General features: G+C 61.4%; 53 protein-coding genes and 1 pseudogene (2 of these 54 running past the window's edge). 20 read left to right on the top strand and 34 right to left on the bottom strand.

Annotated elements, in window-relative coordinates; all coding sequences use genetic code 11:
* Together hutI and hutC are read right to left on the bottom strand one after the other, a co-directional pair.
* Positions 1-556: the 5' portion of an imidazolonepropionase gene (gene hutI / locus AC2CGQ_RS09340; protein ID WP_048323079.1), read on the bottom strand. 668 nt of this gene lie to the left of the window's left edge; 556 of the gene's 1,224 nt are visible here — the first part of the coding sequence; it begins with the start codon at positions 554-556; its stop codon lies beyond the left edge, outside the window.
* 157 nt (positions 557-713) lie between these two features.
* Positions 714-1,469: a histidine utilization repressor gene (gene hutC / locus AC2CGQ_RS09335; RefSeq protein ID WP_484593623.1), complete on the bottom strand. Its 756-nt coding sequence runs from the start codon at positions 1,467-1,469 to the stop codon at positions 714-716.
* A gap of 180 nt (positions 1,470-1,649) precedes the next feature.
* On the opposite strand from hutC, the gene AC2CGQ_RS09330 reads away from it, so the two are divergent.
* The 3 genes from AC2CGQ_RS09330 to AC2CGQ_RS09320 all read left to right on the top strand — a co-directional run bounded on the left by AC2CGQ_RS09330 (position 1,650) and on the right by AC2CGQ_RS09320 (position 4,654).
* A complete protein-coding gene (locus tag AC2CGQ_RS09330) occupies positions 1,650-3,020 on the top strand; it encodes a formimidoylglutamate deiminase (protein ID WP_156865559.1) in 1,371 nt (456 codons plus the stop codon).
* Entirely contained in the window at positions 3,020-3,583 is a 564-nt protein-coding gene (locus tag AC2CGQ_RS09325; RefSeq protein ID WP_015377646.1) for a HutD/Ves family protein, read from the top strand. The genes AC2CGQ_RS09330 and AC2CGQ_RS09325 overlap by 1 nt, the downstream gene beginning before the upstream one ends.
* A 69-nt stretch (positions 3,584-3,652) precedes the next feature.
* Positions 3,653-4,654: a LacI family DNA-binding transcriptional regulator gene (locus AC2CGQ_RS09320; RefSeq protein WP_166445043.1), complete on the top strand. Its 1,002-nt coding sequence runs from the start codon at positions 3,653-3,655 to the stop codon at positions 4,652-4,654.
* A 41-nt stretch (positions 4,655-4,695) separates the two neighbouring features.
* Here the strand turns inward: AC2CGQ_RS09320 and AC2CGQ_RS09315 are convergent, their stop codons facing one another.
* The 3 genes from AC2CGQ_RS09315 to AC2CGQ_RS09305 all read right to left on the bottom strand — a co-directional run bounded on the left by AC2CGQ_RS09315 (position 4,696) and on the right by AC2CGQ_RS09305 (position 8,497).
* A complete protein-coding gene (locus tag AC2CGQ_RS09315; RefSeq protein ID WP_103085640.1) occupies positions 4,696-6,138 on the bottom strand; it encodes a glycoside hydrolase family 32 protein in 1,443 nt (480 codons plus the stop codon).
* Complete coding sequence (locus AC2CGQ_RS09310) at positions 6,135-7,394, bottom strand: MFS transporter (RefSeq protein ID WP_103085639.1); 1,260 nt, start codon at positions 7,392-7,394, stop codon at positions 6,135-6,137. Before AC2CGQ_RS09310 ends, AC2CGQ_RS09315 begins: the two co-directional genes overlap by 4 nt.
* A 161-nt stretch (positions 7,395-7,555) precedes the next feature.
* Entirely contained in the window at positions 7,556-8,497 is a 942-nt protein-coding gene (locus AC2CGQ_RS09305) for a LysR family transcriptional regulator (RefSeq protein ID WP_075684873.1), read from the bottom strand.
* 107 nt (positions 8,498-8,604) lie between these two features.
* Here AC2CGQ_RS09305 and AC2CGQ_RS09300 point away from each other — a divergent pair, with 107 nt between their 5' ends.
* Positions 8,605-9,816, top strand: a complete 1,212-nt coding sequence (locus AC2CGQ_RS09300; RefSeq protein ID WP_076740299.1) for an MFS transporter — start codon at positions 8,605-8,607, stop codon at positions 9,814-9,816.
* A 29-nt stretch (positions 9,817-9,845) separates the two neighbouring features.
* Here AC2CGQ_RS09300 and AC2CGQ_RS09295 read toward each other — a convergent pair whose 3' ends face one another.
* The gene (locus AC2CGQ_RS09295) at positions 9,846-11,150 is read right to left on the bottom strand and encodes an MFS transporter (RefSeq protein ID WP_103085638.1); all 1,305 of its coding nucleotides are present in this window, start codon (positions 11,148-11,150) and stop codon (positions 9,846-9,848) included.
* A 90-nt stretch (positions 11,151-11,240) separates the two neighbouring features.
* Positions 11,241-11,627: a GFA family protein gene (locus AC2CGQ_RS09290; RefSeq protein ID WP_103085637.1), complete on the bottom strand. Its 387-nt coding sequence runs from the start codon at positions 11,625-11,627 to the stop codon at positions 11,241-11,243.
* Between the two features lie 137 nt (positions 11,628-11,764).
* Between AC2CGQ_RS09290 and AC2CGQ_RS09285 the strand changes: the two are divergent.
* The 3 genes and pseudogenes from AC2CGQ_RS09285 to AC2CGQ_RS09275 all read left to right on the top strand — a co-directional run.
* Positions 11,765-11,896, top strand: a pseudogene (locus tag AC2CGQ_RS09285) (TetR/AcrR family transcriptional regulator); the annotation flags it as partial.
* Positions 11,897-11,956: 60 nt separating this feature from the next.
* On the top strand, positions 11,957-12,868 hold the full coding sequence (locus AC2CGQ_RS09280; protein WP_172574660.1) for a LysR family transcriptional regulator: 912 nt from the start codon (positions 11,957-11,959) through the stop codon (positions 12,866-12,868).
* Positions 12,869-13,023: 155 nt separating this feature from the next.
* Entirely contained in the window at positions 13,024-14,058 is a 1,035-nt protein-coding gene (locus AC2CGQ_RS09275) for an alcohol dehydrogenase catalytic domain-containing protein (protein ID WP_172575152.1), read from the top strand.
* Positions 14,059-14,122: 64 nt separating this feature from the next.
* Here AC2CGQ_RS09275 and pckA read toward each other — a convergent pair whose 3' ends face one another.
* Complete coding sequence (gene pckA, locus AC2CGQ_RS09270; RefSeq protein ID WP_082997701.1) at positions 14,123-15,742, bottom strand: phosphoenolpyruvate carboxykinase (ATP); 1,620 nt, start codon at positions 15,740-15,742, stop codon at positions 14,123-14,125.
* A gap of 432 nt (positions 15,743-16,174) precedes the next feature.
* Here pckA and AC2CGQ_RS09265 point away from each other — a divergent pair, with 432 nt between their 5' ends.
* Together AC2CGQ_RS09265 and AC2CGQ_RS09260 are read left to right on the top strand one after the other, a co-directional pair.
* Positions 16,175-17,518 (top strand): 2-hydroxycarboxylate transporter family protein, encoded by a 1,344-nt coding sequence (locus AC2CGQ_RS09265; RefSeq protein WP_172574661.1) that lies wholly within the window; start codon positions 16,175-16,177, stop codon positions 17,516-17,518.
* Between the two features lie 333 nt (positions 17,519-17,851).
* Positions 17,852-19,270, top strand: coding sequence for a serralysin family metalloprotease (locus AC2CGQ_RS09260; protein WP_172574662.1), 1,419 nt, complete (start codon positions 17,852-17,854; stop codon positions 19,268-19,270).
* A 147-nt stretch (positions 19,271-19,417) separates the two neighbouring features.
* Here AC2CGQ_RS09260 and AC2CGQ_RS09255 read toward each other — a convergent pair whose 3' ends face one another.
* On the bottom strand, positions 19,418-19,627 hold the full coding sequence (locus AC2CGQ_RS09255; protein WP_004931526.1) for a hypothetical protein: 210 nt from the start codon (positions 19,625-19,627) through the stop codon (positions 19,418-19,420).
* Positions 19,628-19,784: 157 nt separating this feature from the next.
* Here AC2CGQ_RS09255 and AC2CGQ_RS09250 point away from each other — a divergent pair, with 157 nt between their 5' ends.
* Positions 19,785-19,937: a hypothetical protein gene (locus AC2CGQ_RS09250; RefSeq protein WP_004931524.1), complete on the top strand. Its 153-nt coding sequence runs from the start codon at positions 19,785-19,787 to the stop codon at positions 19,935-19,937.
* Between the two features lie 36 nt (positions 19,938-19,973).
* Here AC2CGQ_RS09250 and yniD read toward each other — a convergent pair whose 3' ends face one another.
* Complete coding sequence (yniD, locus tag AC2CGQ_RS09245; protein ID WP_021505513.1) at positions 19,974-20,066, bottom strand: small membrane protein YniD; 93 nt, start codon at positions 20,064-20,066, stop codon at positions 19,974-19,976.
* A gap of 339 nt (positions 20,067-20,405) precedes the next feature.
* Between yniD and AC2CGQ_RS09240 the strand changes: the two genes are divergently transcribed.
* Together AC2CGQ_RS09240 and AC2CGQ_RS09235 are read left to right on the top strand one after the other, a co-directional pair.
* A complete protein-coding gene (locus tag AC2CGQ_RS09240) occupies positions 20,406-20,798 on the top strand; it encodes an ASCH domain-containing protein (protein WP_021505512.1) in 393 nt (130 codons plus the stop codon).
* A gap of 4 nt (positions 20,799-20,802) precedes the next feature.
* On the top strand, positions 20,803-21,402 hold the full coding sequence (locus AC2CGQ_RS09235) for a C39 family peptidase (protein WP_021505511.1): 600 nt from the start codon (positions 20,803-20,805) through the stop codon (positions 21,400-21,402).
* 55 nt (positions 21,403-21,457) lie between these two features.
* Here AC2CGQ_RS09235 and AC2CGQ_RS09230 read toward each other — a convergent pair whose 3' ends face one another.
* The 10 genes from AC2CGQ_RS09230 to yebS all read right to left on the bottom strand — a co-directional run bounded on the left by AC2CGQ_RS09230 (position 21,458) and on the right by yebS (position 33,322).
* The gene (locus AC2CGQ_RS09230) at positions 21,458-21,697 is read right to left on the bottom strand and encodes a DUF1480 family protein (protein WP_004931517.1); all 240 of its coding nucleotides are present in this window, start codon (positions 21,695-21,697) and stop codon (positions 21,458-21,460) included.
* 135 nt (positions 21,698-21,832) lie between these two features.
* Positions 21,833-22,765, bottom strand: a complete 933-nt coding sequence (locus tag AC2CGQ_RS09225; protein WP_085337000.1) for a Csu type fimbrial protein — start codon at positions 22,763-22,765, stop codon at positions 21,833-21,835.
* A gap of 20 nt (positions 22,766-22,785) precedes the next feature.
* Positions 22,786-25,206, bottom strand: a complete 2,421-nt coding sequence (locus tag AC2CGQ_RS09220; RefSeq protein ID WP_021505509.1) for a fimbria/pilus outer membrane usher protein — start codon at positions 25,204-25,206, stop codon at positions 22,786-22,788.
* A gap of 67 nt (positions 25,207-25,273) precedes the next feature.
* A complete protein-coding gene (locus AC2CGQ_RS09215) occupies positions 25,274-26,038 on the bottom strand; it encodes a fimbrial biogenesis chaperone (protein ID WP_031300493.1) in 765 nt (254 codons plus the stop codon).
* Between the two features lie 24 nt (positions 26,039-26,062).
* A complete protein-coding gene (locus AC2CGQ_RS09210; RefSeq protein ID WP_172574663.1) occupies positions 26,063-26,611 on the bottom strand; it encodes a Csu type fimbrial protein in 549 nt (182 codons plus the stop codon).
* Positions 26,612-26,616: 5 nt separating this feature from the next.
* Positions 26,617-27,120: a Csu type fimbrial protein gene (locus AC2CGQ_RS09205; protein WP_033633239.1), complete on the bottom strand. Its 504-nt coding sequence runs from the start codon at positions 27,118-27,120 to the stop codon at positions 26,617-26,619.
* Between the two features lie 2 nt (positions 27,121-27,122).
* Positions 27,123-27,662, bottom strand: coding sequence for a Csu type fimbrial protein (locus AC2CGQ_RS09200; protein ID WP_015377665.1), 540 nt, complete (start codon positions 27,660-27,662; stop codon positions 27,123-27,125).
* A 274-nt stretch (positions 27,663-27,936) separates the two neighbouring features.
* On the bottom strand, positions 27,937-29,373 hold the full coding sequence (gene rsmF / locus AC2CGQ_RS09195) for a 16S rRNA (cytosine(1407)-C(5))-methyltransferase RsmF (RefSeq protein ID WP_484593622.1): 1,437 nt from the start codon (positions 29,371-29,373) through the stop codon (positions 27,937-27,939).
* 102 nt (positions 29,374-29,475) lie between these two features.
* Positions 29,476-32,106: a PqiB family protein gene (locus AC2CGQ_RS09190; RefSeq protein WP_484593621.1), complete on the bottom strand. Its 2,631-nt coding sequence runs from the start codon at positions 32,104-32,106 to the stop codon at positions 29,476-29,478.
* Positions 32,075-33,322, bottom strand: coding sequence for a membrane integrity lipid transport subunit YebS (gene yebS / locus AC2CGQ_RS09185; RefSeq protein ID WP_031300492.1), 1,248 nt, complete (start codon positions 33,320-33,322; stop codon positions 32,075-32,077). The genes AC2CGQ_RS09190 and yebS overlap by 32 nt, the downstream gene beginning before the upstream one ends.
* 255 nt (positions 33,323-33,577) lie before the next feature.
* Here yebS and AC2CGQ_RS09180 point away from each other — a divergent pair, with 255 nt between their 5' ends.
* From AC2CGQ_RS09180 to prc, 3 genes are all read left to right on the top strand, one after another.
* Complete coding sequence (locus AC2CGQ_RS09180) at positions 33,578-34,075, top strand: GAF domain-containing protein (protein WP_015377669.1); 498 nt, start codon at positions 33,578-33,580, stop codon at positions 34,073-34,075.
* A 96-nt stretch (positions 34,076-34,171) separates the two neighbouring features.
* Entirely contained in the window at positions 34,172-34,882 is a 711-nt protein-coding gene (proQ, locus tag AC2CGQ_RS09175; RefSeq protein ID WP_004931497.1) for an RNA chaperone ProQ, read from the top strand.
* A 19-nt stretch (positions 34,883-34,901) separates the two neighbouring features.
* Positions 34,902-36,950, top strand: a complete 2,049-nt coding sequence (gene prc, locus AC2CGQ_RS09170; protein WP_484593620.1) for a carboxy terminal-processing peptidase — start codon at positions 34,902-34,904, stop codon at positions 36,948-36,950.
* Positions 36,951-37,017: 67 nt separating this feature from the next.
* Here the strand turns inward: prc and AC2CGQ_RS09165 are convergent, their stop codons facing one another.
* Genes AC2CGQ_RS09165 through AC2CGQ_RS09140 form a run of 6 tightly spaced genes read right to left on the bottom strand, consistent with a single transcriptional unit; the run spans position 37,018 to position 42,861 of the window.
* Positions 37,018-37,863 (bottom strand): DMT family transporter, encoded by an 846-nt coding sequence (locus AC2CGQ_RS09165; RefSeq protein WP_004931494.1) that lies wholly within the window; start codon positions 37,861-37,863, stop codon positions 37,018-37,020.
* Complete coding sequence (locus tag AC2CGQ_RS09160; protein ID WP_484593619.1) at positions 37,860-39,167, bottom strand: opine metallophore biosynthesis dehydrogenase; 1,308 nt, start codon at positions 39,165-39,167, stop codon at positions 37,860-37,862. The genes AC2CGQ_RS09165 and AC2CGQ_RS09160 overlap by 4 nt, the downstream gene beginning before the upstream one ends.
* Positions 39,160-39,957 (bottom strand): nicotianamine synthase family protein, encoded by a 798-nt coding sequence (locus AC2CGQ_RS09155; protein ID WP_004931490.1) that lies wholly within the window; start codon positions 39,955-39,957, stop codon positions 39,160-39,162. Before AC2CGQ_RS09155 ends, AC2CGQ_RS09160 begins: the two co-directional genes overlap by 8 nt.
* A complete protein-coding gene (locus AC2CGQ_RS09150; RefSeq protein ID WP_484593618.1) occupies positions 39,945-40,730 on the bottom strand; it encodes an ABC transporter ATP-binding protein in 786 nt (261 codons plus the stop codon). Before AC2CGQ_RS09150 ends, AC2CGQ_RS09155 begins: the two co-directional genes overlap by 13 nt.
* On the bottom strand, positions 40,727-41,767 hold the full coding sequence (locus AC2CGQ_RS09145; protein ID WP_351006754.1) for a FecCD family ABC transporter permease: 1,041 nt from the start codon (positions 41,765-41,767) through the stop codon (positions 40,727-40,729). Before AC2CGQ_RS09145 ends, AC2CGQ_RS09150 begins: the two co-directional genes overlap by 4 nt.
* Before the next feature lie 2 nt (positions 41,768-41,769).
* Positions 41,770-42,861 carry an ABC transporter substrate-binding protein gene (locus AC2CGQ_RS09140; RefSeq protein WP_075685064.1) on the bottom strand — a complete coding sequence of 364 codons (1,092 nt, stop codon included), beginning with the start codon at positions 42,859-42,861 and terminating at the stop codon, positions 41,770-41,772.
* Positions 42,862-43,230: 369 nt separating this feature from the next.
* On the opposite strand from AC2CGQ_RS09140, the gene htpX reads away from it, so the two are divergent.
* Both htpX and AC2CGQ_RS09130 read left to right on the top strand, forming a co-directional pair.
* Positions 43,231-44,115, top strand: a complete 885-nt coding sequence (gene htpX, locus AC2CGQ_RS09135; protein WP_004931482.1) for a protease HtpX — start codon at positions 43,231-43,233, stop codon at positions 44,113-44,115.
* A gap of 283 nt (positions 44,116-44,398) precedes the next feature.
* Positions 44,399-45,106, top strand: a complete 708-nt coding sequence (locus AC2CGQ_RS09130; protein WP_021505500.1) for a hypothetical protein — start codon at positions 44,399-44,401, stop codon at positions 45,104-45,106.
* Positions 45,107-45,185: 79 nt separating this feature from the next.
* On the opposite strand, the gene AC2CGQ_RS09125 is transcribed toward AC2CGQ_RS09130, so the two are convergent.
* Complete coding sequence (locus tag AC2CGQ_RS09125; RefSeq protein ID WP_351006748.1) at positions 45,186-46,580, bottom strand: MFS transporter; 1,395 nt, start codon at positions 46,578-46,580, stop codon at positions 45,186-45,188.
* A 230-nt stretch (positions 46,581-46,810) separates the two neighbouring features.
* Here AC2CGQ_RS09125 and kdgR point away from each other — a divergent pair, with 230 nt between their 5' ends.
* On the top strand, positions 46,811-47,602 hold the full coding sequence (gene kdgR / locus AC2CGQ_RS09120; protein ID WP_044031370.1) for a DNA-binding transcriptional regulator KdgR: 792 nt from the start codon (positions 46,811-46,813) through the stop codon (positions 47,600-47,602).
* A 45-nt stretch (positions 47,603-47,647) separates the two neighbouring features.
* Here the strand turns inward: kdgR and AC2CGQ_RS09115 are convergent, their stop codons facing one another.
* The 5 genes from AC2CGQ_RS09115 to phnR all read right to left on the bottom strand — a co-directional run bounded on the left by AC2CGQ_RS09115 (position 47,648) and on the right by phnR (position 52,359).
* Complete coding sequence (locus AC2CGQ_RS09115) at positions 47,648-48,451, bottom strand: ABC transporter permease (RefSeq protein WP_004931474.1); 804 nt, start codon at positions 48,449-48,451, stop codon at positions 47,648-47,650.
* A gap of 2 nt (positions 48,452-48,453) precedes the next feature.
* Entirely contained in the window at positions 48,454-49,317 is an 864-nt protein-coding gene (gene phnU, locus AC2CGQ_RS09110) for a 2-aminoethylphosphonate ABC transporter permease subunit (RefSeq protein ID WP_021505496.1), read from the bottom strand.
* Between the two features lies 1 nt (position 49,318).
* Positions 49,319-50,449 carry a 2-aminoethylphosphonate ABC transport system ATP-binding subunit PhnT gene (gene phnT / locus AC2CGQ_RS09105; RefSeq protein WP_484593717.1) on the bottom strand — a complete coding sequence of 377 codons (1,131 nt, stop codon included), beginning with the start codon at positions 50,447-50,449 and terminating at the stop codon, positions 49,319-49,321.
* Positions 50,450-50,451: 2 nt separating this feature from the next.
* Positions 50,452-51,462: a 2-aminoethylphosphonate ABC transporter substrate-binding protein gene (locus AC2CGQ_RS09100; RefSeq protein WP_103686759.1), complete on the bottom strand. Its 1,011-nt coding sequence runs from the start codon at positions 51,460-51,462 to the stop codon at positions 50,452-50,454.
* A gap of 177 nt (positions 51,463-51,639) precedes the next feature.
* Entirely contained in the window at positions 51,640-52,359 is a 720-nt protein-coding gene (gene phnR / locus AC2CGQ_RS09095) for a phosphonate utilization transcriptional regulator PhnR (RefSeq protein WP_033633223.1), read from the bottom strand.
* A gap of 154 nt (positions 52,360-52,513) precedes the next feature.
* Between phnR and phnW the strand changes: the two genes are divergently transcribed.
* Both phnW and phnX read left to right on the top strand, forming a co-directional pair.
* Complete coding sequence (phnW, locus tag AC2CGQ_RS09090) at positions 52,514-53,617, top strand: 2-aminoethylphosphonate--pyruvate transaminase (protein ID WP_015377681.1); 1,104 nt, start codon at positions 52,514-52,516, stop codon at positions 53,615-53,617.
* A 9-nt stretch (positions 53,618-53,626) separates the two neighbouring features.
* Positions 53,627-54,436 carry a phosphonoacetaldehyde hydrolase gene (gene phnX / locus AC2CGQ_RS09085; RefSeq protein WP_075685058.1) on the top strand — a complete coding sequence of 270 codons (810 nt, stop codon included), beginning with the start codon at positions 53,627-53,629 and terminating at the stop codon, positions 54,434-54,436.
* Between the two features lie 63 nt (positions 54,437-54,499).
* Here phnX and AC2CGQ_RS09080 read toward each other — a convergent pair whose 3' ends face one another.
* Positions 54,500-55,891 (bottom strand): L-cystine transporter, encoded by a 1,392-nt coding sequence (locus tag AC2CGQ_RS09080; protein WP_004931458.1) that lies wholly within the window; start codon positions 55,889-55,891, stop codon positions 54,500-54,502.
* A gap of 181 nt (positions 55,892-56,072) precedes the next feature.
* On the bottom strand, positions 56,073-56,101 hold the 3' end of the coding sequence (locus AC2CGQ_RS09075) for a metal-dependent hydrolase (protein ID WP_004931456.1). Its footprint extends 520 nt past the window's final position; 29 of the gene's 549 nt are visible here — the last part of the coding sequence; its start codon lies beyond the right edge, outside the window; the stop codon is at positions 56,073-56,075.

Genomic DNA, 56,101 nt, shown 5'->3' with positions numbered 1-56,101 from the left:
TGGCGTATTCCGGCGGCAGCGCATGGGCCGCCAGACAGGTGGTTTTCACCTCGACCGGCAGCAGCTCGCCCAACTTGCGCGCCACCCGCAGCATTTTCAGTTCGCTCTCCGGGCTGAGGCCATAGCCGGATTTGATCTCCACGCAGGTGACGCCTTCCGCCAGCAGCGGCCGCAGGCGGAACAGCGCCTGCTCCAGCAGCAACGCTTCGTCGGCCTCGCGGGTGGCTTTCACGGTGGAGATGATGCCGCCGCCCTGCGCGGCGATGTCGGCGTAGCTTACGCCGTTCAGCCGCTGTTCGAACTCGCCGCTGCGATTGCCGCCGAACACCAGGTGCGTGTGGCAGTCAACAAAGCCGGGGGTGATGATGCCGCCGTCGAATTTCACCGTTTCGTCCGCGATAAGATCGGGCGGCAGCGCCGCATGTTCGCCAATCCAGACAATCTTGCCGTCGCGTACGGCGATCGCGCCGTCGGTCAGGGTGTGATATTTACCGTCGCGCATGGTGACGATATCGGCGCCGTGCCACAGGCTGTCACAGTGGATCTCAGACGTCATTGCTTTCCTCCGCCGGAGCCGCAGCTCCCACATGGTTGTATATACAATTAAAAATAACCTAACGCATTCACCGGGATGTCACAAGAGGCGGGCGAGATTTTGTTATCAGGATGTGATCGACAGCGGAGATGCGGGCGCAGGGCGCGCCCGCCGGGGTTCAGACTTCGCTGGTGAAGCGGCCGAACAGCTGATAGCGGCTGCCGGGGTACAGCAACCGCGCCGAGGTCACCACGGTTTTGCCGGACCAGGTGCGGCGATGGATCAGCAGGCCGGGTTCGTGATCCTCCAGCTGCAGCAGCTCGCGCTCCCGCCGGGTGGGGATCACCGCTTCGACGATGTGTTCGCCGGCGGTCAGCGGCGCGGCCTGCGTCAGGTAGGTGTAAGGGGTGACGCGGTCGAAATCCTGCTTCAGGTAATCCGGCGCCACCAGCGGGTTGACGCAGCGGTCTTCCACCTGCACCGGCACGTCGTTTTCGTAATGCACGATCTGGGAGTAGAACAGCCGTTGGCCGGGCTGAATGCCCAGCGCCGTCGCTTCTTCCTCGCTGGCCGGGCGGGCCTTCAGCTCGAGGATTTTACTGCTGTGGCGATGGCCGCGCGCGGCGATCTCATCGGCGATGTTGTGCACTTCCAGCAGTGCGGTATGCGCCTTGGCTTCGGCGACGAAGGTGCCGACGCCCTGCATGCGGATCAAAAAACCTTCGCTGGTCAGCTCGCGCAGCGCGCGGTTGATGGTCATGCGGCTGACGCCCAGTTCCGCCACCAGTTCACTTTCGGAGGGCACGCGCTGGTGCGGTTGCCAATGCCCCGCACGGATTTGATTCACGATCGCCTGTTTGACCCGTTGGTAGATCGGGGCGGGGGTATCGCTCATTGCAGCCGCCAGTTGTAACACGGTCTGTTGTTCAGCCACGACGTTAACCTCGTCAAATAAAAAAATAATAACACCAGTTTACTGTTGATGTCGGCGTATGTATATGTATATACAACTAGTGGCCGTCGCGCCAGAAACTTGCCGGCGGCCGCCAAAAATTCCTGAATGCGCGCCATCGCCGCGCCTCATTCACCGTTACATCAACCGTGGAATACTGCCATGCCTGCTTATTTTGCCCCACGCGCTTTGCTCCCTGAGGGCTGGGCGCATAACGTCCGGCTGGACGTCGATGCGCAAGGTTATCTGACTCAAGTTACCGCCGACGCTGAACCGCAAGGCTGCACCCGGCTGCACGGCGACGCGGTGCCGGGCATGCCGAACCTGCACTCCCACGCTTTCCAGCGCGCGATGGCGGGGCTGGCGGAAGTGGCGGGCAACCCGCAGGACAGCTTCTGGACCTGGCGCGATCTGATGTACCGCCTGGTGCAGCGCCTGACGCCGGAGCAGGTGGAGGTGGTCGCCCGTCAACTGTATATCGAAATGCTCAAGGGCGGATACACCCAGGTGGCCGAATTCCACTACCTGCATCACGACGCCGACGGCAAGCCTTACGCCGATCGCGGTGAGATGACCGGCCGGCTCAGCGAGGCGGCGCATCAGGCCGGCATCGGCATGACGATGCTGCCGGTGCTGTACAGCTACGCCGGTTTCGGCGCGCAGCCGGCCCAGCCGGGGCAGAAACGTTTTATCCAGGACACCGAAAGCTATCTGCATCAGCAGCAGGTGATTGCCCGCCAGCTGGCGGATCGCCCGTTGCAGAATCAGGGGCTGTGCTTCCACTCGCTGCGTGCGGTGGAGCTAGGGCAGATGCAGCAGATTTTGGCCGCGTCGGATCGCACCTTGCCGGTGCATATTCATATCGCCGAGCAGCAAAAAGAGGTGAACGATTGCCTGGCGTGGAGCGGGCAGCGCCCGGTGGCCTGGCTGTATGACCATCTGCCGGTGGATCAGCGCTGGTGTCTGGTGCACGCCACCCATCTGGATCGCGACGAGCTGGAAGCGCTGGCGCGCAGCCGCGCGGTGGCCGGCCTGTGTCTGACCACCGAAGCCAACCTCGGCGACGGTATTTTCCCCGGCGACGCGTACCTGCAGCAGCAGGGGCGCTGGGGCATCGGTTCCGACAGCCACGTTTCGCTCAACGTGGTGGAAGAGCTGCGCTGGTTTGAATACGGCCAGCGGCTGCGCGATCAGCGTCGCAATCGCCTGACGACGCCGGAACAGTCGGCGGTGGGCGATGTGCTGTACTCGCAGGCGCTGCAGGGCGGCGCGCAGGCATGCGGCGCGCCGATCGGTCGGCTGCAGAGCGGCTATCGCGCCGACTGGCTGGTGCTGGACGGGGACGATCCGTATCTGGCGGCGGCGCCGGACGCCTCGATCCTTAACCGCTGGCTGTTCGCCGGCGGCAAAGAGCAAATTCGCGACGTATTCGTCGGCGGCCAGCAGGTGATCGAGCAGGGACGGCACGCGCTGCAGCAGCAGAGCAGCGCCGAGTTCCTGCAGGTGCTGAAAACCTTTCAGCAGGAGGCGTAATGGGCCTGACCCGTTTTAACTTTGCCGCGCTGCCGGTCAGCCCGTGGCGCAACGGCGGTGGGGAAACCCGTGAAATCGTCAGCTGGCCGCCGGGCGCGCAGGATTTTGACTGGCGTGCCAGCATCGCCACCATCGCGCAGGACGGGCCGTTTTCCGCCTTTGCGGGCATCGATCGTTCGATCACCCTGCTGGAAGGCGACGGCGTGCGGCTGTTCAGCGCTGGGCATATCGACCATCAGTTGGCGCGCGTCGGGGAGCCGTTCGCGTTTTCCGGCGACGTGGCGCTGGAAGCGACGCTGCTGGGCGGCGCCAGTCAGGATTTCAACATCATGACGCGCCGCGGCCGGCAGGCGGCCGAGGTGCGGCGCAGCACGGCGCCCGTCACCCTGCTACCCAACCGGGCGGGCGTGCTGTATGTGCTGAGCGGGGTCTGGTCGCTGCCGGAGGGCGGCGAGCTGCGGGCGCGCGAAGGCGTCTGGTGGACGGCGCAGGCGGTGAGCGGCGAGGTGAAGCCGCTGACGGCCGACGGCGCTATTCTGTGGGCGGACATCACAGCCTGCTAACGCGGAGTAGAGTCCTGCGCCTGGTTATGGGATTATTCACTTTTCCTCATTAATCATAAAGAAGGGCGCATGGCTTCGCTGAAAGACGTCGCAAAACTTGCCGGAGTCTCGTTGATGACGGTGTCCCGCGCCATCAATGAGCCCGGCAAGCTGCGGCCGGAAACCTATCGGCGCGTCAAACAGGCTATCGACCAGTTGGACTATGTGCCGGATCTGTCGGCGCGGCGTATTCGTGGTGACGGAAATCGCGTACAGACGCTCGGCGTGCTGGCGCTGGACACCGCCACGACGCCGTTCTCGGTGGATATGATCCTGTCGATTGAAAAAACCGCGCGCGAGCGCGGCTGGAACAGCTTCGTCGTCAATCTGTTTGCCGACGACAACGCCGAACAGACCGTCGATCTGCTGCTGGCGCATCGCCCGGACGGCGTGATCTTCACCACCATGGGGCTGCGTCAGGTGGATGTGCCGGCCAAACTGTTGGACAAAAAGCTGGTGTTGGCCAACTGCGTCAGCCCGGCGCATTCGATCGCCAGCTACATTCCTGATGACGAGCAAGGGCAGTATGACGCCACGCGCACGCTGATCGCCAAAGGCTATCGTTCGCCGCTGTGCATACATTTACCGGCGGATACGCTGGCGGCGGGGCTGCGCCGCCGCGGTCTGGAGCGCGCCTGGCGCGATGCAGGGCGCGATGTTGAACAGCTGCGGCAGTATCATCTCGATCTGAGCGGCGGCGATCAAGGCTATCGCGACTGCGTCGCGCTGCTGGCGCGGCATTTCTCTGCCGGCCGGCGCGATTGCGATGTCGTGGTATGCGGGAACGATCGGATAGCCTTTCTGGTTTATCAGGTATTGCTGGCGCAAGGATGGCGGATACCGCAACAGGTGGCGGTGCTGGGCTACGACAACATGGTTGGCATCGGCGAGCTGTTCCTGCCGGCGTTGACGACGGTGCAATTGCCGCACTACGAGCTGGGCCGCCTTGCGGCGCTGCATGTGATCGAGCAGCGGGAACAGCGTGATACGGTGAAAGTGCCTTGCCCGCTGTTGGAGCGTGGTTCGCTGTAACCGCACCGGGTGCGTCGCTGCGCGCCCGGTGCTCATTCCCACTACCCCCAGATGCTAGCCAGCCGCCATCCTGTGATGGGCTCGAACTCTGCCCGTCCGCCCTCGGCAAACAGGCTGAGGCGGCGATCCTCCTCCGTCGGATAAATGCGGCTGGTCAGGCAGGCCAATCCCTGATTAACGAAAATCTCCAGCGATGAACGGTCGATAAAGATCCGCAGCGACAGGATGTCACCCTCCGGCAGCGGCACGCTGCGGCAGGTGCTCAGGGCGGGGTTTTCATGAAAACGTTCCAGTACCAGTCGGTGCGCCTGATTATCGACGAACAGCCGCGCTGCACTCCCGATGGCCAGCCCGTAATGCTCGGCGTCGTTGTCGGCCGGTCTCAATGTCAGAGTGAGTTCCTGCACATCGTTCGCCAGCGGCAAATGCTGATTGGTGAGCGTCTGCGCCAAAAACGAGTGCGATTCTCGGCGCAGCGCCGCCAGTTCACGCGCCGGGTTCATGCGAACGCTGCCGTCGGCGGCCAGCGTCAGCTCGCGCGGCAGGGTGAGGGCGCCGGCCCAACGGTGCGCTTTGCTGGGCATCGGTGATTCCCACATATCCATCCAGGCAAACAGCAGCCGGCGGCCGTCGGCTGCTGTGAAGGTCTGCGGCGCATAGAAATCGTGGCCGGCATCCAGCTCGCAGAAGGGCTGCGTTACCGTAAAGTCGCCGTCCGGCCGCCAGTGGCCGAGCAGATAGCCGCTCTGGAAGCGATTGCGGTAGCGGTAGCCCTGTGCCGCCAGGCCCTGCGGCGAGAACAGCAGCAGGTGTTGTTCCCCCAGCGGGAAGAAATCCGGGCATTCCCACATATACCCTTGATGCGCCGTTTGCGCGCCGGCCAGCACCCGATCGAAGCGCCAGGCGCGCAGGTCTGCAGAACGGTACAGGCGTACCTGGCCCAGGCCGTTTTCTTTAGCGCCGACCACCAGCCACCATTCGCCGTTCTCGCGCCAGACTTTCGGATCGCGGAAATGCTGAACGCCGTCCGGCGGGGCCAGCACCGGCCCGTGCTTGACGAAGCGTATGCCGTCTTCGCTGGTGGCCAGACATTGCACTTCCCGCACCTGGCTGTCGTCGCCGGGCTCGCCCAGCCACACGTGGCCGGTATAAATCAGCGTCAGCACGCCGTTGTCATCCACGGCGCAGCCGGAAAAGCAACCATCTTGGTCATAGGGCGCATCGGGTGCCAGGGCGATGGGCTGGTGCTGCCAGCGGATCAGATCGCGGCTGGTCGCGTGCCCCCAGTGCATGGGCCCCCAGTGTTCGCTATAGGGGTGATGCTGGAAGAAGGCATGATAGACGCCGTCAATACAGATCAGGCCGTTGGGATCGTTGATCCAGCCGGCGGGCGGCGCGAGATGGAACTGCGGGTAGTAATCGTCTCGGCGCTCTGCGCGCAGGGCCTCGACCGCATGGTCGGCTTGAGCTAAGGCAGTGTTCATTGGACAGACTCACTTGATTTAATGGCGGATGGAAAGGGCGCTGCCGTGGCGGAACGTTCGCCGCGCAGCAGGAAACAGGAAACAAGCGTCGTGGCGGCGACCGCACAGCCCATCAGCAGATAGGTGTCGGCAAAGCCGATGCGGTCATAACCGTAGCCCGCCAGCGGCGACAGGAAGCTGGCCATCACCTGGGTGATGAACTGAAAGCCCACCAGGTACAGCGTGGAGGAGAGGCGGCTGTCGAAGCGGCTGGCGATGTATTTGAAGATAGCGATCAGCAGGATCGGCAACTCTACGGCGTGCAGCAGTTTCATGGCGGAGATCATCAAGGCGCCGCTGACCAAGCCGGAGCCGAACATGCGCAGCGCCATCACGCTGCCCGCCAGCAACAGCCCCTGCTTGGCGCCGATGCGGTTCACCAACAGCGGAGCCAGAAACATACCGCCGGCTTCGAGGAAGACCTGCAGCGAGTTGAGAAAACCGTACATCTCGTTGCCCTGTTCGCGTGACGCGAACTGTGAGGCGAAGTAGACCGAAAATTGCTGATCGAAAACGTTGTATACGCTGATGCCGAGCACAAACACCACCAACGCCCAGAAGCCCGGCATGCGCAGCAGCGCCAGCGCGTCCTGCAGCCGCAGGTTCTCCGGTTTGCCAAACGCCAGGCCGGCCATGGCGTTCGGCTTCAGCTCGCGCACCTGGCTGAGCAGCACCAGGAACACCACGGCGGCGGCGGAGGCCAGCCAGAAATTGATGTTCGGATCGATATTGAAGATAAAACCGGCCAGAAAGGTGGCGCTGGCCCAGCCGAGCGAGCCCCACATGCGGGCGCGGCCGAATTCGAAACCGCTGATGCGGCTGACGCGCTCGGTATAAGATTCCAGCGCGCCGATGCCGGCGAAGAAAGTGGCACCGATGAACAGTCCGCCGACCAACGCACCCAGCGGCAGGCTGCTCGCCAGCAGCGGGGCGTAAACGTAGATAAAGAACGGGCCGGTCAGCAGCAGCATCACGCCGAGAAACTGCAGCAGGTGCTTGCGCAGCCCAAGTTTGTCCTGAATAAACCCGTACAGCGGCTGTGCGCACAGCGCCACCAGCGAGATAGCGGAGAAGATCAGGCCGGTCTCGGCGCCTTTAAGACCGATCTTCTGATTCAGCCAGAGTGAGATCAGTGAAAAGCTGGAAGACCAGGTGAAGAAAAAGAAGAACAGCAGGCCGCTGAGCAGCATGTAATATTTTTTCGTTTCGCGGTTCATGGATAAGGTCCCGGTGAGTGAAATCAGCTTTATTGTTAACGTTAACTCGTGAAGGGATGAAGCTGTCCGATATCACACATGCGATGTTAATCACAAAAGTTAACGTTAACATTATTGATTTGTGATGTTTCTCACGCAGAGACGCGGATTAACGAGCGCGGTTACGCATCCTGCGGGGGGACATGAAACGGCGGTGATTGGCTGGCGGCCGCAAAGCGGGCGATCAAGAAATCCAACAGCAGGCGCACGCGCGGCGGCTGATAGGGCGAGCGGCGAAACACGGCGTAGATCCCGGCTTCATGCGGGGTGAAGTCGGGAAGAATGACGTTCAGACGCCCGCTGCGGATATCGTCCGCCGCATCCCAGATGGTTTTACGCGCGATGCCGTGCCCCGCTAAAGCCCACTGGCGCGCCAGCGCGCCGTCATTGGTCTCCCAGGCGCTCTCCAGCGGCACCGTGTGACTCCAGGCCTGGCCGTCCAGGGAGAAATGGAACGTATTCAGCGGGCCGGCTGCGGTCACCAGTACGATAAAACGATGGCCGGTGAGATCGGCCGGCGTGCGCGGCTCGCCATATTGCGCCAGATACGCCGGAGAGGCGCACAGCACGCGTCGGCTGGCGGCCAGGCGCCGCGCGATGAGCGTTTCTTCGCGCGGCGCGCCGAAACGAATGGCGATATCCAGATCGTCCTGCAGCAGGTTGGATAGGGAGTCCGACAGTGTCAGCGCGATCTGCAGCCGGGGGTGTTCGGCGCAAAATTCTTCAATCCACTGATTGAGAAGGTTGCGCCCGAAATCGGCGGAGGCCGAGAGGCGAAGTTTACCGCACACGCCGCTTTGGCTGGCCTGCAGAGCCGCCTCGCCGTCGGCAATCGCCTGCAACGCGAGGGTGCAGTGTTGCAGATAAATGCGCCCTTCTTCAGTGAGACGCAGGCGGCGAGTGGTGCGATCGAAGAGTTTACTGTGCAGCGCCGCTTCCAGCTTGAACAACCGCGCGCTGGCGGCGGCGGGGGAAAGGCCGAGTTTGCGGCCGGCGGCAGAAAGGCTGCCCGATGCCGCCGCTTCGGCAAATAAACGCATGTCGCCCAGTCTGTCCGTTGCCATTTTTATCAATCTGGATTTGAAAATAATTCAAATGGTAGGCCAATTATCAATCCGTATGCAAGGTGAGACGCTGATGACTCTGCAATTGACCATGGGAGTTGTTAGTAATGAATGTTCACTCTGTTTCCACCGATAACGATAATGCGCATGGCGCGCTGCCGCCGCTGAAAGCATTGCTGGCGCTGACGATGAGCAGCTTCATCGCGACCGCTAATGAGACTGTGCCGGCCGGCATGCTGCCGCAGATAGCCCGAGGCATGAGCATCAGCGAGGCGTGGGCGGGGCAAATGGTGACGTTGTGCGCGCTGGGCGCCGGGGCGGCGGCGATCCCGCTGACGTTAGCGCTGGGCGGGTGGCCGCGTCGCCGACTGCTGCTGTTGGCGATCGGCATCTTTTTGATCTGCAACGCGGTGACGGCGTTGTCACCCTGTTTTGGCGTGACGCTGGGGGCGCGCTTTTTGGTCGGCATCGCTACCGGGGTGACGTGGAGTCTGCTCGCGGGTTACGCGCGCCGCCTGGCCATCGTCTCATTGCAAGGGCGGGCGATGGCGATCGCCATGCTGGGGATCCCGCTGGCGTTGGCGTTGGGCGTACCGATGAGCGCCTGGCTTGGCGAACTGTTGGATTGGCGCTGGATTTTTGCCGTGCTGGCGAGCTTGAGCGCGTTGCTGCTAGTGTGGATCCGGCTGACGCTGCCCGAATTTTACGGTCGCCGAACGCCAGGCAATGCGCGTTTGCGTGAGGTTTTCTGTCTTCCCGGCGTGCGGCCTATCCTTGCCGTATTGGCGTGTTGGATCCTGGCTCATTACACGCTGTATACCTATCTTGCGCCCTATCTTGCCGCGCGCGGCCTGGCGGCCAGGGTGGATTTGGCGCTGTTGGCGTTCGGCATCGCCGCCGTTGCGGGCATTGCGCTGACCGGCTTATGGGTGGATCGCTGGCTGCGTGCGCTGGTGCTGTTCAGCCTGGCGGCCTTCGCGTTGGTGGCGCTGGCGTTTGGCGTGAACGGTTTGCCCGCCGGGGCGGTTTACGTTGGCATGGCGGCATGGGGATTGAGTTTCGGCGGTGCGCCAACGCTGTTGCAGACATCACTGGCGGATGCAGCGGGTGAGCATGCCGATCTCGCCCAGTCGCTGCTGGTCACTTTCTTTAATCTGGCTTTTGCCGTCAGCGGCGCGTTGGGCGGAATTCTGCTGGCAAACGTCGGCGCTAACGCCATCCCCTGGATGGCTTTTGTCCTGTTGCTGGTGGGGTGGAGCATTGCCTGGGGCAGTGCAAAGCGCGGCTTCAGCGCCGAACGCCGCGCCGCGGCGCGCTGAGGGGGGCGGCGTCGCCCCCTGTAGCGAGATTAACGTTCGTTCAGCGAACGCAGGTGATCGTCACGGCGCAGCGTCATCAGCGCAAACAGGCTGACCACCGACGTGGCGACCACGTAGTAGGCGGGAATATCGATATTGCCGGTCTGTTTGATGAGGCCGGTGATAATCAATCCGGCAGAGCCGGAAAACACCGCATTGGAAAGTGAGTAAGCCAGCCCCAAACCGGTGTAACGCACCCGGGTCGGGAACATCTCCGCCAGCATCGCCGGGCCGGGACCGGCCAGCAGGCCGACCACGGCGCCGGCGATCATCACTGCCAGCCCTTTGACCCACAGTGAACTTTGCGCATCCTGCAACAGGTGCAGCAGCGGAAAGGTGAACAGGATCACCGCCGCCACCGCCGTCAGCATCACCGTTTTTCGTCCCAGCCTGTCGCTGATGATGCCCGCCGGCAGAATGGTCAGGGCGAAACCGACGTTGGCCAGCACCGTCGCCACCAGCGCCTGTTGGAAGGTGGCGTGCAGCGAGGTTTGCAAATAGGAAGGCATCACCACCAGGAAGGTATAGCCGGCGGCCGACCAACCCATCATGCGGCCGATGCCGATCAGAATGGTTTTCACCACGCCGCCCAGCTTCGCTTCCGGCGGTGGGGCGGCGTGTTCCGCACGTTGCTGCGCCTGGGTGAACGTGGGCGTTTCCTCGAGCTTGAGCCGCAGCCACAGCGCCACGGCGCCCATCGGCAGCGCCAGCAGGAAGGGAATACGCCAGCCCCAGTCATGCAACTGCTGTGCGCTGAGCAGCGCGGCCAGCAGCGCCACCAGTCCAGCCCCGGCCAACAGGCCGAGCGCGACGGTCAGCGATTGCCAGGCGCCGAACAGCCCGCGCTTGCCCTTGGGAGCAAACTCGGTCATCAGCGATACCGCGCCGCCGAATTCGCCGCCGGCGAACAACCCCTGAAACATGCGCAGCAGCGTCAGCAGCAGCGGGGCGGCGACGCCGATCGAAGCGTAGGTCGGCATGACGCCGATCAGCGCGGTGGCCAGCGTCATCAGCAGCAGAACCACAATCAGCGTCGGCCGGCGGCCGATGCGATCGCCGATGCGGCCGAAGATCACCGCGCCGATCGGTCGGCAGAAAAACGCCAGCGCAAAGGCGGCGTAGGTGAGGATCAGGCTGGTGATTTCATTTTCACCCTGCAGGGTGAAAAAATTGGCGGCGATAACGGTGGCCAGGAACCCGTATACGCCGAACTCATACCATTCGATAAAGTTGCCGACCGAGCCGGCCAGCAACGCCTGACGCGAGCGGCGCGCGTCGAGAGTCTGTTGATTCATCCCCGTTCCCATACTTTTGAATTATTGTTCATCTGTTCTAAATTTATACGACAAAACAATCAATTGATTTCAGCGGGAACTGTGAGGCGCTCAGCGCATGCCGTCGATGTGCCACCATCCGGGGCACACATCGGCGAAAGCGTGCGATACCGGGCTCAGCTCCGGCAGATCGGCGTGGTCGAAGCTGCCGGTGGCCAGCGCCACCGTCGGTTCGTCGTCTACCGCTCCCAGCGTGCTGCCGCAGCGCGGGCAAAAGGCGCGGCTGGAGTAGAGGGAGGAGCGGTACAGCGCGGGCATGCCGCCAGGGCCGTTCCACTCGACGGCCTGACACGGGAATTCGACCCAACACAGCGTTGGCGCGCCGGAGTGGCGGCGGCAAAAATCGCAGGAACAGCTGTGCGGGTTGCCTGGCAGGCCGTGTGCCTGAAAGCGAATATGCCCGCACAGGCAGCCGCCGCTATAGCGTGGATTTTGCATGATTTCTCCGTCATCAGCGCGGGGGAAACGATGAAAATCACTATAGCCATATCTCGAAAAAATAACAGGCCTCCACAGGGCGATTACCAGAGCAACGGCGCCGGCTCACGGCCATTTTCGGCGTAGTACAGCGACGGCAGGAACTGCGCCAGATGACGTTGGGGCTGCTGCCGCCGGGCAGCGCGATCGACGAACGCATCGCGGCGGCGGTGGCGCTGGTGATGCCGGGGTTGCTGCGCGGTGAAAACGCGGATTGCGCCGCATTGTGAGCCGCATTCATCTGTGGCATGTTAATTGTTCAATTTATGTCACTATTTTGCGATGCCCCCATGAATGCTGCTTACCCGTTCAAACAGGGCGATCTGTTCGCCTTGACCGTTTTTCTGGCCGTCGCCACCCATCGCAGCTTTCACGCGGCGGCGGTGGAGCTGGAGGTGACGCCGTCGGCGGTCAGCCACTCGATAAAAAACCTGGAACAGCGGCTTGGGGTGAGGCTGTTCAACCGCACCACGCGCAGCGTGGCGCCGACCGAAGCGGGTGAGCGTTTGGCGGCGCAGCTGCGCCCGGCGCTGTCGTCTATTTCGCAGGCGCTGCATGAAGTGGATGAATGGCGCGCCACGCCGAGCGGCACCGTGCGCATCAACGCCAGCGAAGGGGCAGTCAGGCTGGTATTGCGTCCGTTGCTGGCCGATTTCCTGCGCGAGTACCCCCATATCCACCTGGACATCGTCTGCGACGGCAAGCTGAGCGATATCGTCGCCGAGGGGTTTGATGCCGGCATTCGGCTGGCGGAAGCCGTACCGCAGGACATGATCGCGATGCGCGTCAGCCCGCCCGTGCGTTTCGCCGCCATCGCCGCGCCCGGCTATTTCGCCGTCCATGGGCGCCCGGCGACGCCGCAGGATTTGCTGCGCCATAACTGCATCCGTTTTCGCTTCGACAGCGGCACGATTTACCGCTGGGAATTCGAACGCGATGGCGTGAGCGAGTCGATCGGCGTTACCGGCTCGCTGACGCTGACCGATCAGCCTCTGATGGTGGACGCCGCCATCGACGGTATCGGCATCGCTTTCGTTCCTGAGCATTTGGCGCTGGAAGCGCTGCTCGACGGGCGCCTGGAGCGCGCGCTGGACGCGTGGTGTCCGGCTTATCCGGGGCTGTGCCTCTACTACTCCGGCCATCGCCACGTGTCGGGCGCGCTGAAGGCGTTGATCGAGTATCTGCGCGCGGCGCAGTCCTGATGCGTTCGCGTTCTGCTTTTGGCTACGCCAATTAGTGAACCGCCTTCATCTCCACAGTGAGGTTCGCCTGCATTGTTGCGGCGTGGAGCCTGCCTTACGCTCATGAGGAGACGCCGGGCAACCGCCGGGCGCCACCCTGCTGCGAGGAGTTGATGATGGAAAAGAAGATGAAAGCGGTGGTTATGACCGGCGCCAATCGGCCCTGGGAAATCAGACAGGTACCGATGCCCCGGGCGGAACCGGGGCAGGTCCTGGTCAAAGTGCACGCCTCGGGCATGTGTTATACCGACGTATGGGCGACGCAAGGATATGGCGGCGATATTTATCCGCAAACGCCCGGCCATGAAGTGGTGGGGGAAGTGGTTGAGGTGGGGGCCGGCGTGCATACGCGGCAGATTGGCGATCGCGTCGGCACCACCTGGGTGCAATCGGCCTGCGGACGCTGCCCGTACTGCCGCGAGAATCGGCCGCTAACCGGGCAAACGGCGATGAACTGCCCGGCGCCGCGCACCACCGGTTTTGCCGCCCAGGGCGGCCACGCCGAGTATATCGCCATCGCCGCTGAAGGCACGGTGTTGCTGCCGGACGGGCTGTCTTACATCGACGCCGCGCCGATGATGTGTGCGGGGTATACCACCTGGAGCGGCCTGCGCGACGCGGCGCCGCTGCCGCATGAGACGGTGGCGGTGTTAGGCATTGGCGGGCTGGGGCACGTCGCGTTGCAACTGTCGAAAGCCTGCGGTTTCGATACCGTTGCCATCACCCATTCGCCGGACAAGCACGCGCTGGCGAAGCAACTGGGCGCCGATCGCATCGTCGCCTCCGGCCAGGCGCTGCGGGAGAACGGCGGCGCGGACATTCTGCTGGTGACCACCAATGACTTCGACGCCGCGCAGGAGGCGATGAGCGGCTTGCGGGTCGATGGCCGCGTGGTGCTGTGCGGGCTGGACTTCAGTAAACCGTTCGCGATCTCTTCCGAAGGTGTGCCGTTCCATATGATGCGTCAGCGGGTGATCGGATCGACCCACGGCGGGCAGCGCTACCTGAGTGAGGTGCTGAACCTGGCGGCGAAAGGCAAAGTGAAGCCGATGGTCGAGACTTTCACGCTGGATCAAGCCACGGAGGCTTATGAGCGGCTTGCCTCTGGCAACATGCGTTTTCGCGGCGTTTTCGTGCCGTCGGCGGCGTGAGAAAAGGGCCGAGGGTTCGGCCCTTGCAGACAGGTATGAAGGGCGCTGCGGCGCCCTGGTTGCTTTACAGCTTAGGCCCGGCCTTCACCAACTTTTCGCCCGCCGGGGTGACGGTATATTTGGCGAAGTTGTCGATAAAGCGCTGCGCCAGATCCTGCGCCTTCTCCTGCCACAGCGATTCGTCGGCGTAGGTTTTGCGCGGATCGAGGATCGACGGATCGACGCCCGGCAGTGCGGTCGGCACGTTCAGCCCGAAGATCGGCAGCGTGAAGGTCTCGGCCTGCTCAATGTCGCCATTCAAGATGGCGTCGATGATGCCGCGCGTATCTTTGATCGAGATGCGTTTGCCGCTGCCGTTCCAGCCGGTGTTCACCAGGTAAGCCTGGGCGCCGGCGGCCTCCATGCGTTTCACCAGCACTTCGGCGTACTGCGTCGGGTGCAGCGTCAGGAACGCGGCGCCGAAGCAGGCGGAGAAGGTCGGCGTCGGCGCGGTGATGCCGCGTTCGGTGCCGGCCAGCTTGGCGGTGAAGCCGGACAGAAAGTGGTATTGGGTCTGCTCCGGCGTCAGGCGCGATACCGGCGGCAGCACGCCGAAGGCGTCGGCGGTCAGGAAGATGATCTTGCGCGCGTGGCCGGCTTTGGACACCGGCTTGACGATGTTCTCGATGTGATAAATCGGGTAAGAGACGCGGGTGTTCTCGGTTTTGCTGGCGTCGTCGAAGTCGATGCTGCCGTCGGCCAGCACGGTGACGTTTTCGAGCAGCGCATCGCGGCGGATCGCCTGATAGATTTCCGGCTCCGCCTGCGGCGATAGCTTGATGGTTTTGGCGTAGCAGCCGCCTTCGAAGTTGAACACGCCGTCGTCATCCCAGCCGTGCTCGTCATCGCCGATCAGCTGACGCTTAGGATCGGTGGAGAGGGTGGTTTTGCCGGTGCCGGACAGGCCGAAGAATACCGCCACGTCGCCTTGCTCGCCGACGTTGGCCGAGCAGTGCATCGACGCGATGCCCTGCAGCGGCAGCAGATAGTTCATGATCGAGAACAGGCCTTTCTTCATTTCGCCGCCATACCAGGTGCCGCCGATCAGCTGCATGCGCTCGGTCAGGTTGAAAGCGACGAAGTTTTCTGAGTGCAGCCCTTGCTGCTGCCAGTCCGGGTTGGTGCATTTGGCGCCGTTCATCACCACGAAGTCCGGCTCGAAGTCAGCCAGCTCTTCGTCGCTCGGGCGGATAAACATGTTTTTCACGAAGTGCGCCTGCCAGGCCACCTCGGTGATGAAGCGCACTTTCAGACGCGTGTCGGCGTTGGCGCCGCAGAACGCGTCCACCACGAACAGACGCTTGCCGGAGAGCTGATTGCCCACCAGCGTCTTCAGATGCTGCCAGACTTCCGGCGAGAGCGGCTGGTTGTCGTTCTTGCCGGTGCCGTTGTCCGACCACCAGACGGTATCGCGCGTGGTGTCGTCGCGCACGATGTATTTGTCCTTCGGCGAACGGCCGGTAAATTCACCGGTCGCGACGTTGACCGCGCCCAGTTGGGTGAGGGTGCCGCGCTCCAGCGGCGGCAGGTCGGCGCGGGTCTCTTCGGCGAACAGCAATTCATAACTGGGGTTATAGACGATGTCGGCGGCCTGATGGATGCCGTAGCGAGCGAGGGTTTGTGGGGTAACAGCGCGTGAAGACATATTCTACTTCCTTATGAGTCATATTATGCCTCTTTCCCGTGCGGTGCCGCGCGCAGGATTGAGATTCGGATCAAGCTGACCGGATTCAGCTAATGCGTTTCCGGTTCTTTATTAATAAAACAGGGGGCTTTTTCGCCCTCCTATAGCATAGCAGCGAATTTAAGCCTGCTTACTTTAATTACAAAATGCTGACGATAATTAATTAAAACCAACCTTGGCGGAGGGTCACAATATTGAATTTCGCCGGCGTAATTTAGTTTTGCATTTTTATTTTTTATCATATTGTCAGGGCTGTCTACTGTTTTATTTCTTATTAGAAAAAGCGAAATCCACAATAGGATTTTTCGTAATCATTTGTTTTTGCTTGGCTATGGCAGAGTTTTTGCGCCAGGTGAATCTAACCGTACTGTACGCTTGTCAGCAGGGTGAATAATGAAACAGATAAATGCAGAACTGGCCTGTGATAAAAATACGGCATCGTCCGAATCCTCAGGGTTAATTAATCAACTTCGTCAAATGGATATCGGCGCGGTACCGATCGCCTTGTTTATCACGATTTGCGCGATCGTAGCGATTTCCGCCTACGCCAACTTCCTGCCGAAGAATATGATCGGCGGCCTGGCGGTGATAATGACGCTGGGTTTCGCGCTGGCGCAGTTGGGAAAAAGTATTCCCGTGCTGCGCGATATCGGCGGGCCGGCCATTCTGTGTTTGATGGTGCCGTCGGTGCTGGTCTATTTCAATGTCTTCCAGCCTAACGTCATGGGCACCGTCCATCTGCTGATGAAAGACGCCAACCTGCTCTATTTCGTCATCGCCAGTCTGGTGGTCGGCAGCATTCTCGGCATGAACCGGGTGATCCTGATCCAGGGGATGATTCGCATGTTCGTGCCGCTGGTGGTGGGCACGATCACGGCGGTGATCACCGGGCTGCTGGTGGGCAAGCTGTTCGGCTTTACCTTCTATCACACCTTCTTCTTTATCATCGTGCCGATCATCGGCGGCGGCATCGGCGAGGGGATTTTACCGCTGTCGCTGGCCTATTCGGCGATCCTGGGCTCGACGCCGGACGTCTATGTCGCGCAGCTGGCGCCGGCGGCGGTGCTGGGCAACATCTTCGCCATCGTGACCGCCGGGGTGCTGGCGCGCATCGGCATGCAGCGCAAGGCGCTGAGCGGCGACGGCATGCTGATCCGTTCGGCGCAGGAGAACGCGATGTTCGCCATCAAGGAGCAAGGCGGCAACGTCGATTTCCAACTGATGGGCGGCGGGCTGCTGGTGATCTGCGCCTTCTTTATCGTCGGCGGCCTGTTCGAACACATCGTGCATATTCCCGGCCCGGTGCTGATGATCCTGTTCGCGGTGCTGTGCAAGTACTGCCGGATGATCCCGGCTTCGATGGAAACCGGCGCGCACAGTTTCTACAAGTTCGTCTCCACCGCGCTGGTGTGGCCGCTGATGATCGGTCTGGGCATGCTGTACGTGCCGCTGGAAAGCGTGGTGGCGGTGTTCTCGGTCGGTTATGTGGTGGTCTGCGGCTCGGTAGTGCTGTCGATGGGGCTGGTCAGTTTCCTGATTGCGCCTTACCTGAAGATGTTTCCGGTGGAAGCGGCGATTGTCACCTGTTGTCACAGTGGCCTGGGCGGCACCGGTGACGTGGCGATCCTGTCGGCGTCGAACCGCATGGGGCTGATGCCGTTCGCCCAAATCGCCACGCGCATCGGCGGCGCTTCCACGGTCATCGGCGCGACGCTGCTGCTTGGTTGGTTAGTCTGAGTCCAGAGTATCTTATGGATAACCGGGGTTGGATTGCCCCGGTTTTTTTATGCATTTTTTTTCGCTTATCGTGATAGTGCTGATTATTGCCTTGAAAATCATTCGTGTGGCGCAAATGCATAGCCGTACTTTATCTAAGAAAATTCTGTAATCGGTGAAAATGTGTCTATTCTTTTCTCTTAAGGGATTATCGTTCTCATTCAGAGTGCCGAGGGAAGGCGCCATCGCATTACCGATATCCCCGTATTGATTCAACACCGGGCCGCTGCCGTTCAGGCAATCCGCCAGTTGGGGCATCCCCCCGATTGAATTGACGAATATGGAGATAAGGTTATGTCATCAAGCAATGCTTCCGTTAAGGCCGAAGGCGTATTAGCCCTGCTGGGCGCTTATAAACCCGATGAAGACGACACCATTACCGTGCTTCATCCGTCGAAAACGTTCGAAAACGCCGGCCTGGAGCTGGTGCGCGGCGATCGCAGTTGGCACGACAAGGGCGTGACCGACACGCCGGTCTCTCTGACCTACAGCTTCTGGGAAAAGGCGCCGGGCAACATGTCGAGCATGGGCATCAGCGGCTTCAGCAGCTTTAACGCCGAACAGCGCGAGCAGGCTAAACTGTCGCTGCAGTCATGGTCAGACGTGGCTAACATCACCTTCACCGAAACCAGCAACACCGCCGCCGCCAACATCAAATTCGGCCTGTTCGACTACAGCTCGCGCGGCTCCTATGCCTTCGCGTATAACCCGGACACCTCGCCTTCGGTCGCCGGGCAGACCTGGTATAACGCCAAGAACCACACCTTCGTCAACAACCAGATCCATGAGAACGAGTACGGTCGCCAGACCTTCACCCATGAAATCGGCCATGCGTTGGGGCTGCAGCACCCGGGCGACTATAACGCCGCACCGGGCGTCAGCATCACCTACGCTAAAGACGCGACCTACTTTGAGGACAGCCGCGCGCACAGCCTGATGAGCTATTTCAGCGAAAGCAACACCGGGCAGGACTTTAAAGGCGCGTACTCTTCCGGGCCGTTGCTCAACGACATCACGGCGATCCAGCATTTCTACGGCGCCAACATGACCACCCGCACCGGCGATACGGTTTACGGTTTCAATTCCAACACCGATCGCGACTTCCTCACCGCCACCGGCGCGCAGGACAAAATAATCTTCACCGCCTGGGACGCCGGCGGCAACGACACCTTCGATTTCTCCGGCTTTGGCCAGAATCAGCGCATCAACCTGAATGAAAAGGCGTTCTCGGACGTCGGCGGCCTGAAAGGCAACGTGTCTATCGCTGCCGGCGTAACGATTGAAAACGCCATCGGCGGGGCGGGTAACGATGTGCTGGTGGGCAACGCCGCCGATAACGTGCTCAAGGGCGGCGCGGGCGATGACGTGCTGTACGGAGGTAAGGGGGCGGATCAGCTGTGGGGAGGCGCCGGCAAGGACACCTTCGTCTATTTCGCGGCGGAAGAGTCAACGGCGGCGGCGCCGGATTGGATCCGCGACTTCGTGCGCGGCGAGGACAAGATCGATCTGACGCTGTTCAACACCGGCAGCGCCGACGGCATCCGCTTCGTCGATCAGTTCAGCGGCAAGGCGGGCGAGGCGACGCTGAGCTACGATGCGCAAAATCACGTCAGTGACGTGGCGATCAACCTGGGCGGCGCCTTTGACGGCAGCGATTTCCTGGTGAAAGTGGTGGGACAGCCGCTGGATGCGGGTGATTTCGTGCTGGCCTGATGCAGGCAACAAAAATAGGGCACTTTGGGCAAAAACCCGACAATTCCTATTAATTACGTCATATTAGCGTGACATAGTAGCGCGCAGAAGGCCGGGCTTGCATACCTCGGGCTTCTGTCGGATCGCCAACCTTCTTCGGTTGGCGATTCATTTTCCGCCTTTCAGCATGTTGATGGCGGCGCCGAGCAGGATGCGCCGTTCGATATCGTTGCTATCCGCCAGCTGCCGCGCCAGATGTTTTTCCAGCGTTTCCACCGACAGCGCTTCGCCGCGATGACGCAGCTGCATCACGCCGTCGCCGATCAGGCGTGCGACCTCATCCCATACGGGTTTAATCTCCTGTTCCGAGAACGTCATGGTCTACCTCGGCTGGTTGATTTTTGCCCAATGTAGCAGCTGAGCTGCGGCTTCGCTAGCCGCCGCCTAAAACAGGAAGCATAAAAAACAAACCATCAGTATTTCTTCTGGTTTTTACGCTCAATACTTGCGGTGTCGAAAAGCTGGAGAAAACATCATGAACTGGGTCGAAACCTTGGCGGAGTACTACCGCCTGAGCCGCACGGGTGAAACGCAGCATTGGCTGTGTCGCCGCTGGTTGCTTCAGGGGGAGGCGCGTTTGGCCTATTTGCGGGAGTTGCTGGAGCCGACCGCGCCACGGCGGCGGTGAACAGAGCGCCGGCGTTGCCGGCGTCATTTCGCGGGATCAACCGAAGGCGATCGCCGCCCAACGCAACAGCAGCAGCGCCAGGCAGATCAGCAGCAGCACCACCACCATTTTACCGAGCTTGTTGCCCATGCGTTTTGTTGCCACGCTGCCCTCCCTTTTAGCTGAAATACCACCCGCCGGCGAGGAGGATGAGGAAAAGCGTCACTAACGCGACGCCGTTGAGTAAGTCGCTGAACGTATCGTCAGCATCGATGTTATTTTGCCGCATGTTACCGCCTGGCGGACGCCATTGGGTGAATAATGTTCACAGTATGCGCCCCGCAGCGCGACAGGCACAGCGAAGAACGGTAAAAACGCGTAAAGGTGGCGGTGGCGGAACGCGCAGTCGCGCCTGCGACGGATGCAGACGGCCGGCAATACGTTGTACTATCCTGTCTGCATTGAGGCATTTTTCCAAAAGGTATAATCATGGCGACGGCAATTCCACAGAAATACGAACACCTTGAGCGTTGGGCATTCGGCGATACCGAGCAGCAGGCCGATGAAGTGGTGCAATTGATCCTCAATGGCACCAAAACGGCCACCTGTTCCAACCTGGACGGCGAGGGGATCCCGCAGGCCGGCGATCTGTTCCTGGTGGTGGACGGCAAGGGGGTGCCGGTCTGCGCGGTCGAGCTGACCGCGGTGGAAATGAAAACTTACGATCAGGTCGATGAAGCGCACGCCTTTGCCGAAGGCGAGGGCGATCGCTCGCTGGCGCATTGGCGCAAAGAGCTGCAGCGCTTCTTCGAAGCGTACGATCTGTTCTCGCCGGACATGACGCTGGTGTTGATGAATTTCAAAGTCGTCGACAAATTCTAATCTTATGCGCGCCGTTCCCTACGAGTGCCAGTGGGCGAGCCCGGAGTTGGCCGCCGATCTGATAGCCGGCCGCGCGACGCTGGCACAAGACGAAAATTGGGCGCGCAGCGGTGCCCGCGATCGGGCAGAGTACATCGAGTGGGCCAACCACGTGTGCGGCATGGCCTGCCTGAAAATGGTGCTGGGCCATCGCGACGGCGAAACACCGCCGCTGCTGGAACTGGCGCGCCGCAGCCTGCCCTACGGCGCCTATGTGCGCGAGGGTGAACGGATAAAGGGCCTGATTTACGCGCCGTTCGTCGAGTACGTGCGCGAGCAGTTCGCGCTGCAAGCGGAGGTGAAGGTGGGGCTGGACGCTGCCGACGTGCCGGCGCTGCTTAGCGAATGCCGCTACTTTATCGCTTCGGTGCATCCCGCCATTCGCCGGCCGGAGAGCACGCCGCCGCACAGGGGCGGGCATCTGGTGCTGATCACCGCCGCCGATGCGCAAAGCGTGACCTTCCACAACCCTTCGGGCGACAGCCCGGCGACGCGCGAGCGGGTATGCCTGCCGCTCAGCCGCTTCGCCCCTTTCTTTGCCGGCCGCGGCATCGCCATCGCATAAAAAAACGCGCTGTTTCCGATGAAAACAGCGCGTTGTCAGCCGTTTTGATGCACTATCATGCCAGCCGCATCACCCAGGCGTCCGCCTGCCGATCGTAGTGTTGCTTGTACAGCAGCGACTGTTTGCCGTCGAGGATCGCCGGGATGCTGGTGTGTTCATCCCAGCCGTCCAGCTGCATGCACAGATCCGGATCGGACTTGCAGGGAATGCTCAGGGTGCCGGCACGGTCGGCGCCGGCGTGAAGATGCGCGTCATCGACCTCGAAGCTGCCAATTTTTACGACGGTTTTGCTCATGGGAACTCCTTGCTCAATGGTGTGGTAGGAGGTTAGACCAGTTTGGTCATCGGTAAGAGCATAGCCAAATGAGCAAAAAATGCCACATAAAAATTACATTTTGGAAACAATTTCCACGCCGGCAAAACACAACGCTTAGTACTCCACCACAAAACTGAGCGTGTCTTGATAGCTGCCAACCGCCACTTCCGTCTGCGCCGCATTGACCGCCGCCTTATACGGGATGCTTTGCGCCAGCCCGGTGCCGGCGCCGCTCTGCTTGTTGGTGCTATCCCAAACGGTCGTCGTGTTAGGCAAGTAAATCTGGTACTGCATGAAGTTGCTGGTGCCGCTTTTCATGCGCCGCCAACCGGTGACCGGGTTATTGCCGTTGGTGAAATAGGTGTTGTATCCCTCGGTTTTGGTGCAGGTCAGGGTGATGCTCTGATTGACAGGATTGAACTGCCCGACCAACGCCATGCTGCCGAAATTGACGTTGGGCGCGGTGCCGATCAGGCAATCTTTGGTGATGGTGACGCTGACGTTGACCGTGCTGGGTTTATCGACGCCGTCCCACCAAACGCACAGGCCGAGCACGCCCAGACCGCAAATATGGTAATTCCAGATCAGGTTGATGCTGTCGGTATAGGTTCCTGCGCGCACGTTGGCGCCGGCGGTGGTTTTGATATACAGCGGAAAGTTGACGTTGGAGGAAATCAGGATCAGCGACAGCAGGTTGAGCGAGCTGTAGTCGATGGTTTGGCCGATGCTGTAAGGATATTGGTAGTTGGCGTCGGGGTAGATCAGGTAAGCGATTTTATCGCCTGAACCGTCGGTGTTGGCAACCGCCATATTGTTGGTGGTGGAGGCGATCTTGACCGTGACAGTATTTTGCGACAGCAAACTGAGCCCGAGCCCGGTGCAGTTGAGGCCGGCAGTGCCCTGGGCGTTAATCTGCCCGTTGTAGACCACGAAAGAGCTGCTTCCCGGTAAGGTGACGGTGCCGTTGGTGGTGGCGCAGTCGGCGAATGCGCGCTGACAGAGCAGCAGCGAGAGGGTTAGCAATAAGGCTTTCAATCCCCGAAACATAGTGACTCTCCGTCGTTGAATTAGCGGCAGACAACCGGGCCGACGCGCTGGATGCCCTGAGGCTTCGCCAGACTGAATTCCGCCTGACACGGCGGGCCGCCGTCGGCCGGGATCACGCTCAGACGATTGTGTTGTTGCACCGGGTCGATATAGGTCATGCCATCCCAACCGACATAGCTTTGCTGATTGCCGCCAACCACCGCCACCTGGCTGCCGTTGGCCAGCGGTTTGCCTTGCTCGTCAACCAGTTCGACGTCGGCGGCGGAGATGGGTTGGATGGGGAACTCAACCAGAAAACCGCTGTGATCGCGAATGGCGACGGTTTTTTCCACCGTCGGCAGCGCAACGTCGGCGGGCAGGCTAAGCGGATCAATCTGGAATTTCGCATGGTAGTAAGAGGTGACGGTCGGCACCAGTAAATAGCCCTGGGCATCGGTCTTGCCGATCGGCTGGTTCTCATAGCTCACCGGAATGTCGGCGTATCCTTGCGTGGACACCAGCGCAAAGGCATCGTTGATGGTGTTGGTGGCGTATACGCCGCCGTTCATCGCCACCAGCGAACCGCTGATTTCGCCCCAGTGGTTGGTTTCATCGCGGGTACCGTATACGCCCGCTCGGGCTTCGAGTCTGCGGGTTCGCCAGGTCAGATCCGCCTGGCGGTAATCGCCGCCGCTCGGGTTATTGGCGTAGGCCAGATTCCAGCCGAAACCGCCATCGGTCGGCGCGGCGCGGCTGTAGCTGACGCGTTCGCTCCAGCGGTTATTGTTGTCGCGCGCGGCGCTGAGGCTGGCTGTGCCCCAGCTGTCAAACGGAATGGAGAGCTGCAGTTGGGCGCTGTAACCGCTGCTGCCGATTTCCCGGTTGAGGGAGGCGTACAGGCTGCTGTTGCGCCAAAGCGACACACTGTAGGACAGGTTCACCAGGCGGGTCCGTTGAGCGATGGCGTCGCGAACGTCAAAATAACCGGCGCCGAGGCTGCCTAGCCGGCCCAGGCTGACGCTGCCGGTCAACTGATCGGTGCGACGGCTCAGACGGTAGTCGCTTTTATACACGGAAATGTCGCCAAAATCGGCGCTGCGCAGGATGCGTTGCGCGTTGAGGCTGAAACGTGGGTTGCTGTAGGTGTAGCCAAAGCTGCTTTGATCGCCGTGGTTGCCGGTGTAGCGATAGACGGGCTGAGGATCTGGCTGCTGCAACGGCCTGCCGGTCAGCGGGTCATAATAGGTGGGGGATGGTATCGGCCGGCCGCCGTTAAACGCGTCGTCGCCGGCCTGGCTGACGCTGTAGGACGCGTTGAGAACCCCCCATTGTCCGACGCGAATGTCGGCGCCGCCGCCGCCGACCGCCAACTCGGCTGCGCCTTCGGCGCGCCCTTCCAGGGTTAACCAATCAGTGACGCCGTAACGTAAACTGGCGCTGCCTACCCATTGCCCGTAATCGGCAGAATTCAACCCGTAGTTGCGTCGCAGCAAGCCGGTGGAAATGCTGAAATCGCTCATGCCGGTCTGCAGCAGGTTGCTGGCCACGTAGAACGGTACCGTGGTGCTGACCTGGCGGCCGAGGGCGTCGGTGGTGACGACGGTGGCCTGACCCGCGCCGTTGATGTAGGGCACGCTGTTGAGGGTAAACGGGCCGGGATTAATGTTGGTGGTGCTGTTTTTATAGCTGTTGATGTATAAATCGACGCTGCTGGGCAATGCCGCCTGGCCGGAAAACTGCGGCAACGGGTAGGTGATAAGATCCGGGCGCACCGCGAAATTGCGCGCCAATTGCAAGCCGCCGATGCGCACGGCGCTGCTCCAGGGGAGCGAGCCGGTGGTAAGGTCACCGGCGATCACACTCAGCATCCGTTGATCATCGTTGAAACGCCAGTAGCTGTCGTACCGAATATAGCGGCCGCCATCGTCGTTTGGCCCGCCGTTAAACCCGCTGCGGTAGATGCCGGTGTTGGCGACGACGCCGAACCCGTCGAACAGGCGCTGTTCGCTCCACGCCGACAGGTAGCCCGGCCGGCCATTGCCGTTGCTTTGGCTGGCGTAGATGTCGTAGTTGAACAGCAAACCGAGGCTGCTTTGCGCCGGCAAGCGCTGCAACGGTGAACGGGCGCCGATGGTTTGCTGTGGCAACCAGTCGTTGGGCACGTTGATCAGCAACTGCTGGCTCTCGCCGCTGTAGCTGACATCCACCTTCTCCAGCCGATCGACGGCGATTTCTTTCGCCTGTTTATCCGCTACCGGCAGCCCGGCGTCGAGCAGTTGTTGGGGTGTCATGTAGTAATGGCCGCCGCGGTAGTTGACCGGCACGACGTTGCCGGTTTGGCGCCCGTTGACGACCGGCTCCAGATACAGCGTGGTGTCCGGCATGCTGACGGCGCTGGGCGGCGGCGGCAGATCGTCGCCGAGCGCAAACGGCAGCCAGCCGCCGGCCGCCATGCTCAGCATGGCAAACGCCAGCGGCTTAAGGCTGAAGCGCCGCGTCGATAGCCTCCCTGTCGGCTGCACCTGGGCCTCAATAAGACGGAATGGCTACGGGCTGTTTGTTGTCATTGACCGTGGCCATCAGCTTGCCGCTGCTGAAAGCGCCTGCGGGCGGCAAGGCGAAGCGCATCTGTGAGCCGGGCAGCACGTATCCCATCAGGCCGGGATTCAGGCTGCGGCCTTGCAGCGTCACTTTCGAGATACGGGCATGCACTGCGCCTTGGTTTCGCACCTCCAGCCAGCGTTCGCTGCTTTGCTGCTGTAGACGATAGCTGAGCTGGGGTTGGCTGGCGGTCGCGTAATCGCGCGGTTTTTCGCTGTCTTGTTTGGTCCAAATGCCTTTGCCGCTGACGAACAGCGGCACCGAGTAGCGCATCTGGAATTTCAGCCCCATCTCCGCGCCGCCGGGAGCGGCGCTCGACGCGGGTTCTTTCACCGGCACTTCATCGACCAAAATGCGGTAGGCGCGCTCCTGTCCCGCCGCCGGGGCCGACTGTTTGATCAGGCGTATCAGTTGGCGTTTGCCTGGCGCGATCGACGCCACCGGCGGGCTGGCGATCACGTCGCTTTGGTTGCTGTAATCGTCTTTGCCGGCGGTTTGCTGCCAACCCAGCACGCGAATTTGCATATAGACCGGTTTGCTGTCGCGATTTTCCAGCCACAGCGCGGTGGCCTGCTGTTGATCTTCAATCACCGGATCGATCGGCCAAATGAGAATGGAAGCCGCGGCCAGGGCGTGCTGTTGGCTTGCCAGGAGCAAGGCTGCCGTTAACGGCAGTCGGAAGGGTATGCGCATAACTCAATCCTTATTGCAAAAAACTTAATAAGTGACCGTCAACAAGACCGTATCGCTGTAAACGCCACTGGTGGGCAGGGTACTGGTCGAAAACAGACGGGCGTAAACCTTGATTTCTTGCGTGCTGCCGGTGGCGGCGACGGTCTGCGCCGCGCCGCCGTTGGCGCCATCTCCCCAAAGGGTGGTGTAGTTGCTGTCTTGATAAAGTTGATACAGCAGCGTTTCCGACGTGACGGCATTTTGTAATTTTCTGCCGCCGGCGATGGATCCGGTCACGTTATTGCCGACGCCGAGGGCCAGCGTAACGCTCAGCCCCGGGTTGCAGCGAAACAGCACCGAACCGGCACCGCTGCTGGAGACGATGCTGACTGCGTTGCTCAGCGAGGACAACTGGCCGAAGTTCAGGGTGCCGAAGGTGGTCACGTCACTGACGCCGCTGCCCAATACGCAGCCTTTTACCACGGTTGCATTGACGGTGAACGGCTGGCTTTTGGTCAAATCGTTGACGCCGGTATCGCTTTGGGCCGGGAAAAGCGGCAGGCAGAACAGCAAACCGCAAATGGAAGCGCGCATCGTCATTACCAATTGATCGTGACCTGTACCGTATCGGTGTAGCTGCCTGTCGGGGGTGTGGACTGCGCCGGGATCATGCCATAGACCGGCAGCCAGTTGTCCGTACCGTTGGCGGTTTGTGACACGCCCGTCAGATTATCCCAAATGGTGCTGTGGGCGGCGTTGGTGTACAGGTTGTAATTCACCCGTTGGCCTGCCGCGCTTTGCAGGTAGCGGGCAGCGGTATTGCCGCTTTGCCCGCCGCCAAGCAGAACGCTGTAGCTGGTGCCGTTGGTGCATTTCACCCGAATGGCGCCGGCGTTTTGCTGCCCGGCGACGCTGGTTGCGGTGCTGAGAAAATACAGCGTGCCGAAATTCAGCGTGCCGAAGCTGACGTTGCCACCTGAGCTGCTGCCGGCCTCACAGGCGCTGAGCAAGGTCGCGCTGACGCCGAGGGTCGCGGTTTTACTGTCGGCCTGCGCCAACAGACTGCACGCCCATAATCCGCAGCAGCAAAGCGCGCGCCGCACCGTTACCAGGTGACCGTCATCGTGACGGTGTCGTTATAGGTGTCCGCCGCCGGGGTAGATCCGGCCGCCGGTACGCGGCCATAGACGATCAGCGGAACGGCGGCGCCGGTGCCGGTGCCGGTCCGCGCGTTGGCGCCGCTGCCCCAGGCGGTGGTGCGTGCGGCATCCTGGTACAGGTTATAACTGATGAATGCGCCTGCCGTGCTGGCCATGCGGCGTTGGGTGCCTGAAGTGACGTGGAGCCCGTTGTCCAGCGCCACCGTGTAGTCTGTGCCGGTGGTGCAGGTCAATGACAGCGTACCGGCCCCCCCTGCGCCGGTGGCGCTGGCGTCGATGATGTTGGCCAGTGAAGAGTAAGTGCCGAAGCTGATGGAGCCGAAGTCGTTGACGGAACCGCTGCTGTTGCCGCCTCCCACGACGCAACCGGCGCCGATGGTCAGCGTTACGCCTAACGTGCCTTGAATGGTGCCTGCTGCGTTAGCCGCGCCGTTGGCGCACAGCAGGGTTGCTACCGAGGTCAATGCCATCAGAGTTTTTTTCATCTTATATTCCTTGCCGTATGAGAGAAAGCCCGCAAAGACGCCACCCAGAGGTGGGTTGAACGTATTCATTTAGCTGCACTTTAATTAATAGAATAAGAATCGGGAATTGTCTTGATGAAAACGAGAAACTTTTTATTCTCATTCCCCGGCTGGCGGGGCTTTCAGACGAGGTATACCGATAAAGTGAAATGATTAGAATAATAACGAACGGCGATGGGAATATTATTAGCGTTATTTTATCGCCGGGGAGTTTCATTCCCCGGCGCGGCATTGTTTACAGGTGGAAATCCAGGGCGCCATCCCGCACCAGCTCGCGCGGCAGGTTATTCTTGATACGGCTGCCAATGCGTTTGGCGATACCCAGAGGTTGCCCCTGATAGGTGACGATGCACTCGTCGCCCGCCGGTGGCTGCTCAGGGTAGAGATCGCGGCCGTGATACCACTCCTGGGCCAGCGCGGCGTCCAGCTCGAAGTGCTGTTTGCCGCCGGCGCCCGCGAGGGCGATCGCCGCTTCGTGCTGCCAACGGAAACCTTTCGGGAAACGCTCCGCCAGCTTGAGACCGATGCGCGAGAAGCGCACCTTGCCGAACAGCGGCTCCAGCTCGGCCGGGAACAGCCAGATTTCCTTATCGCGCTCCCACAGCCGGTTGTCATCGCCCCAGGTTAAGCCGGATGCGGCGGCGGCTTGGGCGACCAGCGTCGCCTCTTTGCCGGACAGTGGGCTGAACGGAAACTTACCGACTTTATAGGTCGGTTTCGGCAACGGTGCCACGGCGTGCTGTTTGCGCAGACGGGCGACGAAAAACCCTTCGCTGTCGTAAATCTGCGGGAAGACGTGCAGAAAACCTTCGGCGGTCAATGCCTTGTCAGCGCCGGGAAACAGCTCGCCCAGCGGTTCGACGCTGACCGCGTCGCCGTAGGTGTCCAGCAGCCAACGCACCACCTGCTGATTTTCCTGCGCATTGAGGGTACAGGTGGAGTAAACCATCACGCCGCCTGGCGCCAGCGCATGGAACGCGCTGTCGATCAGCTCGCGTTGGGTGGCGGCGATTTCGGTCACGCTTTCCGGCGACCAGTTGCTCATGGCGTCCGGATCCTTGCGTACCACGCCTTCGCCGGAGCAGGGGGCATCGAGCAGAATGGCGTCGAAGCTCTCCGGCAGCGCGGCGCCGAACACCCGGCCGTCGAAGTGGGTCAGCGCGGTGTTCTTCACGCCGCAGCGGCTGATATTGGCGTGCAGCACTTTCACCCGGCTGGCGGAGTATTCGTTGGCGACGATGCCTCCCTGGTTGCCCATCAACGCGGCGATCTGGGTGGTTTTGGATCCCGGCGCCGCCGCCACGTCCAGCACGCGATTCGGCGCCGCGTCGCCGGCGAACAGCGCGCTGACCGGCAACATCGAACTGGCCTCCTGAATGTAGAACAGGCCGCTCAAATGTTCGGCGGCGCTGCCTAATCGCAGCTCTTCATCGTCGCGTTCGATCCAGAACCCTTCCGCGCACCAGGGAATGGGCTCCAGTCGCCAGTCGTAATCCTGCACCAGCACCAGGAAGTCGGCGACGCTGATTTTCAGCGTGTTGACGCGCAGGCTGCGGCGCAGCGGGCGCTGACAGGCGGCGATAAAATCTTCCATCGCCAGCTCGGCGGGCATGATGGCGCGGGTGGCGTCGAGGAAAGCGGGGGGCAGAAAAACGGCGGTGGATTTGGCCACGGGGCGAACTCTCAGGGTGCAATAAAGACAAGGGCGAGAGTTTATCACAAAGCGGAAAAAAACAGGGCCCGGCATTGCCGGGCCCTGAGGGAAACGCGAAAGTTAATCGCGCGGAATGGCGGTGCCCCAGGTTTTCCAGTCCTTCGGCTCTTCCGGATTCAGCAGGAAGTGCTTGTTCGGCGTCGCTTTCGGCGCCAGCGGAATAGTCGGCGGGGTGGCGAAGGCGATACCGCCGCGGATGAACTGCTGGAAGGTGCCGCTCTTGATCACGCCGCCGGTCAGGCCGAACTGCAGGTTGTAACCCGACGCCAGCCAGAACACGCTGTTGTTGCGCACCAGATGCTGATACTTCTTGCTGATGCGCAGCGCGACGTGCACCCGGTCGGACATGGCGCCAAGGTAGAAACCGGTGATGGTGCCGACCTCCACGCCGCGGAACAGCACCGGCGTGCCGATCTGCAGCGAGCCGGTTTCGGCGGCGTCGAGCACCACGCTCAGGCCGTCCAGATAGCGCGAGTCGGTGATGCTGGCCTGCTGCAGCTCGAAGGTGCGCAGCTCGCGGCCGCGGCCCGGCTCCACGTTGATATAAGGCTGGAGCAGGGTATCGAGGTTGCTGACGCCGGCGGCGGAGATCTCCGGCGAGACGATCGAGAAGCGGCTGCCGAGGCGCGCGAAGGTCTGCACGTATTCCGGATACAGCACCGCCTTGGCCAACACTTCGTTGCGCTCCGGCGCCAGCTGCAGCGACTCCACCTGACCGACGTCGATGCCGAGGTAGCGCAGCGGCATACCCGCCGACAGCTTGCTGGCGTCGTAGGTTTTCAGCGTGATTTGGCTGCCCACCGCGCGGGCGGCGGTTTCGCTGGCGTACAGCACGCGGTTGGCCCCCTTGTTCAGCGTCACGCCCTGTAGATTATCGAAGCTGATGGCACCTTTCAGCGCGCGGTTGAGCGGCGAAGCCTGCACCGTCAGGCCGCTGCCGTTGAGCTGCACCTTGGCGCCGCCTTCGGCCCAGAAGATGCTTTCGCGCGTCAGCAGCTTGCGGTATTCCGGGCTGATGTAGACGTCCACCTCAAACTCGTTGGCCTTCGGCCGAACATTGACGATCTCGCCCACCTGGAATTTGCGATACAGCACTACCGAGCCGGCCTGCACGTCCGGCAGGCTGGTGGCGCTGAGGGTCAGGGTGGTAGCGGGGGCATTGCCGACGATGCCTTCCTCGGCTTTTTCGCTGTTGGCGTACAGCGGGTATTGGCCGCCAGGTTCCCCCTTGCTGCCGGGAATAATGCGCACGCCGCCGTCTACCCACTCCTGGGCGCTGGCGCCAAGCACTTCCATGCCGTCGATGCCCAGCTTGACGTCGAGGCGGCTGTTGACCACGAATTTACTGTCTTTGTGCAGCAGGCCGCGGTACTGCGCGTCGATGGCGGCGGTGAATACCACGCCGCCGGCGGTCAGCGTGCGGCTCAGGATTTGGCCGACTTTCACGCCGTGCACCACCAGCGGCTGCACGACGTCGATGCCGTAGCTTTGCGGCGCATTCAGCGTAACGGTCAGCACGCCAGGCTGTTGCAACAGCGTTTCGCTGCTGTCCAGCACGTTGAAGCGTTGCTGCGGCTCGCCTTCGCCCGGTACCAGCTCCAGCGTGGTGCCGGTCAGCAACTGGCTAAGCTTGGCGTCGTTGAGGCTGATGCGCGGGCTGCGCATCACGATGCGGGTGCCGCTGCGCATCAGATCGACCACCGAAGGATCGATGGTCAGTTCACCGACCACTTTGCTGTCCTGTTGCAACGTCAGCTTGGTCAGGGTGCCGACCTGCAGCCCCTGGTACATCAGCGGCGTGCGGTTTTCGCTCAGGCTGTTGCCGCTCGGCAGATCCAGCAGGATATTGACGCCGCGCTGGCTGTGGGCCAGATCAGGATACAGGGTATAGCTCTGATCGCCCTTGGCCTGCTGGCCATCGGCCGGAGAATCGAAGGCAATGGCACCGTTGACCAGCGCCGCCAGGCTCTCCATCTGCACCGTGGCACCGGACAGGCTGAAATCGCCCTTGAAGCCGGAAACGTTCCAGAAGCGGCTGTTGCTCTTCACCAGGTTGGCGAAGCGGCGGTCGATCAGCACGTCGATGGTCACGCCCTTGTTGCCTTCGCTGATGGTGTAGTCATACACCTTGCCGACCGGGATTTTACGGTAATAGACCAGCGAGCCGCTGTTGAGCGAGCCGAGATCGTCGGCGTGCAGGTGAATCATCAGCTCGCCGGTATTCAGGCGGTACTTCGGCTGGGTATCGAGCGCGGTGAAGTGGGTTTGCTCCTTGCCGCTGCCGGGCATCATGCCGATATAGTTGCCGCCGACCAGCGCATCGAGCCCGGATACCCCGGCCAGCGAGGCCTTGGGCGTCACCAGCCAGAACTGGGTACCTTCGCGCAGCGAGTCTTCCAGATCGCTTTTGATACTGGCCTCCACCACGATGCTGCGCAGATCTTTGCTCAGACTGATTTTTTGCACCGTGCCGACCTCAACGCCCTGGTAGCGCACCGGCGTGCGGCCGGCGACGATGCCCGCCGCCGATTGGAAATCGATGGTGACGGTGGTGCCGCGTTCCTGGACATTGTTATAGACCAGCCACCCGGCGATCAGCAGGGCGATGAACGGCAGTAACCAGAACGGTGAAATGCGGCGTTTGTTCTTGACCCGCGCTTCAGTCGGTGTAGTCGGCGTTTCCTGTTGCATGTGCATCCCAAATCAATCGGCTATCGAGCCACTCAACGGCAAGAATAGTCAAAATGACCGCCGAGCCAAAGTAAAACGCGGCCGGTCCCATAGTAAAAGATAACAGCTGGTCGCGGTTTACCAGCGACATCATCAAGGCGATAACGAACAGATCGAGCATCGACCAGCGGCCGATCCAGGTGACCAGACGTAGCAGACGAATGCGCGTCTTCAGGCTGTGCGAAGTTTTGAAGTGGATGCTCAGCAACAGCGTGATCAGCACAATCACCTTGGTAAAAGGCACCAGCACGCTGGCGATGAACACGATGGCGGCGATCGGCACGTTGCCGGAGGTGGCCAGTGAGACCACGCCGGAGAAGATGGTATCTTCCATCCGCACGCCGTTGGCGTAAATGATGGAAATCGGCAGCAGATTGGCCGGTATCAGCAGGATCATCGCCGCGATCAGCGCCGCCCAGGTTTTCTGCAGGCTGTAGGGCTGGCGGTGGCACATTGGCACATGGCAGCGCGGGCAGCGGCCGCGCGCGTCAGGGTAGCCGGTATAGTGGCAGGACAGGCAAATATGCAGCGCCGCCGGCGGGCCTTCCGGCTGTTCCTGCGGATAGTAACGCTCCCACAGCTGCTCCAGGTTAGCGTGGATCAGCGTCAGGATGCTGAGCACCGTGAGCGACAGGTAGGCGATCAGCGCGCTGCCCGCCTGGATGTCGGCGTAATCCTGCACCTTGATCGCCGCCACCGCCATGCCGATCAGATAAATGTCCAGCATCACCCACTCTTTGAGCCGCTCCAGCATCAGCAGCACCGGGCGCAGGTTCATGCCGAGCGCGTGACCGAAGCGCAGGTACAGCAGCGACAGCGCCAGCGTCAGCGGGGCGCCGATGGTGCAAAACGCCACCATGCTGGCGGTGAGCGGATCGCCCTGGCGGCTCATCTGCCAGATGCCCTCCAGCAAACTGGCGTCGATGCGCGTGCCGAGCAGGCGGATGCTGATCAGCGGTTCGGTGAAGGCGAACGGCATCAGCAGCAGCATGGTGATCGCCATGGCGGTCAGACGCGTCATCGACCAGTCGCGGCCGTGCACCACCTTGGCGTTACAGCGCGGGCAATAAGCGGCCTGATTGCCGCTGAGCGGCGGCAGCATGAACAGCAGGTCGCACTCGCAGCAGCGTTGGTGGCGCGCTTTGGAAAGGGGGGCGGTGATCGCGTGTATTTTCATTTTTGACAAGTAGCTGCCCTTGAGCCCGCCGGAACTGTCAGCGTAGCTGAAAAATAAACCGGCCGCGTCACCGGCGATCGGGCGCCGGACGGTAAAACGAGGTAAACCGGGATTCTGAGCGGCAAACATACCCCGAGCGACGGGGTTTTGTGAAGCAACAGATGATTAACCTTGTGGCTATACGCATTTAATGCTTATTTTATAGGGCCTAAGCTTTGGGCTTCTGGCCATCTTCACTGTTTCAATGGTTAACACATGACAAAAGAACAATTCTACGCGGAATTAAAACGTGACCTGAGCGCGTTGCTCGGCGGGGAAACCAACTTTATCGCGGCGCTGTCCAACGCCAGCGCGTTGCTCAACGAGCGTCTGGATGACGTGAACTGGGTCGGTTTCTATCTGATGGATGGCGACCAACTGGTGCTGGGACCGTTCCAGGGCAAGATCGCCTGCGTGCGCATTCCGGTGGGCAAGGGCGTGTGCGGCACGGCGGTGGCGGAAAATCGCGTGCAGCGCGTCGGCGACGTGCATGCGTTTCCGGGCCATATCGCCTGCGATGCGGCCAGCAACGCGGAAATCGTGCTGCCGCTGGCGGTTGGCGGCCGAGCGATCGGCGTTTTGGATATCGATAGCACGGTTTATCAACGCTTCGACGAACAGGACGAAGCGGGCCTGAAAGCAGTGGTGGCGGGGCTTTGTGAGCAACTGGAACAGTGTGACAGTGCGAAATATGTGACTGTGGCGGCAAGTTGATCGACGGTTAACGTGGCAATTACCGATGGCGTCATTATAATGACGCCTGTTCATGCCTGTGGCTTGTTGGCAATACCGTTGTAATCAGGAAATTTCATGGAAAATCAACCTAAGTTGAACTCTAGTAAAGAAGTCATTGCTTTTCTTGCCGAGCGTTTTCCGCTCTGCTTTAGCGCCGAAGGCGAAGCTCGTCCGCTGAAAATCGGTATTTTTCAGGATTTGGTAGAGCGCGTGCAGGGGGAAGAGAATCTCAGCAAAACGCAATTGCGTTCTGCCCTGCGCCTGTACACCTCAAGCTGGCGTTATCTGTACGGCGTTAAAGTCGGCGCGCAGCGCGTCGATCTGGACGGCAATCCGTGCGGTGAACTGGAACAGCAGCATGTCGATCATGCTCGCCAGCAGCTTGAAGAAGCCAAAGCGCGCGTTCAGGCACAGCGTGCCGAACAAAACGCCAAAAAACGTGAAGCCGCCGGTGAATCCGCCGATGCCGCTCCGCGCCGTCCGCGTCCAGCCGGTAAAAAGCCCGCTGCACGTCGCGAAGGCGGAGCCGCGCCGGAAAACCGCAAGCCGCGCCCACAAACTCGCCCACAGCCCGCTCGCCAACCTCGTGCAGCCAAAGAGGAAAGCCAGCCGCGTTATGCGCCAGTCACGGATATCTCTAAACTGCAAATTGGCCAGGAAATCAAAGTCAGAGCAGGCAAGAGCGCGATGGATGCTACCGTACTCGAAATCGCTAAAGATGGCGTACGTGTGCAGCTCTCTTCCGGTCTGGCGATGATTGTGCGCGCAGAACACTTGCAGTTCTGATACGGAGGCCAACCCAGGCATGAACAAATTCGTCAGATTAACAGCGATTGCAGGGCTGCTGTGGGCGGGTGTCAGTTACGGCGCGGAAACAGCCAACATCCGCATCGGCCAACTGCCCCAACTGCAACAGGAACCCCAGCACGCTACGGTGAGTGAGCGCGTTACCTCGCGCTTCACTCGCTCTCATTACCGCCAGTTCGCCCTCGATGCGGAATTTTCAGGCAAGATCTTCGATCGCTACCTGAACATGCTGGACTACAACCATAACGTGTTGCTGGCCTCCGACGTGGCGCAGTTCGCCGGCAAACGCAATCAGGTTGGCGAAGAGCTGAAAACCGGCAAGCTGGACACCTTCTACGCGCTGTTCAATCTGGCGCAGAAACGCCGTTTCGAGCGTTATACCTATGCGTTGTCGTTGCTGGACAAGCCGATGAACTTCACCGGCAACGGCACTATCGATCTCGACCGCAGCAAAGCGCCGTGGCCGAAAGACAAGGCCGAGCTGGATAGCCTGTGGGATGCGAAAGTCACCTATGACGAGCTGAACCTCAAGTTGACCGGCAAGACCGACAAAGAAATCCACGACACGCTGACCAAACGCTATCAGTTCGCCATCAAGCGCCTGACGCAAAGCAACAGCGAAGACGTCTTCCAGCTGGCGATGAATGCCTTTGCGCATGAAATCGATCCGCACACCAACTATCTGTCTCCGCGCAATACCGAGCAGTTCAACACCGAGATGAGCCTGTCGCTGGAAGGCATCGGCGCGGTGCTGCAGATGGATGATGACTACACCCTGATCAACTCGATGGTGCCGGGCGGCCCGGCGGCGAAGAGCAAGGCGATCACCGTAGGCGATCGCATCGTCGGCGTCGGCCAGGCCGGCAAACCGATGGTGGACGTGATCGGCTGGCGTCTGGACGACGTGGTGTCGCTGATCAAAGGGCCGAAGGGCAGCAAGGTGCGCCTGGAGATCCTGCCGGCCGGCAAGGGCACCAAAACCCGCGTGGTCACCTTGACCCGCGAGCGTATCCGCCTGGAAGACCGCGCGGTGAAAATGACCATCAAGACCGTCGGCAAAGAGAAGGTGGCGGTGTTCGACATCCCTGGCTTCTACGTCGGCTTGACCGATGACGTGAAAGTGCAGCTGCAGAAGATGGCCAAGCAGAACGTCAAGAGCGTGATCATCGATCTGCGCACCAACGGCGGCGGCGCGCTGACTGAAGCGGTGTCGCTGTCCGGCCTGTTCATTCCGAGCGGCCCGGTGGTGCAGGTGCGTGACAACAACGGCAAAGTGCGCGAAGACGCCGACACCGACGGCGTGACCTACTACAAAGGCCCGCTGGTGGTGCTGGTCGATCGCTTCAGCGCCTCCGCCTCCGAAATTTTCGCGGCGGCGATGCAGGATTACGGCCGCGCGCTGATCGTCGGCGAACCGACCTTCGGTAAAGGCACCGTGCAGCAGTACCGTTCGCTGAACCGCATCTACGACCAGATGCTGCGCCCTGAGTGGCCGGCGCTCGGTTCGGTGCAGTACACCATTCAGAAGTTCTACCGCGTCAACGGCGGCAGCACCCAGCGCAAGGGCGTGACGCCGGATATTCTGATGCCGACCGGCGTCGATCCGGCGGAAACCGGCGAAGCGTTTGAAGACAACGCCATGCCGTGGGACAGCATCAATGCGGCGACCTACAGCAAGACCGGCGATATGGCATCGTTCGAGCCGGAACTGCTGAAAGATCACCAGCAGCGCATCGCGCAGAATCCGGAGTTCCAGTACATCGCGCAGGATATCGCGCATTACAAGGCGCTGAAGGATAAACGCAATATCGTGTCCCTCAATCTGGCGGTGCGCGAGAAAGAGAACCACGATGACGATGCGACCCGTCTGAAACGCATCAACGAGCGTCTGGAGCGCGCGGGTAAGAAGCCGCTGAAATCGCTCGACGATCTGCCGAAGGATTACCAGGAGCCGGATCCGTACCTGGATGAAACCGTGCATATCGCGCTGGACCTGGCTCATCTGGAAAAGGATCAGCCTGCTCAGCAGCCAACGCCGGCTAAGTAAGGCCACGGCTTTGCCTGTGAAAAACGCACCCTCGGGTGCGTTTTTTTATGGTTGCGGCAAGCCCGGCTTAAGCCGGTTTCTTGCGGTGACGCAGCCCGAGCTGAATGCAGGAAACCACCACCAGCAGACAGCCGAACAGCGACAGCAGCAGCGGGATCTCATGCCAGAACAGCCAACCCCAGGCGATGTTGAACACGATGCCGATATAGCGCACCACCGAGACCACGATCAGGTTATCGGAAGAGAAGGCCTGGGTTAAGACGACCTGCCCCAACAGCGACACCAGGGCGATGGCGAGCAGAATGGCGAACTGATAGGCGTTGGGCCAAACGAACGCGTTCCACATCAGCGGCAGCGAGATCAGCGTTGCGATGAACAGGAAGTAGAACACGATCTCGTAGTTGTGGTGGCGCTTGCTGAGTTTGTTGACCGACAGATAGGCGATCGAGGCGAACACCGCGCTCATCACGCCGACCAGCGACGCCAGGGTATAGGCCGAGAAGTGCCACGGCCGCACCAGCAGCACGGCGCCGATGATGACCATCGCCAGCCAAAACGCGGTATTGGCGTTAACCCGTTCACGCAGCACCAGCAAGGAGAGCAAAATGGAGAAAAACGGCGACAGATAGGCCAGCATGCTGGCGTCGGCCAGCGTCAGATGGGCGATGCTGTAAAAATAACAAATGAGATACAGCCCGCCCATGGTGCCGCGCAACACCAGCAGCGGCCGGTCTACGCGGCTGAAGGCGATGCGGTGGCGGTACATCAGCAGCAGAACCAGCAGACAGCCGATGCTGCTGCGAAAAAACACGATTTCACCGGTGGGAATAGCGTCGGAGATGGTTTTAACCAGCGCGTTCATGACGCTGAAAATCAACGAGGCAAAAATGGCCAGTAAGGCACCCTGATTCATGCTTGCCTCCGCCATTGTCGGTAAATGATGTCCGCCTGCTCGTCGCAGGTATCGTCCAGCAACGAACGATGGCAATGCTCGGCGCCGTTCCGGGTGACGAAGCGCTGCAGCGCCTGCTGAAAGCGCGCCAACAGACGCTGGGCGGCGGGCATCTCGACGTCAAGCCGCTGCGCCAGCAAGACCAGGACGCGCAGTTTGCGCACGTCCTCTTGCGGCACGCGCGGCAGGCGCCAGCGCCCCTGGACATCCTGGAAGACGCGGGCGACTCTGACGGCGGAAAAATCATAGTAGCGGCCCTGCGCGTCCGGCTCGGAATAGGGATCGACCAGCAGCGCGGTATAACGCGTAAACAGCGCATAGCATTGCTCTGTCGGCGCGAGCTGCGGGAATTGGTCAATCCAGCGGCGGCTCACCATGCGGGGCGGAACCGGGTAGTTGTCGTCATTCAAAAAGCGCAGCAGGTTAATGGCCTCGATGCCGAGCCGGTTGAGCAACTGCTGGTAATCCTGCGAGAGCGCCAGCATGTCGGCGATCGCCTCGGGACAGATGGGGCCCTCGGGGTGGGTTTTATACAGGTACTGGATCGGCGCCTGCGGCTGGAATATCGCCTGCAGCGTGGTTTCGGCCAGCGCCAGCGGAGGATGAACATAATTGGTGATGCTGAAGCGCTCGGCGGCGAGCAGGCTGTTGCAGCGTTGGGCGTCAATGCCGTGACGCGCCAGCAGCGAGCAAAGCCAGTCGAGTTCGGCGCAGTCTGACCTTGCGCCTGCGCCGGCCAGATAAATCCGCTGCTTGAACGCCTTGGTGTAGGCGCGGTAAGGCTGTTCGGCGCTCTGGTACTTGGTGTCGGCGTAGTAGCTTGACAGGCTGATGACCTCGACGTGGGATTGCCCGGCGTCCTGCAGCAGGCTTTGCGCCATCAGGCCGGAGCCGATGGAGGGAGAGAGCAGGATCAGTGAGCGCAGTTGGGGCAACGCCGCCCATGGCACCTGTCGCAGCACGTCATGGTATTGATCGGTGGGGACGGCAAGGATCAGTCGGTGCCAGTCGCCGCCGACCAGTGACAGATCATCGTAATAGCGATCAATCGTCACTTGCGCATCGTCTTGGGTGCGCTGCGCCTTACCGGCGCCCGTCAGCCACAGGCTGGGCGTGTGCGCCAGATGTTGCTTCAGGCGGCGCCCTTTTTCGCTGGGGCGGTTGTACAGGCCGATGCGCGCATTGGCCGCGGCCTTGATGTCCGCAGCCAGTTGGATCGCCGCCGGGCCGGCGCCGAGGATCAGGGTGGGAAAGGCATTATTCATGGCGGTGGGGCTCCAAAATCAACAGATCGTACAGCGGGGTGGCGAGCGGTTTACCGCTGACACGCCAGGGCGAGCCGGCGGCCTGGTGGTGGTAAGGGCAGTTGAAGATCGACTTGAGGCCGTTGCCATAGCGCACCAGCAATTTGCCGCACTGGGGCAGCAAAGGCCGCAGCGCCTTCAGCAAACCCTGCTTGTCCGCCACCAAAGAGGCGATGATGATGTGATCGATATCGTTGCGCGTCAGGCCGTTCAGCTTGTCGATGCAGGGCATCTGCTGCACCAGCCCCAGGTGGCGCGTGAGCCGGCGGGCAAAACGCTGGGCCGCCGGATCGCAATCGTAGCAAATGACGGTGGCGGAGAGCCTGGCGACCAGCGCCAGCGCCGTGGTGGGCAATGCGCCGCTGCCCACCAGCAGCACCCGTTCGCCGGGTTTAATGTCGGCGGCCGCGATCTCCAACTGCAGCGCGCGGTCGAAACTGTTCAGGTAGGCGTTGGTTTGCGCCGGTTCCCGGCACAGCGCCGAGACGCGATGTTTCTCGTAGTCGCACAACGCGGCGTTGGCTGTCGCCCGCAGTTGGGCGATCTGCGCCGTGATCAAACGGTCGTTTTCCAGTTTTCGACGGTAGGCCTGCAGCTGTGGTTCGTCGTTAAAGGCTTGCAGGCGGCTGAAGCGGCGTTCCAGCAGGGAAAAATGGCGCCGATCTTGCCGGGCGGAGCGGTGTAGCTGGTGAATTTCCTGTTGCAAGCCGGCGAGTTGCGCCAGCATGTCCGCCTTGGTCAGAGTGTACATGGGGATTCTCCGTGTGCGTGTAACAGCTGTGTCGGCAGCAGATAGGGGTAGCCCTGCGGGCTGACGCCGTTTTCGATGCCGACGCCAAATACGCGAGACACCATCGGATGTCCCATCATCTGATGGGTATCGCCGTGGCAAACGACGCGTCCGTGCGCGAGCAGCGTGAGTGAGTGGCAATAGCGCAGCGCCAATCCCAGATCGTGGATCACCAGCAGCGTGATGCAGCGATGACGCCGGCCGTAGTCGGCGATCTGATTGAGCACGCGCAGCTGGTGGTGGATATCCAGCGCGCTGGTGGGCTCGTCGAGCAAAATGAGCTGCGGCTGAGAGACGAAGGCCTGAGCCAGCATCACCAACTGTCGCTGGCCGCCGCTGAGACGGTTGAAGGGGCGATCGGCGAGCGCGGAAATGCCGCATTCCGCCAGCGCCTGTTCGACCGCATCGGCCTGGGCGGCGCTGACGCGCCAGCTCAACTGCCGTACCTTGCCCAGCAGCACCATGTCAAAAGCGGTCAATGCCGAATCGCAGCGATTAAGCTGCGGCACATAGGCGATACGGCTGGTTTTCGGATCGAGAGGGCGTTCGCGGTAAGCGATCTCGCCGCTGGATGGCACCATGCGGTTAATCGCTTTGAGCAGCGTCGATTTGCCGGCGCCGTTGGGGCCGATGATGCCGCCGAGCTGCGCCTCCGGCCAGCTCAATGAAACGTCTGCCAATAGCGAGCGGCGATGCAGCGAGACGCCGACGCGGGTGAGGGTCAGTTGAGTCATGGGCGTTTAACCTGTCGAGTGACGAAGTAAAACAGCACCGGCACGCCGATCAGGGCGATAACGATGCCGATGGGCACCACGCCGTTCGGCATCACCAGCTTGGCGATGATCGAGGCGCACAGCAGCAGCAGGCTGCCGCAGAGGGCGGAAATGCAGATCAGGTAGCGCTGATCCTCACCCACCAGAAAGCGGGCGAAATGCGGGGCGATCAGCCCGACGAACCCGATGGTGCCGACAAACGAGACCGAGGCGGCCGTCAGCAAGGTCGCCAGCAGAAAGGCCAGCTTGCGCAAGGCGCTGACATTGATGCCCAGCCCCTGGGCCTGCTCTTCGCCGGCGGACAGCGCCGTCAGCCGCCAGGCGAGCCGCAGACTGACGAACAGTGCGCACAGCAACACGACGCCGGTGATCGCCACGCCGTGCATATTGGCTTTGAGCAGGCTGCCAAACAGCCAAAAGACAATTTGCTGCATGGCTTCCGGCGAGGCCAGAAACAGCAGCAGCGATTGCAGCGACTGAAAGAAAAACAGCACCACGATGCCGCTCAACACCAATATTTGCGGCGTCATGCCGCGGCGTTGTCCCAGCAGATAGACAGGCACGCAGGCGAGCAACGCCATCAGCGAAGCCAGCAGCGGCGTGCCCAGCGCCAACGCGCCGCCCAGGCTGAAGCCGGTGAGGATCGCCAGCGCCGCGCCGAACCCCGCCGCGGCAGAGATCCCCAGCGTATAGGGGCTGGCGAGGGGATTAGCCAGCACGGTCTGCATCAGCAGGCCCGCCAGCGCCAGGCTGGCGCCGACCACCAGGGCGGTGAGCGTCATCGGCAAGCGAATCGACCAGAAAACCACCTGATGCAGCTCGTTGCCAGGCGCAGAGCCAGGCCAAAGCATCCGCACGATATCCGTGAGGCCAAGTTGCGCGGCGCCGACGGTGAGATCGATGGCGGTCGCCGCCAGCAGCGCGCCGAGCAGCGCCAGCGTCAGTAGCCCGCGGCGCAGCCTGCGCCGTCGCAAAAACGCACGTCCTGTGTGGGCCACGGTTATTCTCCTTGCCAGCGTTGCAAGAAGACGCCGTCCGCCTCTATCGGCAAATATTGATGGTAGAACTGCGCCAGATTGCGCGCGGGATCAACATCGGCAAACGCGGTGGGATAGAGCGCTTTCGCCAGATACTGGACAAAGATAAAATCGTAAATCGTGCGCGCGCCGCCATGGTAAAGCGCATAAAGACGCTGATTTTTTATCGCCGGCAGTTGCGGCCATCCCGCCCGCCGGGCGTATTGCGTCAGGCGCGTCTGGAGGGGGGCTGCCTGCGTGCCGTAGCCCATCGGCACGGCGTTCGGCATGTTTTCCCAGTCGCCACCGGCGAGAAAAATCACCTCGGGCCGTTGGGTCAGGACATAGTCGGCGCGCAAGGGGGAAGGGCTGCCGACGACGCCGGCGGCGATATTGTCGGCGCCGGCCAGCTGCAGCAGCGGCCCCCAGATCGAGGCGCCATAGCTGCTGCCGTACTCGCCGGGGCCCTTGTCCCCCAGCTCAATATAGGTGATCGGCGGCGGCAGCTGCGCCTGGCGGATGCGCCGCCGGGTATCTTCGAGGCTCTGGCGATATTCGTCGGCCAGCCGTTCCGCTCGCTCGGCGTGGCCCATCGCCTGGCCCATCAACCGGATGCTGGCGAGCTTGACTTCAACGCCCTGATTGAAGTCGACGACGATGTAAGGAATGTTGAGCTGTTGCAGCACCGGCAGGTAGTTGGCGAAGCCGTCGAGCTGCCACTTCGCCAGGATCAGCAGGTCTGGTCGCGTGGTCAGCAGGCGTTCAAAATCGAAGCTCTGGTTATAGAGCGAACCGACATCGACCAGCTGAGCGAGCCGTGGCAGCGCCGCCTGATAGCGCGCCCATTGGCTGGCGCGCAACGCCCAGTCGCTTTTGGAGAAGGCGACGACCTGTTGATAACTCTCCGGGCCGTTCACCGCCAGAAAATCTTCGTAGTAAAAACCGATATAGGCGCGCTGTGCGGGGGCGGCCAGGGTAACCTGGCGTCCTTCAACGTCGGTGAGGTGAATTTCAGCGTGCGCGACCTGGCAGAAAAGCAGCCACGTCGCCAGCATCCAGACGATACGCGATAACATGATTGACATCCCTTTACGATTAGTTGTGATGTTATAATGTAACAATTAATCGCGAGATTCAAACTTTCGTCGCCGCTGAATCAGGCGGGGCATGATGAAGCGCGCTGAGCGTATATTGGCCTATAAAGCGTGAGGATAACGGTTCTCGTTGTCATGGCGTGCGGGCAAAGAAATTTTTCTGCAAAATCCCTCCGCCTTGCGCAACAATCGTTTACAATTTGCCAAATCCCGGTCGCGCATCGTTTTTGTAAAGTTTCGTATTTTTAGTAGGTTAATGGCGCGCGACTCTTGAAACTGTGACGAATGCCCATACGATCTAGGGTATCTTGGACAGCGTTTTGTTAACATTTATGAGGAAGTAAACATTTTATGATGCGTATAGCTCTGTTCCTGCTCACCAACCTGGCGGTGATGTTGGTTTTCGGGCTGGTGCTCAGCCTGACAGGAATCCAATCCAGTAGCGTTCAGGGCCTGATGATCATGGCCGGTCTGTTCGGCTTCGGCGGCGCTTTCGTGTCGTTGCTGATGTCCAAGTGGATGGCGCTGCGCTCCGTGGGCGGGGAGGTGATTGAACAGCCGCGTAACGAAACCGAAAACTGGCTGCTGGAAACGGTGCGCCGTCAGTCGCAGCAGGCGGGCATCGCCATGCCGCAGGTCGCTATCTACCACGCGCCGGACATCAACGCCTTCGCCACCGGCGCACGCCGCGACGCCTCGCTGGTCGCCGTCAGCACCGGCCTGCTGCAGAGCATGAGCCGTGACGAAGCGGAAGCGGTCATCGCGCACGAAATCAGCCACGTCGCCAACGGCGATATGGTGACCATGACCCTGATTCAGGGCATCGTGAACACCTTCGTGATCTTCATTTCGCGCCTCATTGCGCAGGTCGCTGCCGGTTTCCTCGGCAACCGCGACGGTGATGGCGAAGGGGAAGGCAACGGCAACCCGATGATTTACTTCGCCGTGTCGATGGTGCTGGAACTGGTGTTCGGCATCCTGGCGAGCATCATCACCATGTGGTTCTCGCGTCACCGCGAGTTCTATGCCGACGCCGGCTCCGCCAAACTGGTGGGTCGCGAGAAGATGATCGCCGCCTTGCAGCGTCTGAAAACCAGCTATGAACCGCAGGAAGCGGGCAGCATGATGGCGTTCTGCATTAATGGTAAATCCAAGTCGTTCAGCGAGCTGTTCATGTCGCACCCGCCGCTCGACAAGCGTATCGAAGCGCTGCGTACCGGCCAGTACCTGAAGTAATCGGCTGAATGAAATGAAAAACCCCGGCTTGCCGGGGTTTTTTTATGGCATGCCTGAACCGCTTTTTCAGCGTCGACGGGGGTTAACGCGGTGCAAGAGCCCCCCGAGTCCATAAAGCCCGCCTTCGAATAACGTCTGTCGGCCTCTCTGTGCGTTTACCGCCGCGGAGCGAGACGACCATGAAAGAGGGTAAGCCGCATCCTGGCTGAGTGATGACCGGCTGTTTGGCTTTGGAAGCGCATGTTATATGCTTTGGCGCAATGACATTTGTCCCTGAGGCCCTATGAAAATCAACCACCTTCCCTTGCTCAACGGTGATGAGCTACCGGCGCGCCTGGCGGAATTGACAGGCGGTATCGCCGATGCGGTTGCGGAACTGTTCAACCGGCATGATGACGATGCTGAACGGCCAGCTATTCGCTGGCATTCAGGCGATCTTCACCTCCCGGCATTTTTCCCCGACGAGCACGACAGCCACGATTACGATTACCTGATCGTGGACGGCGATATGATCGTGGAAGGATGCCTGGCGGTATCGCCGCAGCGCGAGGACGGCGGCATTGTCGTGCTGGGGCGGCTGCAGGCGGATACGCTGATTTGCTGGGGCGGACTGGTCGTGCGTGATGATGTCCGCATGCGCCATGCCTATTGCAGCTCAGGAAACGACGGTGCGTTCGTGGTGGGGGGAGATCTGACCGCGCTCACCCTGGTAGAGACGGGGGAGTTTATCCATGTCCATGGCGATCTCGATGCGCGGTGTCTCGCTTCGTTGCAGAACTTCGTTCAGGTTGACGGAAACACACGCTGCGATTGCCGCATCGACAGCGCTCAGGCCGAAGATCTGATCAAGCGCATGTTCGCCCCTGGCTTACTGAAGGGCTTCGAGGGGGTGGGTAACGACGGCCAACGCATTGTTGGCTGGTATCCGGATGACGACGCCTATTTAGCGTGTCTACGACAGGGCCGCAGCCCTTTGAGGAGCGGCGACTGACGCCAGGCCTGCATCGCGCTCGACGTGGCCCGGCTCAGGCAGGCCACATCGGATTGGGGCGCGGCTCTTTCTATGCCCTCTATTTCACCTCGCGGCTGGGCTGCGCCGTTTGCGTCGTCGGTTGAGTGATGCGCAGGCTGCTGACCGCCGCCGCCAGGGTAGCGAACACCCCAGCCAGGACCAGTGAAGCGTGGGTGCCGGAGGTAGGGAACAGGTTGAACATCAGCGCCACCAGCGCGGCCCCCGAGGTTTGCCCCAGCAGGCGGGCGGTGCCCAGCATGCCGCTGGCGCCGCCGCTGCGGTTGCGCGGCGCGGCGGAGATGATGGTGTGGTTGTTGGGCGACTGGAACAGGCCGAAGCCGGCGCCGCACAGCACCATGCGCCAGATGATGTCCATATTCGACGGTGCCGCCGGCAGCAGCGCCAGCGAAAACAGCCCGAGCGCGAACACCGCCAGCCCAATGCAGCCCAGCAGGCCGGCGTGCACGCGCTCCACCAGCCGACCGGCGATCGGCGCCATCACCACGATCGCCAGCGGCCACGGCGTCAGCAGCAGCCCGGTCGCCACCTCGCCGCGGCCCAACGCGGTTTGCAGGAAGAACGGCAACGACACCATCGCCAGCATTTGCGCGGCGAACGAACAGATTGAAGTGCCCATCGACAGGGCGAAGATCGGGATGCGCAGCAGATCGACCGGCAGCAACGGAAATTCCTGGCGCAGCTGGCGGCGCACGAACACCGCGCCAATCGCCAGCAGCGCGGCAATCTCGCTGAAGATCAGCGTCAGGCTCTGGCCCTGGGCGAAGCCGCTGATGGCGGTGATCAGCAGGCCGAAGGTCAGCGCGTTCAGCACCGCGCTGGTAGGATCGAAACGGCGGCTATCGCTTTTTTGGCCGTTAGCCGGCAGGAATTTCATCCCCAGCAGCAGCGCGACGATGCCGATCGGCAGGTTGATGGCGAACAGCCACTGCCAGGACGCGACCGACAGGATCGCCGCCGCCACCGTCGGCCCGGCCGCCGAGGAGCAGGCGACGATCAGCGAGTTGATGCCCATGCCGCGGCCGAGAAAACGCTGCGGGTAGATGATGCGGATCAGCGCGGTGTTGACACTCATAATGGCGGCGGCGCCAAAGCCTTGCAATACGCGGGCGATGGTCAGCGTGAGCAGCGAGTCGGACAGGGCGCAAAACAGCGAGGTGATGCTGAACACCAGCAACCCGGCCTGATAGATGCGGCGATAGCCGACCAGATCGCCGAGCGAGGCCAGCGACAGCAGAGAGACGGTGATCGCCAACTGATAGGCGTTGACTACCCAAATGGAGCTGGCCGGGCTGGCGTTAAGATCGCGCGCGATGGTGGGCAGCGCCACGTTGGCTATCGCGCCGTCGAGCACCGATACGGTAATGCCGAGGGCGATGGCGAGGATCGCCCCATAGCGTTGCGGGATGGGGAGGCCGTCGGAACAAGGACGCATGTTGGTCTCAGCGGTATTTATTCAGGGGAGTATTATCATGCTAATCATAATCGCCTGCGATTGCATGCCCGTTGCCCGCTTAATTGTAAATAGCGGTGAGCGGGCCGGGGTTATCCATTTGGCTTCAATCGCTTAGCGCCCATGTGCGTTGCGCGTCGCGATCTGTTCCGATTATACTGAAACCCTTGTTTAAATTTCCTGAAACAAAACCGTTAAGTAGGGCATTCACCATGGCTAACGCAGATTCAGACAAGCAACCGGATGCCGTCTCATCCGTGATGAAAGTGTTCGGCATTTTGCAGGCGCTTGGCGATGAGCGCGAGATTGGCATTACCGAACTTTCCCAGCGAGTGATGATGTCCAAAAGCACCGTCTACCGTTTTCTGCAAACCATGAAAGCGCTGGGCTACGTATCGCAGGAAGGCGAGACGGAAAAGTATGCGCTGACGCTCAAGCTGTTCGAACTGGGCGCCAAATCGTTGCAGAACGTCGATCTGATCCGCAGCGCCGACGTGCAGATGCGTGAACTGTCGAACCGCACCCGCGAAACCATCCACCTCGGCGCCCTGGATGAGGACGGCATTGTCTATATCCACAAGATCGACGCGATGTACAACCTGCGCATGTATTCGCGCATCGGTCGTCGCAACCCGCTGCACAGCACCGCCATCGGTAAAGTGCTGCTGGCCTGGCGCGATCGGGAGGAGGTGGCGCAGATCCTGTCGCAGATTGAATTTACCCGCAGCACCGAGCATACCCTGACCAGCGCCGCCGAACTGTTGCCGGTGCTGGAGCGGGTACGTGAGCAGGGATTCGGCGAAGATGTCGAAGAGCAGGAGGCGGGGATCCGCTGCATCGCGGTGCCGGTCTTTGACAGGTTCGGGGTGGCGATCGCCGGGCTGAGCATCTCTTTCCCGACGCTGCGCTTTTCCGACGCGGCGCGGGAGGAGTATGTGGCGTTGCTGCACGTCGCCGCCCGGCGCATTTCCGAGCAGCAGGGCTATCACGATTACCCGTTCTGACCGTCGTTTCGATGAGCGAGGCGCTGCCATGGCAGCGCCTTGTTGTTATTTCGCGCCGGGCGTCAGCCGCTGAGAAATCCGCTCCAGCACCAGCATCAGCAACAGCGTGGCCGCCACCAGGATCATGGTCAGCGTCGCGCCGTTGGCGATGCTGCCGCGATCGGTCAGGCTGAAGATCGTGACCGGCAGCGTCGCCCAGCTCGGCGGGTAGATCATCATGGTCGCGCCCAGCTCCCCCATCGACAGCGACAGGCTGAGTGCGAAGGCGGAGATCATGTAGGGAGCGATCATCGGCAGGGTGACGTGACGCAGGCGGAACAGCGGCGAAGCGCCCAGGCTGGCGGCGACGTTCTCGTAGTCGCCAGGCAGCCGGGTCAGCCCGGCCATCACGTTGCCGAAGGTAAAGGCGGAAATCAGCACGAAGTGGGCGGCGGGCACGATCAGGAAGGTGCCGTTCATCTGCAGCGGCCCCTGGCTGAACGCCACCAGCATCCCCAAACCGATAGAGACCGAAGGCACCGCGCTGGGAATGAAAAACAGCGTGCCCAGCAGCCGCTGGCCGCGCCCCTGATGGTGGCGCAGCGCCAGCGCCGCCCAGGTGCCGCACAGCAGCGCGAACAGGCTGGCGCTGAAACCGATAGCCAGACTGGCGACCAGCGCGTCCCAGGAGGCGCCGCTGAACGCCTGGCGGAAGTGGTTGAGGGTGAAGCCGCTCGGCAGCACGCCGTTCCACTGTTCACTGAGGCTGGACATCAGGATCACCGCCAGCGGCAGGCAGAAGAACAGGGCAAACAGCGTGACCGTCAGCGTGCAGGTCAGGGTGCGGCCGGTGCGAGACCAAATCAACATCGTCAGTTCCTCAGCCCGGCGCGCGCCGCGGCGTAGCGGTAAAGGGAGAACAGCCCGAGCGACAGCGCGATATTCACCACGGCGATGGTGCAGGCGACGGCGTAATCCGCCTCCAGAATCGCTTTGGCGTAGACCATCATCGGCAGCGTGGTGACGCCCTTGGCGCCGATAAACAGCACGATGCCGAACTCATTGGTGGTCAACAGCAGGCACAGGCTGCCGCCGGCCAGCAAGGCCGGCAGCGCGGCCGGTAAAATCACCTGGCGCACCACGCGCCCCGGTCGGGCGCCGAGGATGCTGGCGGCCTCGAGCTGGCTGCGGTCGATCTGCGCCAGCGCCGCCATCAGCGGGCGCATCACTAGCGGCGTAAACACGGTGATTTCCGCCAGGATCACGCCCCAGATGGAGTAAAGAAAGTCCACCGGCGGCAGGGTGAAACCAAAGGTCGCCATCAGCGTGCCGTTCAGCAGGCCGGCGGAGCCGTAGATAAAGGTGAAGGCCAGCGTGATCAGGAAGGTCGGCATGGCGATAAAGGTATCGATCACCCGGGCGATCAGTCGGCTGCCGGGGAACGGCGTGAATACCAGCAGCAGCGACAGCAGGGTGCCGAGCACCAGGCAGCCCAGCGTCGCCAGCAGCGCAATCTGCAGCGTGTTGAGCAGAGCGCCGACAAAGCGGCGGGATTCGAACACCTGTTGCAGCGCGGCGGCGCTGAATAGCCCCTGATCGTCGGTAAACGCCTGTTTGACGATCAGCGCCAACGGGTAGAAAAACAGCGTCGCCAGCACCAGCAGCGGCAACAGGATCCACAGGCGGCGCGGCAAACGCAGCCGCAGGGCCGGGCGAATAAGCGTAGAGTCGGTCATGTCAGTCCTCGATCAGTACCGCATCGTCGGGGGCGAAGTAGAGCGGCACGCGCTCGCCGATCTGCGGCATCCGGCTGCGATGAGTGGTGACCACGCGCAGCGGATGGCCTTCCGCGTCGAACTGCAGGTGCGTCAACTCTCCCTGCCAATGAATATCATGCAGCGTGCCGATGATGCAGTTGCTGCGCTGGGCATCGGCATCGAGCGCAATGTGCTGTGGCCGGATGCACAGCAGCTTGTCGAAGCCGCGTTGTGCGCCGTAAGTGAAACAGCCGATCACTTTGCCGGCGCAGCTGACGGTGGTCATGCCTTGCTGCGCGGTAGTTTCCAGGGCGGTAGCCGGCAGCAGGTTGGCGCGGCCGAGGAACTCGGCCGCGAAGCGGTTCGTCGGATGGTGGTACAGCGCGCGGGTTTCGCCGTGGGCGATGAGATGGCCGTCGCGCATGATGCCAATCTTGTCCGCCAGCGTCAGCGCTTCGCCCTGATCGTGGGTGACGTACAGGATGGTCAGATCCGGCAGCTCGCGGTGCAGGCGGGCGATCTCTTCCACCATGCTGTGGCGGATTTGCGCATCCAGCGCCGACAGCGGCTCATCCAGCAGCAATACTTTGGGGCGCACCGCGATGGCGCGAGCGATCGCCACCCGCTGTTGCTGGCCGCCGGAAAGCTGGTTGGGATAGCGCTTGGCGTAGGCGGACATGCCGACGATGGCTAACGCCTCTTCGACGCGCTCGGCGGTCAGGCCGCGCGGCTTGCCCTGCGCGCGCAGGCCGAACGCCACATTGTCCTCGACGCGCATATGCGGAAACAGCGCGTAGTTCTGTACCACCATGCCCAGGCCGCGCTCATAGGGCGGCACGCCGGTGACATCGACGTCACCGATGGCAATACGCCCGGCGGAGGGCTGCACGAAGCCGGCGATCGCTCGCAGCACGGTGGTTTTACCCGAGCCGGAGGGGCCGATCAGCGCCAGCACTTCGCCGGGGGCGATGGTGAGCGTCAGGGGTTTCAGCACCTCGGTGCCGCGATACGACACGCTGACGCGGTCGAGCTGAATGCCCGACGGCCCGGCGATGTCGAGGCTGCTATCCCGCGCCTCGGCGCGGGAAGTGAGGGTAGAAGGCATGGTCAGCGTCATTCTGTCACCTTGTGCCAGCGGGAGATATCGGCGGACAGGCTGTTCACCACCTGGTTCCAGTCCGGCGCCCAGATCTCTACACCCTGCAGCGCGGCCTGCGACTGCCTGAAGTTATCGTCGGTCGGGGTGACATCCTTACGCACCGGCATGCCGTAGGAAATGGCGCTGACGCTGCTCTGCGCTTCCTTGCTCAGCAGGAAATCGATCAGTTTTTTGCCGTTGGCGCTTTGCGGCGCGCCTTGCACCAGGCCGATGTAGTAAGGCAGCACCAGCGTGCTGCGTTTGCCGTCCGGCCCGGCCGGCCAGAACACCTTGACGTTCGGGTTGCTGCGCATCTGCGCCAGGTTCATCTGCAGATCGCCGTTGGCCACCAGCAGCTCCCCCTTATTGACCAGCGCGGTCAGCTTGCCGGTGGAGGCCGAAGGGCCGACGTTGTTGCTTTGCAGCTTGCCGAGGTAGTCGAAACCGGCATCTTTGCTGCCGAAGCTGTGAAACGCCTGCAGCATCACTGCGGTGCCGTCACCCGCCTGGCCCGGCGTGGAGTACTGCAGCTTATTGCGGAACTGCGCGTCCAGCAGCTGTTGATAGCTGGCAGGCGCCTGCGGCAGCAGTTTGGCGTTATAGATGAAGCTCAGGTAGTTGTTCACCAGTGGCACGAACTGCGGCTGGGCGTCGGCGATCTGCGCCGCATCCTGCGGGGTGAAATCCTGCAGCAGTTTTTCCGCGGCGGCGCGCTGGATGAACGGCGGCAGCGTCACCAGCACGTCGGCCTGCGGGTTGCTGCGCTCCTTCGACAGGCGCTCCACGATGGCGCCGGAGCCGCCTTCGACGTACTGCACCTTGACGCCGGTCGCCTGGGTGAAGGCGTCGAACTGGGTTTGATACCAGCTGTGATCGCCGTCGTGCAGACCATCGGCGGAGTAGACGGTCACCACCGCATCGGCGGCCCAGGCCGGCGCGGCGCCAAGTGCGATGGCGGTCATCACGACCAGACGAGAAAATTTCATAGCTTCAGCCTCACTGTTGCGGGTTAATGCGAAACTGGTATACACCAGATATGCGGCCAAGCTAATCGGCAAATATGACAAACAAATGAAAGCGGCAAAATATATTTGCCTTAAAAGGGGGATCGAGCGTGGGTGAGGAAGGCGGGGCGGCGGGCGCCGGCCCCGTGATAATCGAGGTTAGAGCGTATCGACTTCGATGCGCAGGCTGTCGTGGCGCCAGTATTCAATATCGAAATCGAGGATGCGGCCGTGCTGATCGTAATTCAGTCGACGCAGCAGCAACGCGGGCAGGCCGACCATGGCGCCGAGCGCGTTGGCGGCGCGGTAAGGCAGGGCGGTCGGGTAGAACGACAGGTGCATGTTGCTGTAAATCAAATCGTAATGCTGTTGATAAACCTCGGTCAGGCTGCCGTTGAGATCGTGCCTGAGCAGTTCCGGCACCCGCTGCGGCAGGCAGTGGTTCTCGCAATAGCAGATGGCGCGGCCGTCGGCATAGCGCACGCGGCGCAGCAGATACACCTGATCGAACGGTTCGAGCGCCAGCGGCTGCATGACGTCGAGCGGCACAGTGGTTTTTTCGCCGGACAGCAGCGCGGTGCGCGGCGTGCGCCCTTGCTCCTGACAGAGACGGTGGAAGTTGGTGTTCTGCGTCGGATCCAGCCACAGCCGTTCCGGCGTGACGAACCAGCCGCGGCGATCGGCGCGGTAGATGGCGCCGGTGGCTTCCAATTGCGCCAGGCTTTCGCGAATGGTGACGCGGGTGGTGGAGAAGATGGCGCACAGCTCGCGCTCCGAAGGCAGCTTATCGCCGGCCTGCAGCGCGCCGCGGGTAATGCGCGCCTGGAGCTGATCCTTGATCTGCAGGTAGTGAGGCATATCGCCCTGATGTTCTTTCATTTCATCTCGCTATGGCATCGGCCCGACATTCCGGCACGCGCTTATTATACATAGCCAGATGAATTTTTTGTTTCACCGCGCTTTGTCGTTTGACCGGGGCAGGAATTTGCCGCCACAATGATCGCAATCTGGTATAGACCAATAGGTGAATAACATGTCCGATCGTAACTACCTGCTGTTGACCCCCGGCCCGTTGACCACGTCGAAAACGGTGAAAGAGGCGATGCTGTATGACAGCTGCACCTGGGATGAAGATTACAACCTCGGCGTGGTGCAGCGCATTCGTCAACGGTTGGTGGCGCTGGCGACGCCGTCTGCCGGTTATACCTCGGTGCTGCTGCAAGGCAGCGGCAGCTTCGCGGTAGAGGGCGTGCTGGGCACGGTCATCGGCCCGCACGACAAGCTGCTGATCGTCAACAACGGCGCCTACGGGGCGCGGATGATCGAAATGGCGCGGCTGATGGATATCGACCACCACGCTTTCGACTGCGGTGAGGTGAATGAACCGGACGTGGCGGCGATGGAGGCGGTGCTGAAAAGCGATGCGCGCATCAGCCATATCGCCATGGTGCACTGTGAAACCACCACCGGCATGCTCAATCCGCTGCAGAAGGTCGCTGGTCTGGCGGCGCGCAATGGCAAGACCTTTATCGTCGACGCCATGAGCAGCTTTGGCGGCATCCCGTTGGATGTGGACGCGCTGGGCATCGATTTTCTGATCAGCTCCGCCAACAAATGCATTCAGGGCGTGCCGGGCTTCGCGTTCGTCATCGCCCGCCGCAGCGAGCTGGAGAAATGCGCCGGCCGTTCACGCTCGCTGTCGCTGGATCTGTATGCTCAGTGGCGCTGTATGGAGGATCAGGCCGGCAAATGGCGCTTTACGTCGCCGACCCACACCGTGCTGGCCTTCGCGCAGGCGCTGAAAGAGCTGGAACAAGAGGGCGGCATTGCCGCGCGCCACCACCGCTATCAGGCCAATCAGCGGCGGCTGGTGGCGGGTATGCGCGAGCTGGGTTTTGAGACCCTGCTGGACGATGCGCTGCACTCGCCGATCATCACCGCGTTCTATTCGCCAAAGGCTGATACATACCGCTTCGCCGAGTTTTATCAGCGTCTCAAGCAACAAGGCTTCGTGATTTATCCCGGTAAAGTGTCGCAGAGCGACTGCTTCCGTATCGGCAACATCGGTGAAATCTATCCGCAAGATATCGAACGTTTGCTGGCGGCCGTCGGGCAGGCGATGTACTGGAATCAATAAGGATTGACCATGAAACAGATCAACGCAGTAATCCTCGACTGGGCGGGCACCACGGTGGACTTCGGCTCCTTTGCGCCAACGCAGATTTTCGTCGAGGCGTTCAAGCAAACCTTCGATATCGACATCAGCCTGGCGGAGGCGCGCATTCCGATGGGGCTGGGCAAATGGCAGCACATCGAGGCGCTGGGCAAGCTGCCGGCGGTCGACGCGCGCTGGCGGCAGAAGCTGGGACGCTCGATGAGCCATCAGGACATTGACGCGCTGTATCAGGCGTTTATGCCGCTGCAAATCGCTAAAGTGATCGACTTTGCCGATCCCATCGAGGGCGTGCCGCAGGCGATCGCCGCTCTGCGCGAACAGGGCATTAAAATCGGTTCCTGCTCCGGCTATCCGCGCGCGGTGATGGAGGTGCTGGTGCCCGCCGCCGCGCAGCGCGGCTACGCGCCGGATTACTGGGTCGCCACCGACGATCTTGCAGCCGGCGGCCGACCGGGGCCGTGGATGGCGTTGCAGAACGCGATCGCGCTGGGCATCGATGCGGTGGCGCATTGCGTGAAGGTGGATGACGCGGTGCCGGGCATTGCCGAAGGGCTGAACGCCGGGATGTGGAGCGTCGGGCTGGCGCTGTCCGGTAACGAGTTCGGCGCCACCTGGCAGGAGTATCGCCGGATGGCGGCGGGCGAGATAGAGCGCCGCCGCGCGGCGGCCGCCGATAAGCTGTACGCGGCGGGCGCGCACTATGTGATAGACACGCTGGCGCAATTGCCGGCAGCGATCGCCGACATCAACCGGCGGTTGGCCAACGGCGAGCGGCCGTAACGACCGAACGCGGGGCGTAAAAAAACCGGGGATTATCCCCGGTTTTTTCGTTCTGAGACGGCGTTAGCGATGCGCCAATTCGACTTCGTCTTCGCTGTCCATCACGGCTTTGTCGGTTTGCTTCATCAGCTGGCTGGTGATGGTGCCCGCCGCCATGGAACCGTTGACGTTCAGCGCGGTACGGCCCATGTCGATCAGCGGTTCGACCGAGATCAGCAGCGCGACCAGCGTCACCGGCAGGCCCATCGCCGGCAGCACGATCAGCGCAGCGAAGGTGGCACCACCGCCCACGCCCGCCACGCCGGCGGAGCTGATGGTGACGATGCCGACCAGGGTGGCGATCCACACCGGATCCAGCGGGTTGATGCCGACGGTCGGCGCCACCATCACCGCCAGCATCGCCGGGTAGAGGCCCGCACAGCCGTTCTGGCCGATGGTGGCGCCGAACGATGCCGAGAAGCTGGCGATGGATTCCGGCACGCCCAGGCGACGGGTCTGCGCTTCCACGTTCAGCGGAATGCTGGCGGCGCTGGAGCGGCTGGTGAACGCGAAGGTGATCACCGGCCACACCTTGCGGAAGAACTTCATCGGGTTAACGCCGGTGAAGGCCAGCAGGACAGCGTGAACCACAAACATGATGGCCAGGCCGATGTACGAAGCCACCACGAAGCTGCCGAGCTTGACGATATCGTGAATGTTGGAACCGGCGACCACTTTGGTCATCAGCGCCAGCACGCCGTACGGCGTCAGCTTCATGACCAGACGCACCAGCTTCATCACCCAGGCCTGCAGGGTGTCGATAGCCACCAGCACGCGCTCGCCTTTCGGCTTGTCGTCTTTCAGCAGCTGCAGCGCCGCCACGCCGAGGAAGGTGGCGAAAATCACCACGCTGATGATCGAGGTCGGGCTGGCGCCGGTCAGATCGGCGAACGGGTTTTTCGGGATGAACGACAGCACCATCTGCGGCACCGTCAGATCGGCCAGTTTACCCACGTAGTTGGTCTGGATCGCCGTCAGGCGCGCGCTTTCCTGCGCGCCCTGCACCAGGCCTTCGGCGGTCAGGCCGAACAGGTTGGTGACCAGCACGCCCACCAGCGCCGAGATCAGCGTGGTGAACAGCAGCGTGCCGATAGTGAGGACGCTGATTTTGCCCAGCGAAGAGGCGTTATGCAGCTTGGCCACCGCGCTCAGGATCGAGGCGAACACCAGCGGCATGACGATCATTTGCAGCAGTTGCACATAGCCGTTACCGACGATGTTGAACCAGCTGATGGATTCTTTCAGTACCGGGTTATCGGAGCCGTACACCAGCTGCAGGCCCAGACCGAACACCACGCCGACCACCAGGCCGACCAGCACTTTTTTCGCCAGGCTCCATTGCTTGTGGCGGGTTTGCGCCAGCAGCAAAAGGAGCGCGACAAACACCAGCACGTTAATCACGAGCGGAAGATTCATCCCCAATGTCTCCAATAATCTTTCTTATAAAAACGACTACGCATCACGTATGTCGCGATGTAAATATCGTAACAGTTTGCTGAGTGGCCTACTTATATCCAAATGGAATTTGATATAGCTTTTTGTGTGTTTTTGTTCGTTTTATATACATCAAGGTGATGTGTTAGGCGGTTTTTTGCGATCAGAGTCTGATATTTCTGATTTGCTCGA

This window comes from Serratia sp. DFXYC6, from assembly GCF_057196085.1.
The sequence above is the reverse complement of the archived record's forward strand: the minus strand, read 5'-3'. Positions and strand labels throughout refer to the sequence as shown.

Bases quoted from the DNA above. Each gene is read 5' to 3' on its own strand.
- AC2CGQ_RS09330 (WP_156865559.1), top strand. From the start codon at position 1,650: ATGCCTGCTTATTTTGCCCCACGCGCTTTGCTCCCTGAGGGCTGGGCG.
- AC2CGQ_RS09325 (WP_015377646.1), top strand. From the start codon at position 3,020: ATGGGCCTGACCCGTTTTAACTTTGCCGCGCTGCCGGTCAGCCCGTGG.
- AC2CGQ_RS09320 (WP_166445043.1), top strand. From the start codon at position 3,653: ATGGCTTCGCTGAAAGACGTCGCAAAACTTGCCGGAGTCTCGTTGATG.
- AC2CGQ_RS09315 (WP_103085640.1), bottom strand. From the start codon at position 6,138: ATGAACACTGCCTTAGCTCAAGCCGACCATGCGGTCGAGGCCCTGCGC.
- AC2CGQ_RS09310 (WP_103085639.1), bottom strand. From the start codon at position 7,394: ATGAACCGCGAAACGAAAAAATATTACATGCTGCTCAGCGGCCTGCTG.
- AC2CGQ_RS09305 (WP_075684873.1), bottom strand. From the start codon at position 8,497: ATGGCAACGGACAGACTGGGCGACATGCGTTTATTTGCCGAAGCGGCG.
- AC2CGQ_RS09300 (WP_076740299.1), top strand. From the start codon at position 8,605: ATGAATGTTCACTCTGTTTCCACCGATAACGATAATGCGCATGGCGCG.
- AC2CGQ_RS09295 (WP_103085638.1), bottom strand. From the start codon at position 11,150: ATGAATCAACAGACTCTCGACGCGCGCCGCTCGCGTCAGGCGTTGCTG.
- AC2CGQ_RS09290 (WP_103085637.1), bottom strand. From the start codon at position 11,627: ATGCAAAATCCACGCTATAGCGGCGGCTGCCTGTGCGGGCATATTCGC.
- AC2CGQ_RS09280 (WP_172574660.1), top strand. From the start codon at position 11,957: ATGAATGCTGCTTACCCGTTCAAACAGGGCGATCTGTTCGCCTTGACC.
- AC2CGQ_RS09275 (WP_172575152.1), top strand. From the start codon at position 13,024: ATGGAAAAGAAGATGAAAGCGGTGGTTATGACCGGCGCCAATCGGCCC.
- pckA (WP_082997701.1), bottom strand. From the start codon at position 15,742: ATGTCTTCACGCGCTGTTACCCCACAAACCCTCGCTCGCTACGGCATC.
- AC2CGQ_RS09265 (WP_172574661.1), top strand. From the start codon at position 16,175: ATGAAACAGATAAATGCAGAACTGGCCTGTGATAAAAATACGGCATCG.
- AC2CGQ_RS09260 (WP_172574662.1), top strand. From the start codon at position 17,852: ATGTCATCAAGCAATGCTTCCGTTAAGGCCGAAGGCGTATTAGCCCTG.
- AC2CGQ_RS09255 (WP_004931526.1), bottom strand. From the start codon at position 19,627: ATGACGTTCTCGGAACAGGAGATTAAACCCGTATGGGATGAGGTCGCA.
- AC2CGQ_RS09250 (WP_004931524.1), top strand. From the start codon at position 19,785: ATGAACTGGGTCGAAACCTTGGCGGAGTACTACCGCCTGAGCCGCACG.
- yniD (WP_021505513.1), bottom strand. From the start codon at position 20,066: ATGGGCAACAAGCTCGGTAAAATGGTGGTGGTGCTGCTGCTGATCTGC.
- AC2CGQ_RS09240 (WP_021505512.1), top strand. From the start codon at position 20,406: ATGGCGACGGCAATTCCACAGAAATACGAACACCTTGAGCGTTGGGCA.
- AC2CGQ_RS09235 (WP_021505511.1), top strand. From the start codon at position 20,803: ATGCGCGCCGTTCCCTACGAGTGCCAGTGGGCGAGCCCGGAGTTGGCC.
- AC2CGQ_RS09230 (WP_004931517.1), bottom strand. From the start codon at position 21,697: ATGAGCAAAACCGTCGTAAAAATTGGCAGCTTCGAGGTCGATGACGCG.
- AC2CGQ_RS09225 (WP_085337000.1), bottom strand. From the start codon at position 22,765: ATGTTTCGGGGATTGAAAGCCTTATTGCTAACCCTCTCGCTGCTGCTC.
- AC2CGQ_RS09220 (WP_021505509.1), bottom strand. From the start codon at position 25,206: ATGCTGAGCATGGCGGCCGGCGGCTGGCTGCCGTTTGCGCTCGGCGAC.
- AC2CGQ_RS09215 (WP_031300493.1), bottom strand. From the start codon at position 26,038: ATGCGCATACCCTTCCGACTGCCGTTAACGGCAGCCTTGCTCCTGGCA.
- AC2CGQ_RS09210 (WP_172574663.1), bottom strand. From the start codon at position 26,611: ATGCGCGCTTCCATTTGCGGTTTGCTGTTCTGCCTGCCGCTTTTCCCG.
- AC2CGQ_RS09200 (WP_015377665.1), bottom strand. From the start codon at position 27,662: ATGAAAAAAACTCTGATGGCATTGACCTCGGTAGCAACCCTGCTGTGC.
- AC2CGQ_RS09190 (WP_484593621.1), bottom strand. From the start codon at position 32,106: ATGCAACAGGAAACGCCGACTACACCGACTGAAGCGCGGGTCAAGAAC.
- yebS (WP_031300492.1), bottom strand. From the start codon at position 33,322: ATGAAAATACACGCGATCACCGCCCCCCTTTCCAAAGCGCGCCACCAA.
- AC2CGQ_RS09180 (WP_015377669.1), top strand. From the start codon at position 33,578: ATGACAAAAGAACAATTCTACGCGGAATTAAAACGTGACCTGAGCGCG.
- proQ (WP_004931497.1), top strand. From the start codon at position 34,172: ATGGAAAATCAACCTAAGTTGAACTCTAGTAAAGAAGTCATTGCTTTT.
- prc (WP_484593620.1), top strand. From the start codon at position 34,902: ATGAACAAATTCGTCAGATTAACAGCGATTGCAGGGCTGCTGTGGGCG.
- AC2CGQ_RS09165 (WP_004931494.1), bottom strand. From the start codon at position 37,863: ATGAATCAGGGTGCCTTACTGGCCATTTTTGCCTCGTTGATTTTCAGC.
- AC2CGQ_RS09160 (WP_484593619.1), bottom strand. From the start codon at position 39,167: ATGAATAATGCCTTTCCCACCCTGATCCTCGGCGCCGGCCCGGCGGCG.
- AC2CGQ_RS09155 (WP_004931490.1), bottom strand. From the start codon at position 39,957: ATGTACACTCTGACCAAGGCGGACATGCTGGCGCAACTCGCCGGCTTG.
- AC2CGQ_RS09150 (WP_484593618.1), bottom strand. From the start codon at position 40,730: ATGACTCAACTGACCCTCACCCGCGTCGGCGTCTCGCTGCATCGCCGC.
- AC2CGQ_RS09140 (WP_075685064.1), bottom strand. From the start codon at position 42,861: ATGTTATCGCGTATCGTCTGGATGCTGGCGACGTGGCTGCTTTTCTGC.
- htpX (WP_004931482.1), top strand. From the start codon at position 43,231: ATGATGCGTATAGCTCTGTTCCTGCTCACCAACCTGGCGGTGATGTTG.
- AC2CGQ_RS09130 (WP_021505500.1), top strand. From the start codon at position 44,399: ATGAAAATCAACCACCTTCCCTTGCTCAACGGTGATGAGCTACCGGCG.
- AC2CGQ_RS09125 (WP_351006748.1), bottom strand. From the start codon at position 46,580: ATGCGTCCTTGTTCCGACGGCCTCCCCATCCCGCAACGCTATGGGGCG.
- kdgR (WP_044031370.1), top strand. From the start codon at position 46,811: ATGGCTAACGCAGATTCAGACAAGCAACCGGATGCCGTCTCATCCGTG.
- AC2CGQ_RS09115 (WP_004931474.1), bottom strand. From the start codon at position 48,451: ATGTTGATTTGGTCTCGCACCGGCCGCACCCTGACCTGCACGCTGACG.
- phnU (WP_021505496.1), bottom strand. From the start codon at position 49,317: ATGACCGACTCTACGCTTATTCGCCCGGCCCTGCGGCTGCGTTTGCCG.
- AC2CGQ_RS09100 (WP_103686759.1), bottom strand. From the start codon at position 51,462: ATGAAATTTTCTCGTCTGGTCGTGATGACCGCCATCGCACTTGGCGCC.
- phnR (WP_033633223.1), bottom strand. From the start codon at position 52,359: ATGAAAGAACATCAGGGCGATATGCCTCACTACCTGCAGATCAAGGAT.
- phnW (WP_015377681.1), top strand. From the start codon at position 52,514: ATGTCCGATCGTAACTACCTGCTGTTGACCCCCGGCCCGTTGACCACG.
- phnX (WP_075685058.1), top strand. From the start codon at position 53,627: ATGAAACAGATCAACGCAGTAATCCTCGACTGGGCGGGCACCACGGTG.
- AC2CGQ_RS09080 (WP_004931458.1), bottom strand. From the start codon at position 55,891: ATGAATCTTCCGCTCGTGATTAACGTGCTGGTGTTTGTCGCGCTCCTT.